We start from the raw sequence: 57,671 nt of genomic DNA on the forward strand, positions 1-57,671 counted from the left end.
CATTACCAGCAACTGGAACAGCGTCATACCGCGCTGTTCGCCGACCGGGGCCTGTACCTCAAGCGCTCACACAGCGGCACCTGGTTTGTCGACTACGACGACCGGGAGACGCGCCGCTGGCTGACCGAACTGGCCACCGGCTGCCTGAGCGCCCAGTGCCTCCGCGCCCAGGGCGCCGAACAATACGCCGACTACATCCGTGCCCCTGACGGCGGCGCCCTGAAGCAACTGTTCAACGCCTGGACACCCTCCATCGATGCGGCCGTGAACAGCGCTTCGCGCCTGAGCGAGCTGACGGCCGCCCTGGCCTCCGACAACCTCAGCGCGACCCATCAGGCGCTGGCGCCATTGAGCGAACCGACCCTGCGCGACATCGCCAACATGGCCCGTGACGTCGGCAGCCAATGGAGCGTGCTGGTCAACCGGTTGGCGGCGGCGCTGTTGCTGCTCAAGGGTGACAACGGCCTCGGTCGTTCCTGGATGGGCATCTTTGTCGCCGCGCGCCTGGGCAACGACACGCGCTTGCAGATTGTCACCGAGGCGGGCCGGTCAGTGGCGAAGCTGGTGGGCCAGCAGGCCGAAGCGCTGGGCCACTGGGCCAGGGCGACCGGCAAGGCCATTGGTGCCGGGCAGATGGGGTGGATTACCCAATCGCCGGTGGTGGTCAACAGCGGTGGGGTGGTGCCGTTGGCGGCGTTGTTGTTGAACGTGGTCAATGCAAATAACTATTTGAGTCAGGCCGGGGTGCTGGAGGGGATGGACAGCCGGCGGGTTCGTGACACGGTCTCGGCGACGTTGTATGCGGGGGCGGCGTTGGTGGCAGTGGTTGATAGTCAGGTACGGAAGGGGTTGGGGCGGGATCGATTTCACTTCTATGGCTCAGCGGCACCTGCACTTACTCTGTTTGGTGGAGTGATCGGTGGATTTTCAGCCGCTGCGGCATTCACAGAGTTCAAGTCCTTACAAATTCAGTTGGAGAGCGCCCAAAGCCTAGTCGACCCGTGGTTGGAGATGCGCCAAACCGTGGTCGGTGGACAAATAGCGACCTTCGGCACTCAAGCGCTGTTAGGGTTTGGCTACACCGCTCGTGCCCTGGCAGGGTCAATTACCGTTGATGTCGCCATCTTGCGTTACACGCTGTACATGGGACCGTTGAACTGGCTGATTCTCATGCTTGGTGTACTGCACCTGATCACCAGCCTCCTGCAGCAAACCCCGCTGCAAAACTTCCTGAACCGCTGCTGCTGGTCAAAGGCGCGGGCCAAGGATCTGCAGCCTATCCCGCCCAAGGCCCAGCAGGATGAGCTCGACCGGCTGTACTTCATCCTCTATGCGCCGCGGGTCAGCATGGAAAGCAACGTGAAGTCCAACCATGGTAATGGCCCTTCCCGCCTCGAGTACTTCAGTTCCATCAATCACCTGACCCTCGACTTGCCAGGTGCCGAGCCCGACAGTGTCTACCTGGAACTGAGCATGGTCGGTGATCCGGTGGATACTCAGGACTACCGCGACCTGATCAAAAACAGCCGTACCGGCCATTTCAAACTACCGCGTCGCTGGCGCGACCTGACGCCGCACTGGCTGGCCAGCAGCGCCTGCCAGTGGATGCCGTTCAAGGAAGGCCAGGGCCTGCGCCTGAGCGGCCCGTTCAACACACTGAACAATGTCCTGAGCTCCCAACCCGCCACGGTTTCCCTGCGTGTGCGCTATCGCACGCCACTGACCGCCATGCTCGGCGCCCAACGCTTCATCGGCGGCGAACGAGGGCTGGCCTTTACCCTGAATGACTCCACGGGCGTGATCGCACTCTGGGCGGACCCGACGCCTGAGCTGGATCGGGTTCCGAACTACCCACTCGGCGAAGGCAACCCCGGCGCGATTTACCTGCAACCCAAGGACAAACGATGAGCACGCCGCCGGCAGGTACCACCAAAAAACGGCTGCTTTCGCGCAATGACTATCTGGCGCCATTGCCCATCCCCACGGGTAGAAAACCCTCCGATGTGCTCAACGTCATATGGCGCAAAAACGAGGTGTTTATTGATATTGGCAACTACAGCATCGGCTCGGCGGTGATGGTGATGTGGCCTTCGGTGATGCTGTTTTTAGCCATGTCGTTCTTCACGCGAAATCTCGACCCTGATTTAAGCCAAGGTATTTTGATCCTGGGGGCGGTTATTTTGGGCATTCCGATACTGATCTTGATCCAAGGCCTCTTCCGCGAAGTCCCGCTCCCCGTGCGCTTCAATCGCCAACGCCGAGAGGTCTGCGTCCCGCGCGACGATGGCGAATACTGGATCGTCCCGTGGGAAACCGTGACCGCCGCCGCCACCCAGCAGTCGTCGGTGAGTCAGGCTGGTCGAGCCTCCATGGGGTTGTTGATCATTGGTTTCGAAAATCCGGACCCGCAGGCCAGGGAAGACAACAAGCACTATTCACTGGGTTTCAACTGCGGCGGCGGGACCACGGCGATGGCGTTGTGGGAGTGTATGCGTAGCTACATGGAGGTTGGTCCGGAAGCCGCACCGGAGGCTGCAGCGCTTAACTCCGGCGCCAACCTGCGTTACTACATCGACTACCTGAACGATAAAGCCAAAGAACGCGGCTGGTTTTTAACAGTGCTGTGGGAAGGAATATTCGGCATATTTATCTTCAATGCTCCACTCGCCACCTACCTGCAAAGGAAAAAGCTGTACCCGCCGCCCGACCTGCCCTATCCCGACATCATCGAATGGTCTAAACCCCTGCCTCCCGAGCAGTGGGCCAAACGCTCCCCGGAACTGGAGGCCGCCATCGCCGAACGCGAGGCGGAACTGGCCGCGCAGGCGGAGCGGGAGTTGGCGTGATGGCGCATACCCAGGGCCTGCGCCTGAGCGACCCGTTCAACACACTGAACAATGTCCTGAGCTCCCAACCCGCCACGGTGTCCCTGCGTGTGCGCTATCGCACGCCATTGACCGCCATGCTTGGCGCCCAACGCTTCATCGGCGGCGAGCGAGGGCTGGCCTTTACCCTCAATCACTCAACGGGCGTGATCGCACTCTGGGCGGACCCGACGCCTGAACTGGATCGGGTTCCGAACTACCCGCTCGGCGAGGGCAACCCCGGTGCGATTTACCTGCAACCAAAGGACAAACGATGAGCACGCCGCCGGCAGGTACCACGAAAAAACGGCTGCTTTCGCGCAATGACTACCTGGCGCCGCTGCCCATCCCCACGGGTAGAAAACCCTCCGATGTGCTCAACGTCATCTGGCGCAAAAACGAGGTGTTTTTGGATGTTGGCAGCTACAGCATCGGTTCGGCGGTGATGGTGTTGTGGCCGGGGGTGATGTTGTTTTTATCTCTGGCTTATGGACTCAGAAACATTTCACCTGAACTGAGCACCTTTACTCTTATCGGGGGAGGGGTGATCACTGGTATCCCAGCCATTTTTATAATCCAAGGCCTCTTCCGCGAAGTCCCGCTCCCCGTGCGCTTCAATCGCCAACGCCGAGAAGTCTGTGTCCCGCGCGACGATGGCGAGTACTGGATCGTCCCATGGGAAACCGTGACCGCCGCCGCCACCCAGCAGTCGTCGGTGAGTCAGGCTGGTCGAGCCACCATGGGTCTGTTGATCATTGGTTTCGAAAATCCGGACCCGCAGGCCAAGGAAGACAACAAGCATTTTTCACTGGGCTTCAACTGCGGCGGCGGCACCACGGCAATGGCGTTGTGGGAGTGTATGCGTAGCTACATGGAGGTTGGTCCGGAAGCCGCACCGGAGGCTGCGGCGCTTAACTCCGGCGCCAACCTGCGTTACTACATCGATTACCTGAACGATAAAGCCAAAGAACGCGGCTGGTTTTTAACAGTGCTGTGGGAAGGAATATTCGGCATATTTATCTTCAATGCTCCACTCGCCACCTACCTGCAAAGGAAAAAGCTGTACCCGCCGCCCGACCTGTCCTATCCCGACATCATCGAATGGTCAAAACCACTGCCTCCGGAGCAGTGGGCCAAACGCTCCCCGGAACTGGAAGCCGCCATCGCCGAACGCGAGGCGGAGCTGGTCGCGCAGGCGGAGCGGGAGTTGGCGTGATGGCGCATGCCCATGGCTGCCGCGACCTGATCAAAAACAGCTCGCTCGGCGAGGATCGCCCCGGCGCGATTGACCTGTAACCCAAGGACAATCGATGAGCACGCCCCCGGCAGGCGCCACGAACAAACGCATGTTTTCGCGCAATGACTACCTGGCAGTCTCACATCTCTTTAGTGGATGGGGGCCGCTGCGAATTTTCCGGGCAAGGTCTTCGGACATTTCCTTCAAAACGTAACGGTTTCCGTGAACTGTTGGCGCGTGGGTTTCATGGGTAGTCTTTGGCGGTCACTGACCATTCAGTGGTGGGGTGTAGGAACCCTTCAAGACCAGTTGAAACGCTTTGGCGTCGACACCTGATTTGCGGCCACTAACGTGCGTCCGTAAGATCTGTTGCGGCGGCTGTGCGCGGGCACGCTTCGGCGTGGTCGAGTTCTCTGGTCTCGATATTCCTACCCCGCGTATGGCTGCCACCCAAGCCCGTAGGAAGGCCGATGGTAGCCCCGCTTCTACCAGAGGTTAAAAAATGAAAACCATACATCCCGATCCCCCCTACGAAAAACCGACCGCCCATCCCGACAACCGCTTCATGGCATTGACCAGCAACTGCAGCGACATGCCCACCCTGTTCGTCGACACCCACGCGCCACTCGATGTTTTGTATGACGCGGCCAATCACCGCATTCGCGCCGTCACCCAGGTGCTTGAAAACCTGTCCATGCGCGGTTCGATCGAGTGCGAGTCGTTCATCCTCAGTGACTTCGCCTTGCTCTGCGCCATTTCGTTGCGCGATGGCTGCGATGTGCTGGATGTGGTTGGGCGGCGGTTGCGGGCTCGGCCTGCGCAGTAGCATCGAGCACGGTTCGGTGGCGAGGGAGCGTGCGGTGTGTCGGTTGAAACACGATTGGCAGGTCTTGGCGTCGCTTCGCAACCCAGCGGGAGCCAGCTCCCTCGCCACAGTGGTTGGGTGAACCACTCTGTCGCCAACCCCTGACTTGCCGGCCGGTAAAAGGTAAACTTCCCGGCCTTCGCAGGAGCAGCCATGAATTATCGTCACGCCTTCCATGCCGGCAATCACGCCGATGTGTTCAAACACCTGACCTTGACCCGCCTCATCGCCCTGATGTCGCGCAAGGAGCAGCCGTTTGCCTATCTCGACACCCACGCCGGCATTGGTCTGTATGACCTTCAGGGCGATCAGGCCAGTCGTACCGGTGAGTACCTGGAGGGCATCGCGCGTTTGTGGGATCAGCCGGATCTGCCGATCCTGACCGCCGATTACATGCAGGTGCTGCACGAAATGAACCCGGATGGGCAGTTGCGCTATTACCCGGGCTCGCCGGAGCTGGCGCGGCGTCTGACCCGTGCGCAGGATCGCGTGCTGCTCAATGAGAAGCACCCGGAAGACGGCGTACTGCTCAAGGACAACATGGCCGGTGATCGTCGGGTCAAGGTACACCTGGGCGAAGGCTGGCATGTGCCGCGTGCGATGTTGCCGGTGCAAGAGAAGCGTGCGGTGATGTTGATCGATCCGCCGTTCGAGAAGCTCGATGAGATGCAGCGTTGCGCGGCGTCCCTGAAAGAGGCGATTGGCCGGATGCGGCAAACCGTGGCGGCGATCTGGTACCCGGTGAAGGATCAGCGTGCGCTACGCCGCTTTTATCAGGATCTGGCCGGTTCGGGCGCGCCGAAGTTGCTGCGGGTGGAGCTGCTGGTGCATCCGCTGGATACGCCGAACAGCCTGAACGGTTCCGGGCTGGCGATTGCCAATCCGCCGTGGGGGCTGGAGGAAGAGTTGCGTGAGTTGCTGCCGTGGTTGTCCGAGAAGCTTGGTCAGACCCAGGGCGGGTGGCGCATGGATTGGTTGATTGCCGAGAGTTGATTCTGTGCCTGTAGGAGCGAGATTGCTCCGGGCGGCGTTCCGACGATGGACGCAAAGGCAACGCGTTAAATCAGAAAGTGCGCGTTATCGTTAACGACCATCGCGAGCAGGCTCGCTCCTACAGGTTTGTTGGCCGATTAAATCGGGCAGGTGACGCCCGTACCGCCAATCCCGCAATAGCCTTCAGGGTTTTTCGCCAGGTATTGCTGGTGATACGCCTCGGCGTAGTAGAAGGTCGGGGCTTCATCGATTTCAGTGGTGATGGTGCCTTTGCCGGCCTTGGTCAGTTCGGCCTGGAATATTTGAGCGCTCTTCTTCGCCGCTTCCAGTTGCTCTGGTTTGGTGGCGTAGATCACCGAGCGGTACTGGGTGCCGATGTCGTTGCCCTGGCGCATGCCCTGGGTCGGGTTGTGCAATTCCCAGAACATCTTCAGCAGCTCTTCGTAGCTGACTTTTTCCGGCTCGTAGACCACGAGCACGACTTCGCTGTGGCCGGTCAGGCCCGAACAGACTTCTTCGTAGGTCGGGTTTGGCGTGAAACCGCCGGCATAACCCACGGCGGTGCTGTACACGCCTTCACGCTGCCAGAACCGACGCTCCGCGCCCCAGAAGCAGCCCAGGCCGAAGATGGCGAATTCGACGTTGCCGGGGAACGGACCCAGCAGCGGGTTGTGGTTGACGAAGTGTTCGTCCGGCACCTTGATCGGGGTTTCGCGGCCGGGCAGAGCTTGTTCTTTAGTAGGGAGCACGTTTTTGTTCACCAGAATTTCCGAGCGCAGAACCATTATCAGTCCTCTCAGTCAGGTTGAGATGTAAATAATCAGATCGCCAGTGTGCCCAATACCGGCCATTTACGCACTAACCCTGTAGGAGCTCGCTCCTACAGGTCCATGGGGGCCGCAGGTCAGGCGATCGGGCCGCGCGGGTAGCGTTTGAGCTTTTCGATCAGCTCGCAGCCCGGGATTGGTCTGTCGAACAGGTAGCCCTGGCCAACGTCACAACGATGGCGACGCAGGAAGGCCAGCTGCTGGGCCGTCTCGATGCCTTCAGCCACGACCTTGATTTTCAGGTTGTGGGCCATGGCGATCACCGCGGAGGTGATTTCCATGTCGTCCTGGTTGTCCGGGATTTCGTGGATGAAGCTTCGATCAATCTTAATGATGTCGATCGGGAATTTTTTCAAGTAACTAAGCGACGAATAACCGGTGCCGAAGTCGTCCATGGCCAGGGTCAGGCCCAGGCGCTTGAGCTGGTCGAGTTGCAGGTGGGTGTCTTCGGTGGCTTCCAGCAGCAGGCCTTCGGTCAGTTCCAGCTCCAGCAGGTGCGCGGGCAGGGCTTCTTCCTTGAGGATATTGGCGATCGAGGCCACCAGGTCCGGGTCGGAGAACTGTTTGGGCGACAGGTTGATCGCCACTTGAAGATTGCCCAGCCCCGCAGCCGTCAGTTCCTTGCTCTTGCGGCAGGCCTGGCGGGCGATCCATTTGCCGATGGGAATGATCAGGCCGGTTTCTTCGGCGACGCTGATGAACTGGTCTGGGCGGATCATGCCTTTTTCCGGGTGATCCCAGCGCAGCAGCGCTTCCATTCCCAGCAGGCGACCGCTGCGCAGGCACAGCTTGGGCTGGTAGAACACGTCGAGTTCGTTCTGGGTCAGGGCGCGACGCAGGTTGTTTTCGACAAACAGCTTGTAGCTGGCCTCGGCGTTCAGGGCTTCGGTGAATACTTGCACCTGATGCTTGCCGTTGGCCTTGGCCTTGTGCAGCGCCAGGCCGGCGTTACGCATCAGGGTTTGCGGGTCGCGCCCGTGCAGCGGTGCACAGGCCAGGCCCACGGAGCCGGTCACGCTGATCAACTGGTTGTCGACGAACATCGGTTTGTCGAGGGTCGCCAGCAGTTGATTGGCCACTTGCTGGCCCACCGAGAGGTCGCTGTTGTCCAGCAGCACGGCGAATTCGTTACTGGCAAAACGCGCCAGGCTGCCGCTTGGGATAAGGCTGTTGCGCAGGCGTCGGGCCAGGCTGATCAGCAGTTTGTCGCCGGTCTGGTGGCCGAGGCTGTCGTTGATCCGTTTGAAGTTGTCGATGTCCACCAGCAACAGGCTGATCGGGGTATCGGTGTCGCGGGCGAAGCGTTCGTCGAGGTTGCGGATGAACGCCGGACGATTGCCCAGGTTGGTCAGGTTGTCGGTGTAGGCCAGGCGCTCGATGCGTTGCTGGGCGAGCTTGGTCTGGGTGATGTCTTCATAGATGCCGATGTAATGGGTCAGCTCGCGGTTGTCGCCATAGACCTTGGAAATCGACAACTGGCCCCAGTAGGGTTCGAGGTTTTTGCGCCGGCTCTTGAATTCGCCCTGCCAGCTGTTGCTCTTGGCCAGCGCCGAGGGCGCGTCGAACAGCAGTTCGCTGAGGTTTTCCAGGGCCGGCAGTTCCGACAGCCGCTGGCCATGGACTTCTTCGGTGCTGTATTGGGTGATTGCGGTGAAGCTCGGGTTGACGTACTCGACCACACCGTCGCAATTGACCAGCAAAAAGGCGTTGGCACTTTGCTCGACCGCGCGCTGGAACAGGTGCAGGGCGCTGGTGGCGGTGCGCCGGTTGTGATTGCTGATGACCTGGGCGAACTGATCGGCCAGTTCGCCGGCAAAGGCGATTTCGTCCGACTGCCAGGCACGGGTGGCACCGGTTTGCTCCAGGCACAGCACGCCGACCACCTGGCCATCGACGCGGATGCTGGCATCGAGCATCGCATTGACATTGCGCGGGCGCAGGCTTTCGGCCATTTCCCGGGTGCGCGGGTCGTGAATGGCGTTATGGGCGTCGATGGCGCGGCCGGTGTGCAAGGCGTCGAGGTAATCGGGGAAATGGCTGACGTCGATGGGCGCCGGCAGCAGGTATTCCTCGCGGGTGCGGTGATAGGCCGAGATGGGCACCAGCATCGAACCTTCGAGGTTCCACAGGCTGGCGCAGTCGATTTCGTAGATGTCACAGGCACTGCGCGTAATCAGCTCGGCGGCTTCTTTCAGGGAGTTGTTGCTGCTGTAGCGCTGGCGGGTCAGCAGCAGGATCAGGTCCTGCTGGGCACGTGCCCGTTCCAGATGCTGCAGTTGTTCCTGCTGGGCGCGCTGGTTGAGTTCCAGGGCAATTTGCAGGCGCGAGTTCCGGGTTTCCAGATCCAGCGCCGGCAGCAGGGGATCGTCTTCGAACAAGCCGTCGATCACCAATAGGTAACCGCGCAGCAGGTGTCGATTGTGTTGTTTGAAGGGTTCACCCATTTCCAGCAGGCTCAGCGAGCCGGTGGCGGTGTGCAGGGTGTAGCGGATCAGATAATGCGAGTGCTCGCTCAGTTGTTGCTGGATGGCATCGTGCAGTTGATAGCGCGCTTCCGGCTCCATCAGGCTGGCGTAGGGCGAGCCGACCAGAGCGCACAGCTCCATGGCCGGCAGGCCGAACTGGCGTTCGCAATTGGGATCAAGAAACAGCAGCGCCCAGCTTGGCTCATTCAGCCGTTCGAAACGCAGCATGCCGAGCCGCGAGGGCACAGGCAACTGCGTCACTACCTCGGCCACCATACGGCTGGCGGCATCGGGTTGGCTTTTCATTGAGGGAAACTCGCTTCGAATTTGCTGAACGCGCCGGGCTCTCGCCCCTTTACTGTTGCCTGCGGCAAGGTTGCATCATTGCGACACCGACTGACAAGAGACATGAAGGCCAAGTGCTATAAGAATATCTCGGCAGAAGCGCGGATTTCTTCAGTTAATAGCGCAAAAAGTCATCCTGCTTGCCGCTTTCAGCCCTGATGCAATTCAATGCCGGTCGATTGCAGCAGGTTGCCATCCCGATCGTGATAACGCACCTGAATCTGTTCGGTATCGACGATCACATGCGCGAAGTTATCCTGGCTGATCACCTCGCCCGTCAATTCATGCTGATAATCGCCCGCCGCGGTTCGGGCCAGGGGTTGATCGAGGATGAAGGTGGAGGCCTTGGCGTAGGGCAGCATTTTGCTGTTGCACAGCGGTGACGAGACGATGGTGTGGACTTCGAAGTCCGGGTCTTCGCTGTGGGTCAGGCGGCTGGTCAGCGAGCCGTGGACGTCACCGGAAACGAAAATCACATTCTTGATGCGGTGCGTGCGAATCGTCTCCAGCAGTCGCAGCCGTTGCTCGGGAAAGGCTTGCCAGGCGTCATCGTCCGAGCGCTTGCAGTCAGGGTAGAACATCACGCTGGTGACCACGAATTTGACGCGGGCCGGGCTGTTGATCAGCCATGTGCACAGCGCGTGTTCCTGCTCGACATCCAGGATGCGTCGGTCGGCGGCCGAAAGGTTGCGTCGGGTTCTGCTGTCGGTGACAAACCATTCGATATCGCCTTCCGTGAACTGATACCAATACTTGTGAAGTTCCCTGTTTATTTGACCGGTGGAAGAAAGTTCGTGGGCCGGACTATGGCTGGCTTGATAGAGCTCATAGGCCTTCATTGCATTGGCATATAACAACTCATCGGATTTGTTTTTGTTGGCTGGCCAGTTGTCTTCGATCTCATGATCATCAAGGATCATGTAAGTGGGCAGTCCTGACATTAATGTTGCAATGTTCGGCTGTGAGAACGCCACGCGATACTTGTGAAGAATGTCCTTGAGTTCCCGGTCGGGGGCAACGAAGTTCAGGTCATCGACGTAGATCTGATCACCCGTCAATAACATCGCGCTGACGGGCGGCTCGGCCTGTTCCAGCAAATTGGATATCGAGGCAAAGATCCTGTCGCCCACATGAGGCGCGGAGGCGATGCCCGCGGTGATGCGCAGATAACGGCAAGACCCCACTATGTAGGCTCTGGGCAGGGTCTGCTGGCTGGAGCGGGTGCGGAAGCGGTGGATCTGTCGCGGCCATTGCAGCGGCAGCTCCTGAACTGTTTCTACGGTGTGCACCGGACTCATGGGGCTGAACCAGCCGGCCTGATATTCATGGTCGGTGTCGGCGGCAAGATCGTTGAGGGTCATCACTTCGGACATGTCGCGCGCGCTGTCGAGCTTGGCGAAAATGCCTTTTGACCAGTGTTCTTCGCCAAGCCGCCGATAGCGAATGCCGGCAAATACCGGCGCATCCTTTTGTTTATCTGCGCGCAGGAATATGCGTACGTGATTGGTCGTGGTGTGGCCAATAATGGGGCCAACGGTTGGTTTGAACATATTCGAGTCCATTCGGCTTTGCGCTGATTGAGTCAATAAGTTTTTAGTTGGGTTTGCTCGGTAACCTCGCAACTAAGGCTAGTTATTTGGCCCTAAAAAATATCGAGCCGAAATGGATTCAAGTTGTGGGCGATATCAGCCACAAATGTAGGAAGGCATTCTTTTCGATTAAAAATCGCAGGCAAAAAAAGCCCCGCCAAATTGGCGGGGTTGAGGTACGAGCGTGGCGCTCGGAAAACGAAACGCGGCTGGCCCTCCGGGAAAGGAGGGCCGTCCGGTGTTACAGCAGGATGGTGCGGATGTCCGCCAGCAGGTCGCTCAGACGCTTGGTGAAGCGTGCAGCCGCGGCGCCGTTGATCACACGGTGATCGTAGGACAGCGACAGCGGCAGCATCAGCTTCGGCTGGAAGGCTTTGCCATCCCAGACGGGCTGGATGGTCGCTTTGGAAACACCGAGGATCGCCACTTCCGGCGCGTTGACGATCGGCGTGAAGCCGGTGCCGCCAATGTGGCCGAGGCTGGAAATGGTGAAGCAGGCGCCTTGCATCTCGTCCGACGAGAGCTTCTTGGTCCGGGCTTTTTCAGCCAGGGAAGCGGCCTCGGCGGCCAGTTGCAGCAGGCTCTTCTGGTCGACGTTCTTGATGACCGGTACCAGCAGGCCATCCGGGGTGTCGACGGCGAAGCCGATGTTCACGTACTTCTTGCGGATGATCGCCTTGCCGCTTGGAGCCAGCGAACTGTTGAAGTCCGGCAGTTCCTTGAGCAGGTGCGCGCAGGACTTGAGCAGCAGCGGCAGGATGGTCAGCTTGACGCCGGCCTTCTCTGCAACGGCTTTCTGAGCGTTACGGAACGCTTCGAGTTCGGTGATATCCGCCGAGTCGAATTGCGTCACGTGTGGCACGTTCAGCCAGCTGCGGTGCAGGTTGGCGGCGCCGACCTGCATCAGGCGGGTCATCGGCACTTCTTCGATTTCACCGAAGCGGCTGAAGTCCACGACCGGAATCGGCGGGATGCCCGCGCCACCGGTTGCGCCGGCAGCAGCGGCCGGTGCTTCCTTGGCCTTCTGCATCATGGCTTTGACGTAAACCTGCACGTCTTCCTTGAGGATGCGACCGTGCGGACCGCTAGCGCCCACGGCGCTCAGCTCGACACCGAATTCACGGGCCAGTTGGCGCACGGCCGGGCCGGCGTGAACCTTGGCACCAGGCTTGGCTGGAGCCGCGGCCGGGGCAGCAACCGGTGCGGCGGCGGCAGGAGCGGCAGCCGCGGCCGGAGCGCTCGGTGCAGCTGCGGCCGGTGCCGGAGCAGCGGCCGGGGCGGCGCCTTTGACTTTCAGCTTCAGGATCAGGTCGCCGGTACCGACTTCGTCGTCCAGCTTGATCGAAACGCTTTCCACCACGCCAGCGGCAGGCGACGGGATTTCCATGCTCGCCTTGTCGGATTCCAGGGTGATCAGCGACTGGTCGGCTTCGACGCTGTCGCCGGCCTTGACCAGGACTTCGATGATCTTGGCCTTGCCCGACGAACCGATGTCCGGCACGTGGATGTCCTGAACGCTATCGGCCACCGGTGCGGCCGGAGCAGCAGCGGCTGGCGCTGGAGCTGCGGCGGCAGGTGCAGCTGCCTGGGCTGGAGCGGCCGCAGCCGGTGCCGCAGCACCCGCCACTTCCAGGTCCAGAATCAGGTCGCCAGTGCCGACTTCGTCGTTGAGCTTGACGCTGATGGCCTTGACCACGCCAGCGGCAGGCGACGGGATTTCCATGCTCGCCTTGTCGGATTCCAGGGTGATCAGTGACTGATCAGCCTCGACGGTGTCGCCGACCTTGACCTGGATCTCGATGATCTGGGCCTTGCCCGACGAACCGATGTCCGGCACGTGCACTTGCTGAACCGAAGCGGCAGCAGGTGCTGCGGCCGGCGCTGGAGCAGCGGCGGCAGGCGCCGGTGCAGCTGGCGCTTTTGCAGCAGGCGCGGCGGCAGCCGCAGGGGCCGCCGCAGCGGCACCTTCGACTTCCAGCTCCAGCAATTCGTCGCCTTCTTTCAGGCGATCGCCGAGCTTCACTTTCAGGCTCTTGATGATACCGGCCTTGGGAGCAGGGACTTCCATGCTCGCCTTGTCCGATTCCAGCGTCAGGATGCTCTGATCGGCTTCGATACGGTCGCCGACCTTCACAAACAGTTCAATTACTTCACCTTCACCGCTGCCGATGTCAGGTACGCGAATGAGTTCGCTCACAGAATCTCTCCTCAGCAGTCCAGTGGGTTGCGTTTTTCCGGGTTGATACCGAACTTGGCGATGGCCTCGGCCACCACTTTAGGTTCGATGTCACCACGGTCAGCCAGTGCTTCCAGGGCTGCCAACACCACGAAATGACGGTCGACTTCGAAGAAATGACGCAGTTTCTTGCGGCTGTCGCTGCGGCCGAAACCGTCGGTGCCCAGGACTTTGAATTCCTTGGACGGTACCCACTGACGGATCTGCTCGGCGAACAGTTTCATGTAGTCGGTAGAGGCGATGACCGGACCTTTACGGCCGTTCAGGCACTCTTCCACATAGCTCAGCTTAGGCTTCTGGCCAGGGTGCAGACGGTTGCTGCGCTCAACGGCCAGGCCATCGCGACGCAGTTCGTTGAAGCTGGTAACGCTCCATACGTCGGCGCCGACGTTGAACTCTTCACGCAGGATCTTCGCGGCTTCGCGGACTTCACGCAGGATGGTGCCGGAGCCCATCAGCTGAACGTGGTGCGCCGCTTCGCGGGTGTCTTCTTCGAGCAGGTACATGCCTTTCTTGATGCCTTCTTCGGCACCGGCCGGCATGGCTGGCTGCTGGTACGACTCGTTCATCACGGTGATGTAGTAGAAGACGTCCTGTTGCTCTTCGGTCATCTTCTTCATGCCGTCCTGGATGATCACCGCCAGCTCGTAGCCGTAGGTTGGATCGTAGGTGCGGCAGTTCGGGATGGTGGCAGCCAGCAGGTGGCTGTGACCGTCTTCGTGTTGCAGGCCTTCACCGTTCAGCGTGGTACGGCCGGCGGTGCCGCCGATCAGGAAGCCACGGGTGCGGCTGTCGCCAGCGGCCCAGGCCAGGTCGCCGATACGCTGGAAGCCGAACATCGAATAGAAGATGTAGAACGGCAGCATTGGCTGGTTGTGGCTGGAGTACGAAGTACCGGCAGCGATGAAGGAGCTCATGGCGCCCGCTTCGTTGATGCCTTCTTCGAGGATCTGGCCCTTCTTGTCTTCCTTGTAGAACATCACCTGGTCTTTATCGACTGGCTCGTAGAGCTGGCCAACGGACGAGTAGATGCCCAACTGACGGAACATGCCTTCCATACCGAAGGTACGGGCTTCGTCCGGGATGATCGGAACGATGCGCGGGCCGATTTCCTTGTCCTTGACCAGTTGCGCCAGGATGCGCACGAAGGCCATGGTGGTGGAGATTTCACGGTCGCCCGAGCCGTCGAGGATGGCCTTGAGGGTATCGAGGGACGGCGTCGGTACGCTGAAGCTTTGCGCGCGGCGCTGTGGCACGAAACCGCCCAGTGCGGCACGGCGCTCGCTCAGGTAACGGGCTTCGGCGCTGTTTGGCTCCGGCTTGAAGAACGGCAGGTTTTCCAGCTCTTCGTCCTTGACCGGAATGTCGAAGCGGTCGCGGAACAACTTCAGGCTGTCGACATCGACTTTCTTGGTGTTGTGCGCGGTGTTCTTCGCTTCGCCGGCACCGGTGCCATAACCCTTGATGGTCTTGGCCAGGATGACGGTCGGTTGTTCTTTGTGGTTGACCGCCTGGTGGTACGCCGCATAGACCTTGTACGGGTCGTGGCCGCCACGGTTGAGTTTCCAGATCTCGTCGTCGGACAGGTCTGCAACCATCGCCTTGAGTTCCGGCGAGTTGAAGAAGTGTTCACGCACGAATGCGCCGTCTTTGGCTTTGTAGTTCTGGTACTCGCCGTCGATGACTTCGTCCATGCGACGTTGCAGGATGCCGTCGACGTCCTTGGCCAGCAGCGGGTCCCAGAAACGGCCCCAGATGACTTTGCTCACGTTCCACTGGGCACCGCGGAACACGCCTTCGAGTTCCTGGATGATCTTGCCGTTGCCGCGAACCGGGCCGTCGAGGCGCTGCAGGTTGCAGTTGATGACGAAGATCAGGTTGTCGAGCTTCTCGCGGCCAGCCAGCGAGATCGCGCCCAGGGATTCCGGCTCGTCACACTCGCCGTCGCCCAGGAAGCACCAGACTTTTTGTTTGCCGGCAGGAATGAAGCCGCGGGCTTCCAGGTACTTCATGAAGCGTGCCTGGTAGATCGCCTGGATCGGGCCCAGACCCATGGATACGGTCGGGAACTGCCAGAAGTCAGGCATCAGCCAAGGGTGCGGGTAGGACGACAGGCCCTGACCGTCGACTTCCTGGCGGAAGTTGTTCATCTGGTCTTCGGTGATGCGGCCTTCCATGAATGCACGGGCGTAAACGCCTGGCGAGGTGTGGCCCTGGAAGTAGATCAGGTCGCCGCCGTGTTCGTCGGTCGGGGCCTGGAAGAAGTAGTTGAAGCCGATGTCATACAGGGTCGCACTGGAAGCGAAGCTGGAGATGTGACCGCCGAGGTCAGAATCTTTCAGGTTCGTACGCATTACCATGGCCATCGCGTTCCAGCGCACCAGCGAGCGAATGCGGCGTTCCATGAACAGGTCGCCAGGCATGCGTGCTTCGTGGGTAACGGGGATCGTGTTGCGGTAAGGCGTGGTGATGGCGTAAGGCAACTGCGAACCGCTGCGGGTCGCGAGTTCACCCATACGGGTCATCAGATAGTGAGCACGGTCTTCGCCTTCTTTGTCGAGAACCGATTCCAGGGCGTCCAGCCATTCCTGGGTTTCGACGGGATCGAGGTCTTGCATGGCTTGCTCCAGGGCGGAAAGGCTACCAGAATCGGTTGCCTGAGTTAGCGACTGGCCTTGTGGGCAGACGTTATGAATTCTTGGATTGCCGATAGGTTGTTCCGGCGGTGTGTAGTTTTACTACAAATCTTCCGGCATTTCAGCCTTGCTAATGTATATACGAGTAGTAAAACTACAGATGAGCGGCTTGTGGCCCCCGGCTGCGTTGTGAGAATAATCGTTAAGGTTGGTCTTTTTCCAATCGTAAAAGGTGAAAGCTTGATGCTGGATGCCAAAAAAATAGAATTTTCAGCTATTTCTAACTTTTGTTCGACAGTCCTCCAGGTAGTGTGTTTGCAAGATTCACTACATGCAGCCCAATACACGCCGATCAAGGATAGACCATGAGCCTCCCTTCGCTCGCCGAACTGCCCTCCGTTCTGCTGCCGTTTGTCACCCGTGCCGAGCAGTCGTTCCGTACCGCCGTCGGTGCTTTGGATGATGACCATGGCCTCTCCACCTGGACCCCGGATCGCTGGGCACAGTTTGCCCGCGTGACCGCCGCCAGCGATTTCGTGATTGAACAGAGTGTTCGTGACCCTTTGATGTTGCTGGACCTGGTGCAGTCTGGCGAACTCGACCGCCACTTCGCTCCCGGCGAGTTGTGTGCGCAGATTGCGGCAGCGGTGAGCGCCGCCGAGACCGAAGAACAGCTCGGTCGCGCGTTGCGCCGTCAACGTGCCCGTCATCAGGTACGGATTATCTGGCGTGACCTGACCCGCCAGGCCGATCTGGTGCAGACCTGCCGCGACCTGTCGGACATGGCTGACGCCAGCATCGATCAGGCCTATCAGTGGCTGTACTCGCGCCATTGCCAGCAGTTCGGCGTACCCACCGGTCGACGCAGTGGCCAGCCGCAGCAAATGGTTGTCCTGGGCATGGGCAAGCTTGGTGCGGTGGAACTCAACCTTTCGTCGGACATCGACCTGATTTTCGCTTACCCCGAGGGCGGCGAAACCGTCGGTGTGAAACGTCCGCTGGATAACCAGGAATTCTTCATCCGCCTTGGGCAGCGCCTGATCAAGGCCCTGGACCCGATGACCGTCGACGGTTTTGTGTTCCGTGTCGACATGCGCCTGCGGCCGTACGGTTCGGCGGGCGCGCTGGTCCTGAGTTTCAACGCGCTGGAGCAGTACTATCAGGATCAGGGTCGCGACTGGGAACGCTACGCGATGATCAAGTCGCGGGTGGTGGCGGGCGATCAAGTGGCCGGTGCGCAACTGCAAGAGATGCTGCGACCCTTCGTATACCGGCGTTATCTGGACTTCTCGGCCATCGAAGCGTTGCGCACCATGAAGCAACTGATCCAGCAGGAAGTGCGGCGCAAGGGCATGGCCGACAACATCAAGCTGGGCTCTGGTGGCATCCGCGAAGTCGAGTTCATCGCCCAGGCTTTCCAGTTGATTCACGGTGGGCGCGACCTGAGCCTGCAGCAACGTCCACTATTAAAGGTACTGAGCACGCTGGAAGGTCAGGGTTACTTGCCGCCGGCGGTGATCAGCGAGCTGCGCGAAGGCTACGAATTCCTCCGTTACACCGAACATGCGATCCAGACGATTGCCGACCGCCAGACGCAGATGCTGCCCGATGGCGAGCAGGATCAGGCACGCATTGCCTTTATGTTGGGCTTCGCCGATTGGGCGGCTTTTCATGAGCAACTGATGTACTGGCGTGGCCGCATTGCCTGGCACTTCGCCCAGGTGATCGCCGATCCCGACGAAGACGATGCCGAAAGCGAAGTGGTGGTCGGTGGTGAGTGGCTACCCCTGTGGGAAGAGGCTCAGGATGAAGAAGCGGCCTGTCGCCAGTTGCAGGAGGGTGGTTTCAGCGATGCGCCCAAGGCGCTGAAAGCCCTGGCCAGCCTGCGTGGCAGTCCGCAACTGCGGGCCATGCAGCGTTTGGGGCGCGAGCGCCTCGATGCATTTATCCCGCGGCTGTTGGCTCAGGCCGTGGAGCACGCTAACCCGGATCTGGTGCTGGAACGGGTGCTGCCACTGGTGGAAGCCGTGGCTCGCCGCTCGGCCTATCTGGTGCTGTTGACCGAAAACCCCGGTGCCTTGCGGCGCCTGCTGACCTTGTGCGCAGCGAGCCCGTGGATCGCCGAACAGATCACCCGCTTCCCGTTGCTGCTCGACGAGCTGCTCAACGAAGGCCGGCTGTTCAAACCGCCCCTGGCGCCGGAATTGGCCGCCGAATTGCGCGAGCGCCTGACGCGAATCCCCGAGGACGACCTCGAACAGCAAATGGAAGCCTTGCGCCATTTCAAACTGGCGCACCGCTTGCGGGTTGCTGCGTCGGAAATCGCCGGCAGCCTGCCACTGATGAAAGTCAGCGATTACCTGACCTGGCTCGCCGAAGCGATTCTGGAGCAAGTGCTGGCCCTGGCCTGGCGTCAGACCGTGGCCAAGTACGGTACGCCGCTGCGCAGCGACGGCACGTTGTGCGATCCCGGCTTCATCATTGTCGGTTATGGAAAGGTCGGCGGCCTGGAATTGGGGCATGGTTCGGACCTGGATCTGGTGTTCATCCACGATGGCGATCCGCAAGCGGAGACCGACGGGCCGAAGCCTATCGATGGGGCGCAATTCTTTACCCGCCTGGGGCAACGGATCATTCACTTGCTGACGGCCCAGACCAACTCCGGTCAACTCTATGAAGTGGATATGCGCCTTCGACCGTCAGGTGCGGCGGGGTTGCTGGTGAGTTCGCTGGGGGCTTTTGCCCGCTATCAGGAAAATGAAGCCTGGACCTGGGAGCATCAGGCATTGGTGCGGGCCCGGGTGTTGGTGGGCAGCGAGGATGTTGGCCGCGCATTCGAACAGGTTCGCGCGGCGATCCTGGGCAAAACACGTGATTTGCCGACCCTGCGCCAGGAGGTCAGCGAGATGCGCGCCAAGATGCGCGACAACCTCGGCAGCAAGAGCACCGCCGCCGGCACCGGGGCAAATGCCTTCGAGGCCACGGCGCCGTTCGATCTCAAGCAGGACGCCGGAGGTATCGTCGATATTGAATTTATGGTGCAATACGCGGCCCTGGCGTGGTCCGAAACACACCCGGCATTGCTGCGCTGGACGGACAATATCCGGATTCTGGAAGAGCTGGAACACGAAGGCCTGATGCCCGCCGAAGATACCAGCCTGTTGCGTGAAGCCTATAAGGCGTACCGCTCCGCCGCCCACCGGCAGGCCTTGCAGAAGGACCCGGGGGTGATTCCCGGCGACCAGTTCGCGGACGAACGGCGACAGGTCATGCGGATCTGGAAAGAGCTGGGGTTGTAGCAGCGAGCTTGCTCGCGATGGTGGTTAACGATGACTCGGCTAACCTGATACCCCGCGCAGTCCTCAGGTTCATCGCGAGCAGGCTCGCTCTCACAGGGATTAGTGGTGATGTGTAGATTGAGGCACCCATACCCAATGTGGGAGCGAGCCTGCTCGCGATAGCGGAGTGACAGTCGACAGCAATGTTGAAAGTGATGACCCATCGCAAGCATGCGTTGCCCCTGCAGAGATTCTCGAGGCGGGGAGGCGTAAAGCCTCCCCGGATCGTTTTGGAAACCACATGAAAATTCTGATCGTTGGGCCCAGTTGGGTCGGTGACATGGTGATGGCGCAGACACTGTTTCAGTGTCTCAAGCAACGCCACCCGCAATGCGAAATCGACGTGCTGGCCCCCGAGTGGAGCCGGCCGATTCTTGAGCGCATGCCCGAAGTCCGCCAGGCCCTGAGCTTTCCGCTTGGTCACGGCGTGCTGGAGCTGGCGACGCGTCGGCGTATCGGCAAATCCCTGGCCGGCCAGTACGACCAGGCGATCCTGTTGCCCAATTCCCTGAAGTCGGCGCTGGTGCCGTTTTTCGCCGGCATCCCCAAACGCACCGGTTGGCGCGGCGAATTCCGTTACGGCCTGCTCAATGATGTGCGCACGCTGGACAAGGAACGTTACCCGCTGATGATCGAGCGCTTCATGGCCCTGGCGCACGAGCCGGGTGTCGAATTGCCCAAACCTTACCCGCGACCGAGCCTGCAGATCGACCCGGTGACCCGCGAAGCGGCACTGGCCAAGTTCGGTCTGGCCCTCGATCGTCCGGTGCTGGCGCTGTGTCCGGGCGCCGAGTTTGGCGAATCCAAGCGCTGGCCGTCGGAGCACTACGCCAAGGTTGCCGAAGCGAAAATCCGCGAGGGTTGGCAAGTCTGGCTGTTCGGTTCGAAAAACGATCATGCCGTGGGCGAAGACATTCGTTCGCGCCTGATTCCCGGTTTGCGTGAAGAGTCGGTGAACCTCAGTGGCGGCACTTCGCTGGCCGAGGCGATCGATCTGCTGTCCTGCGCCGACTCGGTGGTGTCCAACGATTCCGGCCTGATGCACGTCGCCGCCGCACTGAACCGGTCGCTGGTGGCAGTCTACGGTTCGACTTCGCCGGGTTTTACGCCGCCGCTGGCCGAGCACGTCGAAATCGTGCGCCTGGGCATCGAATGCAGCCCTTGCTTCGATCGCACTTGCCGATTCGGCCATTACAACTGCCTGCGCCAGCTCATGCCGCAGGCAGTGAACGAAGCCTTGCAGCGGTTGCAGGGCACTGTGGTCGAGGTTCAATAGTTTGCGGGTACTGCTGATCAAGACTTCATCGCTGGGCGACGTAATTCACGCGTTGCCGGCGTTGACCGATGCGGCGCGGGCGATTCCCGGCATCAAATTCGACTGGGTGGTGGAGGAGGGGTTCGCCGAGATCCCGACCTGGCACCCTGCGGTGGGCAAGGTGATTCCGGTGGCGATCCGTCGCTGGCGCAAGAACATCTGGCAAACCATCAAGAGTGGCGAGTGGAAGCGTTTCAAGCAAAGCGTTCGTGCGACCCGGTACGACCTGGTCATTGATGCCCAGGGGCTGCTGAAAAGTGCCTGGCTGACCCGTTACGTCAAGGCGCCGGTGGCCGGCCTGGACAAGAGCTCGGCACGCGAGCCGATCGCTGCGCGTTTCTATGATCGGCGCCTGGCGGTTGCCCGTGGCCAGCATGCGGTGGAGCGAGTTCGCCAGTTGTTCGCCATCGCCCTCGGCTACGACCTGCCCAAGGGCCTGGGCGATTACGGCCTGAGTGTCGAGCGCCTGGTGGAGTTGCCGCGCAAGAACCCCTACGTGCTGTTTCTGCACGGCACCACTTGGGACACCAAGCACTGGCCCGAAGCCTACTGGCGCGAGCTGGCCGAACGTGTCGGTTATCTGGGCGTCGGGGTGAAGTTGCCCTGGGGCAATGCCATCGAGAAGGCCCGCGCCGAGCGCATTGCCAAAGACATGAAGCACGTCGAAGTGCTGCCCAAACTGAATCTGGCCGGTGTCGGCAAAGCGCTGGCCGGCGCACAGGCCTGCGTGGCAGTGGACACCGGCCTGGGTCACCTGGCCGCTGCACTGGATGTGCCGACGCTGTCACTGTTCGGCCCGACCAATCCTGGCCTGACCGGCGCCTATGGCAAGTCGCAGATCCACATCGCCAGCGACTTCCCTTGCGCGCCTTGCCTGCAAAAAAAATGCACCTATCAACCGACGGCCGAAGACGCCCGTCGGTTTGACCTGAAACGCGAGTGGCCGCTGTGCTTCACGCGTCTGAATCCCGAGCGTGTCGCGAGCCGACTGAGCACGTTGTTACTGGCTGAGGAGCTGCGCTGATGCAATTGGCATTTGTCCTGTACAAATATTTTCCCTTTGGCGGCTTGCAGCGCGACTTCATGCGCATTGCCCTGGAGTGCCAAAAGCGTGGGCACCAGATTCGCGTCTACACGTTGATCTGGGAAGGCGACGTGCCGCCGGGCTTCGAAGTGCTGGTAGCGCCGGTCAAGGCTTTGTTCAACCATCGGCGCAACGAAAAACTCAGCGCGTGGATGGAGGCGGACCTGGCCAAGCGTCCGGTCGACCGTTTGATCGGCTTCAACAAAATGCCGGGCCTGGATGTCTACTACGCCGCCGACGGCTGCTTCGAAGACAAGGCGCAGAATCTGCGTAATTCGCTGTACCGGCGCTGGGGGCGTTACCGCCACTTTGCCGAGTACGAACGCGCGGTGTTTGCCAGGGATGCCAAGACCGAGATCCTGATGATTTCCGAAGTGCAGCAGCCGCTGTTCATCAAGCACTACGACACGCCGCTCAAGCGCTTCCACCTGCTGCCACCGGGCATTGCCCAGGACCGGCGACGCCCGTCCGATGCGGACGACATCCGCGCCGGCTTCCGAGCCGAATTCAGCTTGAAGGATGATGAGCTGCTGTTGGTCCAGATCGGTTCCGGTTTCAAGACCAAGGGTGTGGATCGCAGCCTCAAGGCTTTGGCGGCATTGCCCGCTGATCTGAAGAAACGCACCCGGCTGTTTGTAATTGGTCAGGACGACCCCAAGTTATTCCAGATGCAAAGTGCCACGCTGGGGCTCGGCGACAACGTGACGTTCCTCAAGGGGCGCAGCGATATTCCGCGTTTCCTGCTCGGTGCCGATCTGTTGATCCACCCGGCGTACAACGAAAACACCGGCACCGTGCTGCTTGAGGCGCTGGTGGCCGGGTTGCCGGTGCTGGTGAGTGCGGTATGCGGTTACGCCCACTACATTGCCGAGGCCGATGCCGGCCTGGTGCTGGATGAGCCGTTCGATCAATCGCAGTTGAACCAGTACCTGACCGGCATGCTGAATGACGCTCAGGCACGGGCGGCCTGGAGCCGCAATGGTGTGGCCTTCGCCGAGACGGCCGACCTCTATAGCATGCCGCAGCACGCGGCTGATGTGATTCTGGCGGAGCACGCTGAATGAAGTTGATGCTGGCTGAACCGTTCAAGAGCCTCTGGGCCGGACGCGACCCGTTCGCCGAAGTCGAGGGGCTGCAGGGCGAGGTGTACCGCGAACTGGAGGCTCGCCGCACCCTGCGCACTGAAGTGGACGGCAACGGGTTCTTCGTGAAGATTCACCGTGGCATCGGCTGGGGCGAAATCTTCAAGAACCTGCTCACCGCCAAATTACCGGTGCTCGGCGCGGGCCAGGAGTGGAAAGCCATCCAGCGTTTGCAGGAAGTCGGGGTCCCGACCATGACCGCCGTGGCTTACGGCGAAAAGGGCAGCAACCCGGCAGACCAGCACTCGTTCATCGTCACCGAAGAACTGGCACCGACTGTCAGTCTCGAAGATTTCAGCCTCGATTGGGTCAAGCAGCCGCCCGAGCCACGGCTCAAGCGTGCGCTGATCGCCGAAGTGGCGCGCATGACCGGCATGATGCACCGCGCCGGGGTCAACCATCGCGACTGCTACATCTGTCACTTCCTGCTGCACACCGACAAACCGGTGACCGCAGATGACTTCAAGCTCTCGGTGATCGACCTGCACCGCGCCCAGACCCGACCGGCGATCACCCGGCGCTGGCGCGACAAGGATCTGGCGGCGCTGTATTTCTCGGCGCTGGACATCGGATTGACCCGGCGCGACAAACTGCGCTTCCTCAAAGGTTATTTCCAGCGACCGCTGCGCCAGATCCTGGCGGAAGAAGGCCCGCTGCTGGCGTGGCTTGAAGGCAAGGCCAACAAGCTTTACGAGCGTAAACAGCGCTACGGGGATGCGCTCTGATGTCGGCCTGGAAACTGGAACCGGCTTACAGCGACCTGGCAGATGACTTCGGTAGTCTTGATGCCGTTTTTGCGCTCAAAGGCGAGCAGCTGACCCTCGATCCGCTGTCCGAGGTCATTCGCATTCGGCGCAATGGCGTCAACTATTACGTCAAGCGCTATGTCGGTGCAGGCAAAGGCCTGCGTCGCTACCTCGGCAAGCCGAGGGTGAAGATGGAGTGGCAGAACCTCAAGCGCTTCGCCAAGTGGGGCATTCCCACTGCCGAGGTGGTGGCGTGGGGGCTGGAGCGACGCGGCGCGGCCTATGATCGTGGGGCAATGATCACGCGTGAATTGCCGCATACCGAAGACCTGTCGGTATTGGCCAACCGGCGCGATCCGAAGCTTGCGGACCGTGCCTGGGTCGACGCGGTCAGTCGTCAATTGGCCGACTACACCCGGACCATGCACGATCACCGGTTCACCCATAACGATCTGAAGTGGCGCAACCTGCTGATCGACGATCAGGCCAGACTGTTTCTGATCGACTGCCCCAATGGGGATTTCTGGCGCGGTTTCTGGCTCAAGTACCGTATTACCAAGGACCTGGCGTGTCTCGACAAGGTTGCCAAGTATCACCTGTCGGCGACCCAGCGCCTGCGCTTTTACCTGCAATACAGGCAAAGGACCCGCCTCACCGCTGCGGATAAAAAGCGGATCCGGCATGTGGTGAGATTTTTCGAGGGGCGTGAATGACTGATTTTCTGGCCGCTGAAGACCATGCGCACCTTGAGCGTCATGGCCTTGGCTCTTTCGACGCGCTCTGGACCCTGCAGCTTGATGACGACTTGAAAAAGTCCCGGCCTTTGTTATTGGGCCAGCACGACCGGATCAAGGATCCGGAGCCGTTACTGCATCGGGCGTCCGAGTGGAGCGAATATCACATGCGCGGCCAGAAGGAGAAGTGTTGATGCGATTGTCCGAGCTGAAAAACGCCGGTCGCAGTCCGAGCCTGCCGCTGAGCATTCCGCTGGCCGATGCTGCCGGGCCTGCGCAGCTGCAGTTGTTGAGCCTGTTGCGGGTGTTGCCGGGGCAGCGTTATGTCGGTGCGGGCATCTGGCGCGGTCGCCCGGTGTTGGCCAAATTGCTGGTTGGTAGCAAGGCCGCCCGGCATTTTCAGCGAGAGCTGGAAGGTGTTCGTCTTCTCGCCGCGCAAGGCCTGACCACGCCATTGCTGTTGGCCGATGGCCTCAAGGACGGTGAGGGTGGTTGGTTGCTGTTCGATTTTCTCGAGAGCGCCGAAAGCCTCGATGAGGCCTGGAAACGGGTCGAACACCTGCCTGTGCTGGCCGATGAACAAGCAGCCGTTCTGGCTGAAGCGCTGGGTGCGATTGGTCAAATGCACCGCAAGGGCCTGTGGCAGGAAGACCTGCATCTGGACAACCTGCTGCGCCAGGGCAATCGCCTTTATTTGATCGATGGCGCCGGGATCTGTAGCGAAACGCCCGGACAGCCGCTGTCACGGCAGAAAGTGCTGGAAAACCTCGGGGTGTTTTTTGCCCAGTTGCCCACGTCGCTGGAGCCATTCACCGAAGAGTTGCTGGTGTACTACCTGCTGAGCAACGGTGAGCATGCCTTGCCCATGGAAGCCTTGCAGAAGCAGATCGACAAGGTCCGCAGTTGGCGCCTGAAGGACTTCCTGAACAAGGTCGGTCGTGAGTGCACGCTGTTCAGCGTGCAGCGCGGCGCGTTCGGTTTGCGGGCGATTCGCCGCGAGGAAGAGGCTGCGATGTTGCCGGTTCTGGCGCAGGCCGATGCGTTGCTCGATCAGGGCCACTTGTACAAGACCGGCGGCGCGGCGAGCGTTGGCAAGGTCGAGGTGGGCGGTCGTGCGCTGGTCATCAAGCGCTACAACATCAAGGGTTTCGCTCACTGGCTCAAACGCTTCTGGCGTCCGAGCCGTGCCTGGCATTCCTGGCGCGAAGGCAATCGCCTGGCGTTCCTCGGCATCGCCACGCCCAAACCGCTGGCGTTGCTGGAGAAGCGTTATCTCTGGTTGCGCGGTCGCGCCTATCTGGTCACCGAGTACTTGCCGGGGCCGGACATCATCGAGCGCTTTGCGCCTTACGTCGAGCGCGGCAACGCACCCGAGGCGGAGTTGGCGGCGCTGGATCACCTGTTTGCCGAATTGATCCGATTGCGCATCAGTCACGGCGATTTCAAGGGTCACAACCTGTTCTGGCAGCAGGATCGCTGGGCGCTGATCGATCTGGATTCGATGTGTCAGCACGGCTCGCTCGGCAGCTTCGCCCCAGCCTATGCACGGGACCGGGCGCGGTTCATGCGTAACTGGCCTGAAAACAGCGCGCTTTATCAGGTCATCGATCAGCGCCTGCCCAAGGATGCTTCCAGCGCTGCCTGACACGGCCAGATCATTTGCCCAGGATCAGGTGACAGGTTTTTATGAACGGTCCTACACGATCTTGAGAAGCCATGAACTGTGGCCTGAATAACCTCGATGCTAATTTGCCTGACGTTTTTCGGAGGGCAGACTTTGACGATAAAAATGGCGGTTGCATCGAGTGCCATCTCACTGACCCTGGCCGGTTGCGGAACCGCCTCGACCGTGCTGCAGGGCGACGAGGATGCGGCTCGGGGACTTCGAAGGCAAAAAACCTATTGTCAGTCCATTCCCCGGGTCTATAGCGGCCTGGCCTACGATTTCTGCGTAATGAATGCGCCGCCCGATCCTACCGGAGTGCTCGTGCCGCTGGTATTGCTGGACCTCGCCCTGTCCGGCGCACTGGATACCGTTGCCTTGCCATACACGATTGTCCGGCAGGGCATGGATGGCAACATCCGCATTTACTGGCGCCCGGCGCGTGGCTGAGTGCGCGGTGCGTCTTTACGAGGCTGATAACCGTAGGGTCATTCCCGGCATGTTTAAGCTATAATCCCGCCCTTTAGCTGTCTCTCGCCGCTTGCGAGGGCACATTAATTTTTGAGGCGCGTTGCGCCTGCATGCAGACTAAAGAGGCTAGACCCCTGTGGCATTGACGATTCTTGGCCTGTCCGGCGCCCTTAGCCATGATCCTTCCGCAGCCTTGTACATCGACGGCAAGCTGGTCGCGGCGGCTGAAGAAGAGCGCTTTGTGCGCGATAAACATGCAAAGAACCGCATGCCTTACGAATCGGCGAAGTTCTGCCTGGAACAGGCCGGCATCAAGCCTTCCGACGTTGACGTGGTAGCAATTCCGTTCGCACCGATCAGCCTGTTCGGCAAGGCGCGCTGGCATTACGCCAAGCGTTACTGGTACGCCCCGGACCGCGCCCTCGACGCGATCCTGATGGGTAACCGTCGCTACAAGCGCTATCGCAACAAGATTGTCTGGTGCCTGGAGCAACTGGGCTTCGACCCGAAGAAAATCAAGATCGAGCCGGTCGAACACCACTTGGCCCACGCCTCCAGCGCTTACCATTGCTCCGGTTTCAAGGAGAAGACCGCGATCCTCGGGATCGATGGCAAGGGCGAATACGCCACGACCTTCTTCGGTTACGGTGAAAACGGCAAGATCCACAAGATCAAGGAATTCTTCGACCCTGACTCCCTCGGCGGCCTGTATGGCGCGATCACCGAGTTCCTCGGTTTCGAGATGCTTGACGGTGAGTTCAAGGTCATGGGCATGGCGCCGTATGGTGACGCCAGCAAGTATGATTTCTCTCGCCTGGCCTCGTTCGAAAACGGCGAGTTGGTGATTAACACCGACTACGCCAACGTCATCGGCCTGCGTCGCTATAAAGAGAAGGGCAAGGGATTCTACTTCTCGCCGAAGCTGATCGAGTGGCTGGGGCCAAAGCGCGAAGGCGACATCGCCGACGAACCTTACATCCACTACGCCGCGAGCATGCAGGCGCTGTTCGAAAAAATCGCGCTGCAGATGATCGACTACTACCTGGGCGACGTCCTCAAGCAGACCGGCAAGCTGGCCTTCGCTGGTGGCTGCGCGCTGAACGTCAAGCTGAACCAGAAGATCATCGCCCGCGACGACATCAAGGAGCTGTTCGTGCAGCCTGCGTCCGGCGATGCCGGCACCGCGGTTGGCGCCGCAGCCTATGTGTCCCACGCACGTGGCGTACCGGTCGAGAAGATGGAGCACGTCTACCTCGGCCCGTCGTACAGCAACGAAGATGTGATCGCTGCGTGCGCCCGTCACGAGAACAAGCCGAAATGGCGCAAGCTCGACAACATGCCGGAGCAGATCGCCAAAATCATGGTCGATGGCAACCCGGTGGCCTGGTTCCAGGGCCGCATGGAGTTCGGTCCGCGTGCCTTGGGCGGTCGTTCGATCATCGGTTGCCCGAGCGTGGCCGGTGTGGCGGATCGCATCAACCACCAGATCAAGTTCCGCGAGCGCTGGAGGCCTTTCTGCCCGTCGATGCTCGACACCGTGGCACCGCAAATGATCAAGATCGATCACCCTGCGCCGTTCATGACCTTCACCTTCGAAGTGGCTGAAGAGTGGAAAACCCGCGTGCCTGAAGTCGTCCATGAGGACGGTACTTCCCGTGCCCAGGTGCTCAAGCGCGAATACAACCCGCGCTATTACGACATGATGAAGGCGCTGGAAGTCCTGACGGGTAACGGCGTGTCGCTGAACACTTCGCTCAACCGTCGCGGCGAACCGATGATCTGCTCGCCGACGGATGCCTTGAACATGTTCTTCGGTTCCGATCTACAGTACTTGATCATGGAAGACATTCTAGTGGTCAAAGAGGGCGCCAACGCTTATGACACGCTCGGCTGAACGCCATGTGCTGCAGTTCTGTCACGGCTATGACGGCCCGTTTCTGGACTGCGCCCGGCAGTACGCCAGCCTGTTCGCGGGGACCGGGTATCGTGTGACCACGGTGTTTCTGACCGGGGTTGCCGACGCCGAAGTCGCCACGGCTTGCGCATCCGATGAAGTGTTGTTCATGGAATACAGCTCCAGGGCCATTCGTGGCCTGAAGCTGGGCGCCATCGGCGATCTGCGCAAGATCGCCGCCTCGCGCAACTTCAGTTTCTGCATTGCCCATCGCTTCAAGCCGATTTATATCGCCTTGCTTGGCACTTCTTTGCCAGTGATTGGCGTGCATCACGCGTTTGGCGATTACAAACGTGGCAGCCGTAAACTCTTCGCACGCATTTTCAGCAAGCGCCTGAGCCTGCTCGGGGTATCCGATGCGGTCCGCGATGACATTCGTGAGTGCTTGCCCAAGTGGCCTGCGGCGCGAATTCAGACGCTCTACAACCGCATTGACGTGCCGGCCTTGCAGGCCAGCCAGCTGTCGGCCCGTGAGGCGCGGGAAACCCTGGGCCTGTCGGTCGATGCCTGGATTGTCGGCAACGTCGGACGGCTGCACCCGGACAAGGATCAAGCCACATTGCTGGAAGGTTTTGCCATGGCGTTGCCGGGTTTGCCGGCCAACAGTCAGCTGGTGATCCTCGGCAAAGGTCGTCTTGAGGAAGACCTCAAGGCCCAGGCGCGCGAGCTGGGCATTGGCGACCGTGTCCTGTTTCTCGGCCAGGTACCCGAGGCGCGCCGTTATTTTCGCGCCTTCGATGTGTTTGCCCTGAGCTCCGATCACGAGCCCTTCGGCATGGTGCTGCTCGAAGCCATGGCCGCCGGCGTGCCGTTGCTCGCCACGGCGTGTGCCGGGGCGAAGGAAGTGGTCGAGGGCGTGGGGATTCTGTTCCCGGTGGGCGATGCCCAACACCTGGCCCAAGGGCTGCAACATCTAGTGGCAATGGACGAACAGCAACGTCACCAGTGCGCCGAGCTGATGCTCGATCGCCTGCATGAACGCTTCTCCGACCGTGCGGTACGCGAGGCTTTCTGGCATTTGCCACACGTTATCGAACTGGCACCGAGGGGCTGATGCTCAACCGATTTCAAGGCTGGCGCGAACGTGGCTGGTCGGTAGCTGATGCTTCGACCTATGCCCAGGCCTGGCAGCGTTATGGCGGCAGCGTCGCCACTCATCCAATGGTGGTCGAACGGCTGGCGCAGTTGGCTGATATTCCGGTTCGCTACCTGGCCTGGGAGCAAAACGGCGACGTCAAAGCGGCGATTCCGACCTGGGGTCGTGACATCGCCCTGTCCAAGGATGTGCTCAAAAGCAAGGGCAAAAAGGGTCTGTTCGACCTCGGCAATGCCGAGATCATTCTGCCGGCCGCCGATGATGCCCAGGTCCCCTTGCGTCATCGCGCTCGTTATTTGTCGGCACTGAACGAAAGCCGTTTTAGCGGAATCAAGTTGCAGGCCGAACAACTGGCCATGGCCCGTACCCCTGAAGAGTTGTCGAAGAAATTTCGCTACAACCAGCGTCGTGAACTCCGGTTGCTGGAAGAGGCGGGCGGGGTCGTGCGAGCGGTTTCCGAGTTTTCCAGTGGTGAGCTGGCGGCGATCTACTGCGACCTGTTCCAGCGCCGCTGGGGTTTTGCGGCGACCGGCGCGGAACGTATGGCCGAGGTCATCGAGTTGTTGCGTGAGCTGTTGATCGGTTCGGTGATTTTCCTCAACGATGCACCGATCGCGATTCAGCTGGTGTATCGCGTCGAGACGCCGCAGTGGATCAGCGTCGAGTACATCAATGGTGGCGTTGACCCTGAAACCCGCGAATTCAGCCCCGGCAGCGTACTGAGTTTCCTCAATACCCAGAGTGCCTGGGAGCATGCCCGCGCGCTGGACAAACCCTTGCGCTTCTCCTTCGGCCGCGCCGACCGGGAATACAAGGAGCGCTGGTGCAACCCGGTGCCGGTCTTCACCGTATGAGTCAACCCATGAGCCGCAAACAGCAACTGCTCAAGCGCCATCGGCGCAATAAACGTATCGGTCTGCTCATTGCCCTGGCGCTGTTGATCGCCAGCGGCTTCATGCTGACCTGGTGGTTGCCGCCGGTGCTCGCGGTGTTGGGCTGGATTGCCCACGAGGCCTGGTTTGCCGACCATCTGTTCTACTCGCCCAAAGATGATTACCAATACAACTTCCCGCCTTACACCCCGCAGCCCAAGGTTCATTTGACCGGGGAGCGCTTACGGCTGGATGACGGTGTCATGCTGGTCGACGACGCGACGCTGGTGTTGGCGCTTCGGGTCAAAAGCACGTGGCTGGGGCGCTTTATCGATCCGGTGGTCGAGTTGTCGGGCGGCGATCAGCCTGACCGGCAAACGTTCGAACGCGGGGTCAACGGCCTGCGCTATCTCAACTTGAGTGGGCAGGCGCAAGCATTGTCGCGAGGTGAATTGCGTCTGCGTGGGCGTTTCTGCCGGCTGCTCGGCGAACCCGTGCTATGGGCCTTCGAACATCCGGATTATCGCCGCCAACGGGTGATGGTGATTGCGCCCCATGCCGATGATGCCGAGCTGGCCGCCTACGGTTTGTACAGCCAGGCCGACGAGACCTGGATCGTCACGCTCACCGCCGGTGAAATAGAAGCCGAGCACTATCAGCAGATCGGCCTGAACAAGGTCGAGGCGGCGCGCCTGAAAGGGCGGTTGCGGGCCTGGGACAGTATCGCCGTACCCCGTTGGGCCGGCGTGCCCGAAGCCCATTGCGTGCAACTGGGTTACTTCTGTCTGCAACTGGCGACCATGCAAGCTTCACCGGCTCAACCGGTGGGTTCACGGGACGCGGATATTGACGACACCCGATTGTTCCGCCATCTGAACCCCTTTGCCCTGCCTGGCGATGTGGACGGTTCGCCGACCTGGAACAATCTGCTGGCCGACCTGCGCGAACTGCTGCTGCGGGCGCGCCCTGAAGTCCTCGTCCTGCCGCACCCGACCCTCGATCCACACCCGGACCACATCTGCGCCCGGGAAGCTGTACTCGAAGCGCTGCGAGGGCTGGAGTGGCAGCCGACCACTGTGCTCGGTTACGCCAACCACCTGCACGACAACGATCGTTGGCCAATGGGTGATGCCGGTCACGGCATCGCACTGCCACCTTTTTTCGATTCGTCGGTGCCAATGCAGCCTTACTGTTTGCCGATGTCACTGGAGCGGCAGCGTGACAAAGCCATGGCATTGGGGATGATGCATGATTTGCAGCCGCCGATGCCGTTAAAACGACGCGTACGGCGGTTGATACAGTGGCTCCTGGCCAGTAGAGTTCCGCCCCTCTATGGCGAGAATGAGTTCTTTCGCAAGGCGGTCAGACGCCAAGAATTATTCTGGTTACTGCAGCATGTTGAAGCATCCGTGAAGCAGAATTGACGTAGCACGCGGCCTGACATGGCGGCATTTCAAGCATTGACAGGTGAGTTTTTGTGATTAACCCATGCCCGCGTATTTTGTTCCTGATGCCTTATTTCGGGCGTTGGCCATCCTGGATGCCGTTTTTTCTGGAGAGCTGCCGTCGTAATCCCGACATCGACTGGTTGTTTTTCAGCGACTGCGGGATTCCTGAAAATTTACCGCCTAACGTCACCGTCGAGAACATGATGTTGAGCGACTATTGCGGGATCGTGTCCGAGCGCCTGGGCATCGACTTTGCGCCAAAACAGGCTTACAAGCTGTGCGACATCCGGCCGGCGTTTGGGCTTATTCATGCTGACCGCCTGCAGGGCTATGATTTCTGGGGTTATGGCGATATTGATCTGGTATACGGCGATCTGCGCAGCTACTTCACTGCGGATCGGCTCGCCTCCTACGATCTGTTCTCCACCCACGAGCGGCGAGTCGCCGGCCATCTTTGCCTGATCAGGAACACTGCCCGCAATCGTGAGTTGTTCAGGCAGATCAAGGACTGGAAAGCGCGGTTCGAAGATCTGAAGCATCATGCACTGGACGAGGGAGCATTCAGTCGCATCTTCCTCTGGCGCAAAAACTTCCCCAAGCCGTTGTTCAACCTGGTGGGCAAGTTCAACCCGTTGCGCCGACGCAGCGAATTCACCGAGGCATTCAGTACGCCCGGTGGTTGCATCAAGTGGCACGACGGCACGGAAAACTTTCCGCACAAATGGTATTGGCGCGATGGCTGTGTGAGTAATGATCGCGATGGCGATCGCCGGTTTCCGTATTTCCACTTTGTCTGCTGGAAGCGCAACGAATGGTCATCGTTGCCTGAACCCGATCCGGCCGAGGTAAAGCGCCTGGCCGCTGAATCCGCCTGGGTTATCGATGCGACTGGTTTTCACCGGGGAGAGTTATGAGCCAACGGTCAAAGGTTCTGCAATTGCAGCCTGACTACAACGTCAAGGCTCATGATTTTGCTGACCTCGCGGAGCAGATCGTCAAGGCTCTGCCGAGCGATCGCTATGAAGTGACAGCGGCGTTTTTGAGGGGCAAGCCCGGGCCGGGTGAGGCGGTGAGCCGTGCCGACCGGTCAGTGTATTTCGAGTTTTCCGACAAAGCGCTCAAAGGCATGCGCCTGCGGGCCATGTGGCGGCTGTATCAGTTCTGCCGCAAAGAAAAATTCGACGTGGTGATCTGCAACCGTTTCAAGCCCGTGAACATGATGCTGGCACTCAATCGCTGGTTGAAGGTGCCATTGTGCATTGGCATCTCCCACGGATTTGGCGAGTACGACCGTTTCTATCGACGCCGCCAGACCCAGCGGCTGATTGATCGGCACTGGCGCTTTGTCGGCGTGTCACCGGCGGTCAAGCAGTATCTGCTCGACTGTGACTGCGGCTTCACCGACCAGAACACCTACGCCATTACCAATGCCATCGACATCGAGCAGGCAGAAGGCTTGCAGCACAGCCGTGAGCGCGCGCGCGAACTGCTGGGTATCGATCCATCGGTGCGATTGATTGGTGCGCTGGGGCGGTTGGTGCCGGTCAAGGGGCACACGTATCTTCTGCAAGCGTTTGCTGCCCTCAAGGACAAGTACCCGACCACTCAGTTGGCGATCATTGGTGCCGGGCGCGAACAGGCGCGCCTGGCCGCCGAGATCGAGCGCCTGGGCTTGAGCGGTCGCGCGCATTTGCTCGGTTTCAAGGAAAACGCCTTGCAGTACGTTCGCGCCTTTGACATCTGGACCATGCCGTCCCTGGCAGAGGGCCTGGGTCTGGCGCTGCTCGAAGGCATGAGCGGGCATCTGCCGGTGATTGCTTCGAACGTGCCGGCCATGCTGCCGTTGATCCAGGGTGCAGGCGGCCTGGCCATTACGCCGGCCGATGTGCCAACCCTGGTCGCGGCGCTGGATAACTACCTCGGACTGTCGGACGAAGCGCTCAAGGCCAAGGGTGAACAAGCTTATCGTTATCTCCAGGAACAACATGACATCGAGGTGTTCCGCCAGGAGTACCTGAATCTGATCGACTCTGGTTTGAGCCAGGCCCGGAAGGATCAGCCATGAGCGACGCTCAACCTCTCGTAACAGTCATCATTGCCTCGTATAACCACGGTCGCTATATCGAGGACAGCATCCTCAGTGTCCTCAATCAGAGCTACAAGAACATTGAGCTGTTGGTGGTCGATGATGGCTCTACCGATGACAGTGTCGAGCGTATCCAGGCTCTGCAGGCACAATACGGGTTCGATTTCCGGGTCCAGAAAAATCAGGGGCTGACCAATACCTTGAATGGCGCGATTGCCCGCTCACGGGGCAGCCTGATCGTGCCGTTCGGTTCCGATGACATCATGTTGCCCGAGCGCATCGCGATTCAGGTCGAGTACATGGATGGCAAGCCTGAAGTCGGGATTTGCGCCGGCAATATCGAGTTGATCGACGGCGACGGCAACCTCTATCCGGAGAAGCGTCAGCGTCGTGATGTGCCGTTCCGCCGTCTGGACTTCGATGACATGTTCCTGGAGCGCAAGCCCTATCCCCCGGCACCGACCCTGATGATTCGTCGCGAAGCGCTGGACAAGGTTGGCGGGTTCGATCCGAACATTCGCCTGGAGGACTTGTTGATCGAGCTGAAGGTGACCCATGCGGGTTACTTCATCGATGGTTTGAGCGTGGTGATGGCGCGCTATCGCAAGCACGCCACCAACTCCTACAAGAATAACCGTTTCATGATCGACAACATCCTGCGTACCTACGCGCTCTTTAGCGATCATCCGTTGTACGACGAAGTGCGCTATAAATTCCTGAGTTCCATGTTCCTGAAAACCGCCAGCCGTGATCGCAAGCTGGCCCGTGAGCTGCTGGCACAGATTCCGTTCAGGGCCTGGAACAAGAAAACCTGGCGTGGTCTGGGCCGCTTGTATTTCTCACCGCTGGAAAAAGACTGAGCCTCGGGTTGGGCTCGATCATCCTGAAGCGATGGCATTCAGGTATTGATTGAGGGGTGGATGAACCCACCCCAATCCCAGATATCCGCGCAAGCCATCAGTGCTGGAACGGCGGCTGTTGCCCGCATGTTCCATGCGGCGCGCGGCACAGGTGCCGCGCTCGTGATTTCATTTATTGTTGAGCCCGGACCGGGGAGTTTCCGGTCAGCACTTGTTTGTGCAGATTATCTGCGTCGGCTTGTGATGCCGTCGCAGCGTACCCCTTGAGCAGGTCTTCGAAATGTTCTTCGAACAACCAGCGCCGATCGACGGTGTAACGCTGCATATGGCGCAAATTGCGCTGACGCAGGGACGAGCTCAATGAGGAAGGGTAGATGCGCATATCGGCCAGATCGATCAGGCCGAATTCACCGTCATCCATGACCAGCACATTGCCCAGGTGAAGAGAACGGAAATAGACACCTTGCTCGTGCAGTTGCGCCATGAATTTGCCAAAACGTTCCACCAGTGCCTGGCGTACTGCCGGGGCGGTAATACCTTGCAAGACCTGGCGCAGCGTGTGCCCGGGCAAGGGGGTGTAGTGCACGGCGGTGCTGCCGTCTTCGAGCCGGTAAAGATCGAGGATTGGCGGTGTTGGAATGCCCATGGTGCGCAGTTGCACACTGTTGATGGCAAATCGTTGGGAATACGGGTTGAAACTGCCCGAGGTATACCAGCGGCGGCGCCGGAACAGTTTGAGGAAGCTACCGTCGACCAGGCGCAGGACCTTTGGACCCAAACCATCTTCTTCGATGACTTGCGCATTGGCGGTGAGCTTTTGCAGGGCGCCCGCTGTCAACGTTTTGATCGGAATGGCCAGCAAGCGTCTGGCCCGCTGGTTGATGCTCAAGGCGGCAATCAGGGCAAGGGGAATCCACAACAGGAACCAGTGCTCTTTTGGCCGGGAAATAATCCCTCCGCCTTCGGTCAGGCCCGCACCTATGCCGAATACCAGCCAGGTTGAAGCGATGATGAATAGCGGTTGCAGCCGGTAGCGCCAGCTGCATAGCAGGCCTTGAGCCTGGAAGAACAGCCAGGGTAACAAGCCGATAATGCCGACGTAGTAAAGCACGCCCAGGGCAAAACTATGGGGCTCCGACAGGCTGTATCCGATGCCGGGGTCGAGGCTCAGGTCGGCGTTGAAGCCATGACCGATCCACGGGTGATCGGCAATTTTTTGCAGGGCCAATTGCCAGATTTCGAAGCGGTAGGAGTCGCCCCGTGCATTGATTATTTGCGAAAACATCACGGCAACGGCGGCACCGGTGACGAAGAGCGCGCCAAGCAAGGCAACGGAGCGCCGATTCCAGCAGATGAAACTCAGCCAGAGCGCAGCCAGTGTCAGCGCGACCAGAGGGGTCCTGGAGCCGGTCGCCATCACTGCGGCGAACATGACTGCCATTGCCGGGATGCTCAGCCACAGGATCTGATGACGCTTGCAAGTCATGCTCAAACTGAGCCAGTAGGTGCAGAAAAAGCCGAATATATGAGAGCTGAGCAATGGGTTGTCGAAGGCGCCCCCGCCAATCAGGCGCATGCCTGGTTCATAGGTGCGGGCAAACATGTAAAGGTTGTAGACCGATGCGATCAACGCCACCATTGCTGCGCAGAACAGCAAAGGACGGATAATTTCGCTGCGAAAACGCACCAGCAGGTAGCACCCGGCGAACAGCATCAATGTGTGCAAGGGTGGTTTGAACTCACCGCCGATATTTTCTTCGCTCGGGCCCCAGCACAGGCTGAGCAGCGCCCAGGCCACGAACAGCAGTGCCGCGATGAAGATCGGCTCATTCAGCAGTTCTTTGCCCGCCCGCGGGCGCAAGCACAGAGCTATCAGCGTTGGAATGCTGAACAGGCCATAAAAAAGTTTGTGGAGCACATTGCGCCCTGGGAGAAAAAACAGCGCGCAAAGCAGCAGTAAAAAACCGAGCGGCAGGATCCACAGGCAAATGAAATCGAAGACACGATTGGACGTTTTGTTCAGGCCGTTTAATTGCATGCTGAGTGATTCATTCCTGAGTTGAACGACCATTTTAAGGCTGAGGGGGCTGGGTAAGGGTTTCGGGGCGTCACAATACCAGTCTTTACGCGATTGCCAGAACCCTGAAGAAGCTGTGCTAAAGTCAGCGTCCTTTTTATCGACATTCGCGTGATATGACCGACTCCAGTCTCTCCGCAAGCCCATCGAGCTTGAAAATCTACTTCCGACTGCTCGGCTATGTCAGGCCGTACATCAGTCTTTTCCTGATCAGCATTGTTGGATTTCTGATTTTCGCTTCGACGCAGCCAATGCTGGGCTACATCCTCAAGTACTTCGTCGATGGCCTGTCCAACCCGGAAGCCGCGCTGTTCCCGACCGTGCCTTACCTGCGTGACCTGCAGCTGCTGCAGGCGGTGCCGTTGCTGATCATCCTGATCGCGGCGTGGCAGGGTTTGGGGTCTTATCTGGGCAACTACTTCCTGGCCAAGGTTTCCCTCGGGCTGGTCCATGACCTGCGAGTGCAGCTGTTCAACAACCTGCTGGTGCTGCCTAACCGGTACTTCGACAAGCATAACTCGGGTCATCTGATTTCACGTATCACCTTCAACGTAACCATGGTCACGGGGGCGGCTACAGATGCGATCAAGGTCGTAATCCGTGAGGGCATGACGGTCATCTTCCTGTTCGCCTCTTTGCTGTTCATGAACTGGCGCTTGACCCTGGTCATGGTCGCCATCCTGCCGCTGATCGCGCTGATGGTGCGTACGGCGAGCAAGAAATTCCGTAAACAGAGCAAGAAGATCCAGTTGGCCATGGGTGATGTGACGCACGTGGCCTCGGAAACCATCCAGGGCTATCGCGTTGTTCGCAGTTTCGGTGGCGAGGTTTACGAGCAAAAGCGTTTCTTCGAAGCCAGTCAGGGCAACACCGACAAGCAGCTGCGCATGACCCGAACCGGCGCCATCTATACGCCGTTGCTGCAACTGGTGATCTACACCGCCATGGCATCGCTGATGTTCCTGGTGCTGTTACTGCGTGGCGATGCGTCTGCCGGTGACATGGTTGCCTATATCACGCTGGCTGGCCTTCTGCCCAAACCCATCCGTCAATTGTCCGAAGTCAGTTCGACCATCCAGAAGGGTGTGGCAGGTGCCGAGAGCATCTTCGAACAACTGGATGTCGAGCCCGAAGTCGACACCGGCACCATTGAGCGTGATGTTGTCAGCGGTCGTCTGGACGTGCGTAACCTCAGCTTCACCTACCCGGACACCGAGCGTCAGGTGCTCGATGACATCTGTTTCTCGGTAGAGCCGGGACAAATGGTGGCGCTGGTAGGACGTTCCGGCAGTGGCAAATCGACGCTGGCCAACCTGATCCCGCGTTTCTATCACCACGACAAGGGTCAAATCCTCATCGACGGCGTTGAGGTGGAAGAATACAAACTGCTGAACTTGCGCAAGCACATCGCCCAGGTGACACAGCATGTGACGCTGTTCAGCGACACCGTGGCCAACAACATTGCCTATGGCGATTTGGCTGGCGCGCCTCGTGAAGATATCGAGAAAGCCGCGAGAGACGCCTACGCGATGGATTTCATCCAGCAGTTACCCGAGGGGCTTGATACCCAGGTTGGTGAAAACGGCGTATTGCTGTCCGGCGGCCAGCGGCAGCGTCTGGCGATTGCGCGGGCACTGTTGAAGAATGCGCCTTTGCTGATTCTCGATGAGGCCACGTCGGCGCTTGATACCGAGTCCGAGCGCCATATTCAGGCCGCGCTGGATCAAGTGATGAAAGGCCGTACCACGCTGGTGATCGCTCACCGGTTGTCGACCATCGAGAAGGCTGACCTGATCCTGGTCATGGATCAGGGGAAAATCGTCGAGCGTGGCACCCATGCGCAACTGCTGGCGCAAAATGGCTACTACTCGCGCCTGAATGCCCTGGGCCTCGATGCCCCGGCGCAAGACATCGCTTGATAACGGCAAGAGGGTGAGCAAGTCTCACCCTCTTGCACATCGGGCGCGCAATGCACCCGGTGCCATGTATCCAAAGCTTTACGTTTCTTGACCAAGCCGGAATAAATCTCGACAACGCATTTGTTAAGGTTCCTGAACGAAGGACGCCTGCAAGCGCCCATTAGAGATATTGCTCAAAAAATGAGCAAGGAAACCTGCTACATGATCCGGTTGCAGCCGCCGCACAAGCCCATGCCCACCCTGTGTTAATATCGCCCCCCTGTTCATTTTGTATGTGGGTTGCTCCATGAAGTTGTCCATGCCGCGATTCGATCAAGCCCCTGTCTTGGTGGTCGGCGATGTCATGCTCGACCGTTACTGGCATGGTGGTACCTCACGGATTTCCCCTGAGGCACCCGTACCGGTCGTCAAGGTCGAGCACATCGAGGACCGCCCGGGCGGTGCCGCCAACGTTGCGTTGAACATTGCCGCCCTCGGCGCGCCGGCCTCGCTGGTTGGCGTGACGGGCGACGATGAAGCCGCCGACAGCCTGGTCAATAGCCTCAAGGGTGCAGGCGTGCGCGCGCTGTTCCAGCGCATTGCGCACCAGCCGACCATCGTCAAGCTGCGGGTCATGAGCCGTCACCAGCAATTGCTGCGTATCGACTTCGAAGAACCGTTTGCCACCGACGCCATGGCGCTGGCGGTGCAAGTCGACGAATTGCTCGAAGGCATCAAGGTGCTGGTGCTGTCCGACTACGGCAAAGGCGCGCTGAAGAACCATCAGGTGCTGATCCAGGCGGCCCGTGCCCGCGGCATTCCGGTGCTGGCGGATCCCAAGGGCAAGGATTTCTCGATCTACCGGGGCGCGAGTCTGATCACGCCAAACCTCAGCGAGTTCGAAACCATCGTCGGCGGCTGCGCCGATGAGCACGAGTTGGTGAGCAAGGGCGGGAAGTTGATGCACGATCTCGAACTCGGCGCCTTGCTGGTGACCCGTGGCGAACACGGCATGACCCTGCTGCGTCCGGATCATCCGGCGTTGCACCTGCCGGCCCGGGCCCGTGAAGTGTTCGACGTGACCGGTGCCGGCGATACGGTGATTTCCACCCTGGCCGCGGCGATTGCCGCTGGCGAAGAGCTTCCGCATGCGGTCGGCCTGGCCAACCTGGCGGCGGGTATCGTGGTCGGAAAACTCGGTACGGCAGCCATCAGTGCCCCGGAACTGCGTCGCGCCATCCAGCGTGAGGAAGGCTCGGAGCGAGGTGTGCTCGGCCTCGAGCAACTGCTGCTGGCGGTCGACGATGCCCGTGCTCACAACGAAAGGATCGTGTTTACCAATGGCTGCTTCGACATCCTGCATGCCGGCCATGTGACCTACCTGGAACAGGCGCGGGCGCAGGGCGATCGCCTGATCGTGGCGGTCAACGACGATGCGTCGGTCAGCCGCCTGAAAGGGCCGGGCCGTCCGATCAACAGTGTCGACCGGCGCATGGCTGTGCTGGCCGGGTTGGGGGCAGTGGACTGGGTGATCAGCTTCCCTGAAGGCACGCCGGAAAACCTGTTGCGCGAGGTCAAGCCGGATGTACTGGTAAAGGGCGGGGACTATGGGATCGACCAGGTGGTCGGTGCGGACATCGTGACTGCTTACGGCGGCGCCGTGAAAGTGCTTGGGCTTGTGGAAAACAGCTCCACTACCGCGATTGTCGAAAAAATCCGCAGTCGTTGATGAAATGAATGCCTATCGTTGTGTTCTGCGTGTAAGCGGATTTTGCCTTGGGGAGCTGAATGTTTCCGTTGATGTAGCAGGTTTGAATCGAATGCGCTTGCCTGCCTGCGTCATGTGGTCAATAAACCTATGAAAGTGATGCTTCTGGTGATGGGCGAGCAGCGAGTCATTCTCGACCGGCTCTACGACATCGTGCAGCAAAACTGTGATGAATGTTTCATCTACCGGTTGAGCAAGCAGCAACAGATGAACCTGGGGTCGTTTCTGGCCTCGGTCAATTACCAGACATTCGATCGCGTGGTGATCTTTTCCCGGATCAAGCGCCTGGCTCCGCAACTGCGGGTGCTCAAGTGCATTTCCGGGTTGGTCTTTCTTGAGCATGACGCCTACCAGAATTACATGCCCGAAAGTAAATACCGTGGGGTGTATTCGCGTCTATACAGCCGTCTCCCGAGTTGTCGGGCGCTGGTGTCCGGTGCTGTGGTCGCTCGCAAGATGCTGGCTGAGGGCATCGATACGGTGTTTGTCTCCAAGGGGTACGACGAGCAGATGCTGCGCAACACCGGAGCCGTGCGGGACATTCCCATCGGTTTTCTCGGCAGCCTGAAAAGTACTGAATACACGCGGCGCAAAGCGCTGCTTGAGTCGCTTTCGCAGCGCACCGGCATGTTGGTGACGCGCACGAAATCGGGCTCGGAATATCTGGAAACGCTCAACCGCATCAAGATTTTCGTCAGTGCCGATATCGGCATGAACGAGTTCATGATCAAGAACTTTGAAGCCATGGCCTGCGGTTGCGTGCTGCTGGCATGGAGCCAGGGCGAAGAAGGCCAGTTGCTCGGCTTCGAAGATATGCACAACACCGTGTTTTATCGTAGCGAAGACGAGGCGGTGGAAAAGATCAAAATGCTGCAGGATGACCCGCAACTGGCGGAGCGTATCGCACGCAATGGTCAGGTATTTGCGCAAAGCCGCTATTCCTTTGCCCGCGTTGGCCAGGCACTCGCCACTGAAATCCAGCGCGAGATGCGCCCTTGGCAGCCGCCTTCGGCGTTCACACGGTTCTGGGTGAGGCTGCGTTACGGAATGAAGGTGCCAGTCTGAATGATGGAGCATGAGTCGCCGCAAACCATCGAACAAATGGCACTGGATGCGCTGCCTGGCGGTGACCAGTCGGTTCTGGGCGCGTTGCCTGAGGCGTTCCGGGAGTGCCTTGGCCGCGCGGCTCGGGTCGTACTGATTGCCAACAACCCGGCCATCAGCGCGGCGGATTTTCAGGCACTGAACATTGGCGTCGATGATGTTGTCGTCAGCTTCAATACCTGCATCAAGGCGTCGCTGCTCAATGAGCAGAGCGTGAATGTCTTCGTACATGGCTACAACGCGCCGGATGCCTATTTTTTCGGTCTGCCCTGCGCAGCGGACGTGCAACGACTGTTCGAGCAGACGAACGAGCGCTGTTTCAGCATGCTGGTTGGGTGTGCTGCACCGATGTGTCCGTTGCCACGGGTGGCCATGTACCGGGATCGCATTCCACTGACGCCGCTTTGGAATTACCCGGTCGACCGGCCGGGTGGCAAGCGTTACGTCGGGCCCTCCACCGGTTTCAACGCGCTGGTGCTGTTCGACTGGTTGCGCTGCCACGCCGGTTATACCTATCAGCTCATGACCCTGGGTTTTTCCAACGAAGCAGGAAATCTTTGGGGGGGGCACGCCTGGGATTATGAGCGCGACTGGTTGCAGAAGTCAGACGTCATTGTGGTGCCTATGCAACCCCGTCGCTGGTGGCAGGCGCTGTTCCGGCGAAGATGAGTGGCACCGCCATTCCGATTGCAAACGGGCCACAAATACTTTCAAAAGGTGCTGTTGAGTGTTGAAAATTGCAGTGGCTTTTTTCGGGATCCCGAGAAATTCGCAGATTTGCTTCCCTTCCATCGAGCAGTGCGTGCTGAAACAGTTGCCTGCTGGCAGCGACATAAAGTGCTTTTATCACTTATACAAAATCGATGAAGTACAGAACGCGCGGTCCGGCGAGAAAGGCGAGCTGGCTGCGGACAACTACCAGCCGTTCGAGCCGATGACCGGAGAGCTTACTTCCACTGAAGGCGTGCTGGAGCGCTGGAATTTCGAGCAGGTCAAGGCAATGGGCGATACCTGGGCCGATGATTATGCGTCGCTGCGCAATCTGATCTATCAGCTTCACTCTCTGCACACCGTCACCACGATGATCGAATCCTTCAATCCGGATTTCGTTGTGTTCGTGCGACCGGACAATTTCTTCCACACCGAGCTGCCTGGCTATGTGTTCAATCATCCGCAGGCCCGGCGGCACAATGCCTACATTCCGGACTGGCAGTGGTGGGGTGGAGTGAACGACCGCTTCGCCATTTGCGGACGCGACACTTATGTCGCATACGGCAAGCGGATCGAGCGCATCTTCGATTTCTGCAAGGCAACGGGAAGGAAGTTGCATTCCGAGCGTTTGCTCAAATATGCACTGCAACAGGCCGGCGCCAAGGTTTGCACGCTGAAGACCCAGGCTTCTCGCGTTCGAATCACCGGCGTATTCGCCGAAGAATCGTTCTCTCCCAAGCGCGGCATGGGCAAGCGCGAAAACCGTTACTTCCATGTCTTCGCCACCTTGCGTACGTGGATGGATCGCAGGCGTTAGTCCGCTATTTGCTCACGCGTTCCTTTCCCAGTCCGACCAGCCGCAGCGCCTTGAGGCTTAATTGCTTGAGGCCTGGGCGAGGGGGCTTCTCCGGTTGTAATCCCTGTTGCACTAACCAGTCCTTCCAGCGAATCCGCTCTTCACGTACGACCCAGCCCTCCTGGGTCGCAAAGCTTTCAGCGAGGTAAAGTCCCCGGGTGCTGGCCGGCAGGAGTTTGTCACGCTTGAGGGTGTACAGTTCGGCAAGTGGTGCACCATCCTTGAGCGGCATCAAGTACAGGTCGGGGCGTTTACGGTCGAGCCGCGCAATCAGCTGATTACCTTCCAGGCGTTCATCGACGTGGAACAGGCTCAGGGATTTTGCTTCCTTGGGTACGTCCAGTCGCAGGTCGTAGATCAATTGCAGCGACGCAGTCGGCAAATGCACATAGGCTCGCGGACGTTCCAGCAATTGCAGATTGGCGCAACGCACCGGTCGCGCCGAGCCGGACAAAGGCGTCAGGCGAAATGGCAGGGCCTCGCGATAATGCAGTGCCGAGGAGTAGGGCGCCGGCAGCCAGGTATCATTGAAGCGCCCGCCTAGCCAGCCTTCCGGGGTCTCCAGCAAACACTCTTCGGCGATCTCTTGAATGGCCGTGTGGAGCGGGATATTGAGTTCATGGGCGGGTACGTACCCGGAAATCAACTTGAGTACCACATCGCCGCGATCTTGCCGACGCTGGCGTACCAGAACCCAATAATCGCGATTCTGCCAATGCAGGGTAAGGCGCACTGACACTCCAAGGTTCGCCAGTTCCAGCGAAAAGCGCTCGGCCTCCGCCACGCTGACCGGTTTGCGACGTTGCAAGGTCTGCGCGAAGTTCAGAGGCATGCCGACACTCTGGTAGGTCAGGCCTTCGGGAGTCGCTTCGACGAATAACGGCAGGGTCTTGAAGTTGCTCGGGTTCTTTCTTATGAGCGTACGCGGCATGTCGGCTCCTGCTTAAGGCCGCGTGGGCGGCATCAGTTGCTACGTAGGACCTGGGCAACGGTCGCGACGTTGTGGGCGAGGTGCAGCGGATTGATGGTCCCGACAATAGCACTGGCAACACCCGGATGTTCAAACAGCAATTCGAAACTGGCGCGCACCGGGTCCACGCCCGGGCTCAGGCATACGTGACCGCTGGCGAGGGCTTTTTTGACCAGAATGGCTTTGCCGTGAGCAGCAGCATAGTCAATGACGGCTTTTTCGCTTTGCTCGTTCAGATTGTAGGTGACCATCGCGCAATCACCTTGCTCCAGAGCCTTCAAGCCGCCGTCGACGGTTTTGCCGGAAAAGCCGAACCCGCGAATCTTGCCCTCGGCCTTGAGTGCGGCGAGGGTTGCATAGACTTCGCAGTCGTTGAGGATTGCCAGGTCATTGCCGTCGGAGTGCACCAGCACCAGGTCGATAAAATCGGTTTCCAGACGCTGCAGGCTACGTTCTACCGAGAACCGGGCGTGCGCGGCGCTGAAGTCGTGGCGCGACAGGCCGTCGGCAAATTCTTCGCCCACCTTGCTGACAATCACCCAATCCTGACGCTGGCCGCGCAGCAAAGGGCCGAGACGCTCCTCGCTGCGACCATAAGCCGGAGCGGTGTCGATCAGGTTGATGCCCAGGTCCCGGGTCAGCTTGAGCAGCATGCGCGCTTCGTTGTCGTCAGGAATCTGGAAGCCGTTGGGGTATTTCACTCCTTGATCGCGGCCCAGTTTCACCGTACCCAGGCCCAGCGGCGACACCAGCAGGCCGGTGCTGCCCAGGGGGCGATGCAGGTCATGCAGGGTGGGTTGGCTCATGGCAGCAGTTGCTCCCACGCCGGAACGCCCATCGGCGGCTTTGGCAATTGGGGTAGTGGCGCCACCGGGCCCGGTTGAATGCCATCGCGGGCAAGGCTTGCCAGTACCCGGTCGGCGAAGTCCGGCGCCAGCGCCAGCTTGGTAGGCCAGCCCACCAGCAGTCGGCCCTCTTCGGCGAGAAACGCGTTGTCAGGGCGGGTCAGTCCCGATTGCAGCGGTTCGGCGCGATCCACGCGCAAGGTCGCCCATTGCACGGTGCTCAGGTCGATCCATGGCAACAACTGGCCGAGTTCTTTCTGCGCGGTGGCGATCTGCTCCGCAGGCTCACGGTTGACGCCCTCGGTTTCGGCGATATCGCCGCCCAGATACCAGACCCATTGGCCATCGGCGGCCGGGTGTGTGGTGACGGTAATGCGCGGCTTGGTGCCACCGCCCAGGCAGTGGGCGTACAGCGGTTTGAGGCTCGGGCCCTTGGCGATGATCATGTGCAACGGCCGCCGCTGCATGGCAGGCTGGCTCAGGCCCAGCGCTTCGAGCAGGGCTGCGGTCCCGGCGCCGGCGCTCAAGACAATGCGTTGGGCGCGGATCTCGCGCTCGTCCACCTTCAGGCCAACCAACACACCCGCTTCGAGCAGCGGCTCGATCTTCTGGCCGGCGAGCAAGCCATCGCCCGCCAGATCAGCCAGGCGCTGGATCAGGCTCGGCACATCGATCACCAGTTCCGCCAGGCGATAGACTTTGCCCTTGAAGCGCTTGTCCTGAAGGGCGGGTGGCAGTTGGTCGCCCTTGACCTGATCGACACGACCGCGCACGGCTTTGCTGGCGAAGAAGCTGGTGAGGTTGCCGGCGATCGTCCCCGGAGACCACAGGTAGTGCGCTTCGGACAGCAGGCGCACGCCGGACAAGTCCAGTTCGCCGTCGCCGGCCAGAGCCTCACGCCAGCGGCGCGGCATGTCGGCGATGGCTTCCGAGGCACCGGTCAGCGCGCCATGCAGTGCGTACTTGGCGCCGCCGTGGATGATGCCCTGGGACTTCACGCTTTGCCCGCCACCGAGACTGGCGCTTTCCACCAGTACGGTCGAAAAACCCTGGCGGCGCAGGCGCGCATTCAGCCAGAGGCCGGCGACACCGGCGCCGACAATCAGAACGTCGGTGGAAATAACGGATGGCATGCGGCGACCTCAGTGTTCAAGACGAGGGCGCAGTATACAGGCTCAAAGATTGGAGGGGCTGATGCACCTGTGGGAGCGAGCTTGCTCGCTCCCACTGTGGATTGTGCGCGGATTTTAATGCCCGGCAGTCTTGGAGAAGAGCTGGATGACAACAACGCCCAACACGATCAGCGCCATCCCCAGCATCGCCGGCACATCCAGCTTCTGCCCATAGATAAACAGCGCCGCCACGCTGACCATCACGATCCCCATGCCGGCCCAGACCGCGTACGCGACACCCACCGGCACGCTACGGACCACCAGGGTCAGCATCCAGAAGGCAATTCCGTAACCGACGATCACCAGCAGCAGTGGCAATGGGGTGCTGATGCCTTTGACCGCTTTCATCGAAACGGTGGCAATCACTTCGGCGCAGATGGCAATGGCCAGGTAGTAGTAAGCGGTCATGGGTCGATCCTCGTATGAAGTGTTGCTTTGTGAGGTGGCATTCTAGAGATTCGTCAGATGCGGTAAAGTCATTACCTATCTGCTATGGAGATGGGTTGAGACATGAGCATGCAATGGAATCTGGAGCAGCTGCGTTTGTTCGTGAGCGTAGCGGAGCAACGTTCGTTTTCTGCCGTGGCCCGGGATCAGCGCAAGGCGCAGTCGGCGGTCAGCAGTTCGATCGCGTTGCTGGAGGAAGACCTGGGCGTCAGCCTGTTCGACCGCAGCAGTGGCCGACAGCCCAAACTCACCGAAGCCGGCAATGCTTTGCTGGAAGAAGCGCGGGAAGTGCTGCGTCAGTGTGAGCGCCTCAATGGCCGGGCACTGGCGATGATGCGTGGACAGGAGGCGCGTCTGCGCCTGGCTCAGGATGAGGCCATGCCTTACCAGCCAGTCATCGAAAGCTTCGAAGCGCTGGCTGAACGCTTTCCCAGCCTGGAAGTGCAATTGACCAGTGCAGCCCAGGGCGAGGTGGCGCGCAAATTGGTGGAGCGTCGCGCCGATCTGGGCTTGTTGTTCTTTCACGACCAGATCCCCGAAGCGCTGGAACGCCGAGTGCTCGGTAGCGTGGAAATGGTCACCGTATGCGGTGTCGACCATCCGCTGGCGAAGCAGGCCCAGGTTGATTGCCAGGCGCTGGCACAGCATCGCCAATTGCTGATGTCGACTCAGTCCAGCGTCTACCCCGGCAGTGAGCCGGCCAGCCCGCAAGTCTGGCGGGCCGACAGTTTTTACGTGATGGCTGAATGGCTGGTGCGGGGCCTCGGCTGGGCCTGGTTGCCGCGCCACGTGGTGCAGTACCCGACCTATCAGGGGCAAATGGTCGAGTTGAGCAGCGAGTGGACCCCGCCGGCACTGGTGGTGGAACTGGTCTGGCGCCGCGATGAACCCCTCGGTCCGGCGGCGCGCTGGCTGGCGGAACGTTTTGCCGTGCACTTGCAGGCGATCGGCGAAAAACCCGATAAACTCCGCCGCCATGAATAGAACTCTGTATACCGCGCTGTTTTATCTGGGGCTGCCAGTGGTAGCGATTCGGCTATGGCTGCGTGCGCGCAAGGCGCCAGCCTATGCCAAACGCATCGGTGAGCGATTCTCCTATGGGATGCCGACGATGCAGCCGGGTGGCCTCTGGGTGCATGCGGTGTCTGTGGGCGAGAGCATTGCCGCCGCGCCGATGATTCGCGCGCTGCTGCAACGTTATCCACAACTGCCGATGACCGTCACTTGCATGACCCCGACCGGCTCGGAGCGCATCCAGGCGATGTTTGCCAATGAGCCGCGCATCCAGCACTGCTATTTGCCCTATGACTTGCCGTGCGCCGCCCGGCGCTTCCTTGATCGGGTCCAGCCAAGACTGGCGGTGATCATGGAGACAGAACTGTGGCCCAACCATATCCATGAGTGCGCCAAACGCGGGATTCCCGTGGCGTTGGCCAATGCGCGCCTGTCCGAGCGCTCGGCGAAAGGCTATGGCCGCTTTGCCAGACTGACCGGCCCGATGCTTGCCGAAATGAGCCTGTTCGCGGTGCAGACCGAAGCCGAGGCCCAGCGTTTCCGCGATCTGGGGGCTAGGGCGCAGACCGTTGAAGTCACTGGCTCAATCAAGTTCGACCTGACCATCGACCCGCAACTGTTGCAGCGCGCTGCCGAACTGCGCGCTCAATGGCAGGCGCAGGAGCGCCCGGTGTGGATCGCGGCGAGTACTCACGAGGGTGAAGACGAGGTGGTGCTGGCGGCCCATCGTCAGTTGCTGGCGAGCCATCCCGATGCCTTGCTGATTCTGGTGCCGCGCCATCCCGAGCGTTTCAACGCGGTGTTCGAGTTGTGCCGACAGCAGGGATTTGCCACGGTCCGTCGCTCCACGGGCGAGCCGGTCACCGCCGCGACGTCGGTGTTGCTGGGCGACACCATGGGCGAGTTGCTGTTTCTCTATGCCTTGGCCGACAGTGCCTTCGTCGGTGGCAGCCTGGTGCCCAATGGCGGGCACAACCTGCTGGAACCGGCGGCGCTGGCCAAGCCAGTGTTGAGTGGTCCGCACCTGTTCAACTTCCTCGACATCGCCGCGCAGTTACGCAGTGCCGGGGCGTTGCAGGAAGTGGAGGATGCCGAAGGCTTGGCGCTGGCGGTGCAGCGTCTGTTCGAATTGCCCAGGGATGCGCAGCGGATGGCGGAGGCGGGGTTGAAGGTGATGCGCAGCAATCAAGGCGCATTGCAGCGGTTGCTGGATGGGTTGGGGCGGTTGATCGAGCGATCCTGAGACTGCCAATGATCCAGTGTGGCGAGGGAACAAGCTCCCTCGCCACAGTTAAGCTCCAATCTTACTGCCCCGGTCTTGCCTTCAACTGCTCCGCTGCAGCCTTGGCCAGATCCGGCGGCAAGAAGTCCTTGTCCGGGTTGTAGTCAGGATTGAGCCAGCGTGCCAGGTCCTGCAAATCCCCCGGGTTCAATGTGCCGGCCTGTTGCTTGAGGCGCAGGTTGTCGAGGATGTAGTCGTAGCGGGTGTTGTTGTAGTCGCGCACCGAAGTGTAGAGCGAGCGCTGTGCATCCAGCACGTCAACGATGTTGCGCGTCCCCACCTGATAACCGATTTCGGTCGCTTCCACTGCACTCTGGTTGGAGATGATCGACTGCTTGCGCGCCTGTACCTGTTCGACGTCGGTATTCACCGCGCGGTGCAGGTCGCGGGTATTTTCGACGATTTGCCGGCGCAGGGATTCGCGTTGCTGCTCGGTCTGATCCAGTTGCGCATAGGATTGACGCACCTGGGAGCTGATCAGGCCGCCGCTGTAGATCGGGATGTTCAGCTGCAGGCCCACCGAGGTTTGCTCGACGTTGCCACCGTAGGGTTGGGGGAAGCCGTTCGGGTTGCTGAAGCCCAGGGCATCGTTATCGCCTTTTTCGTACTTCGCCACGGCGTCGAGGGTGGGTGCGTGTCCGGCCTTGCGCTGCTTGAGGGTTTGCTCGGCAGCGCTGACGGCGTAGTTGCTGGCCAACAGATTGAGGTTCTGCCTGGCGGCCGTTTCGACCCAGGCCTTGGCGTCGTTCGGCGTTGGCGGCAGGATCGGCAGGTTGTGGCTGATGCCCTGGATCGAGTTGTACTGACGGTTGGTCAGGGTGATCAATGCTTCGAACGCATCATCCACCTGGCGCTGCGCAACGATTCGGTTGGCGCGTGCCGTGTCGTAGCTGGCTTGTGAATTGAGCACGTCGGTCTTGTCCGAGAGGCCGACATCGAAGCGCTCATTGGACTGATCGAGCTGGCGTTTGAACGCGGCTTCCTCGGCCTTGGTCGAGGCCAGGTTGTCCTGGCTGCGCAGCACGTTGAAATAGCTGTTGGCGGTTTGCAGGATCAGGTTTTGCTCGGTCGCCGAGAGTTGCAGCGCGGCCTGTTCATTGACGTCCTTGGCGGCCTGGAACTGGAACCAGCGATCGGCACGGAACAACGGCTGTGCCAGGGTGGCCTGGTACGAATGAGCATCGCGGTTGGCAGTGGCCGACGGCTGATCGAGCGAGGTGCGCACGCTGGATACTTGCGCGCCACCCGAGAGATTGGGCAGCAGTCCGGCGCGGGCCTGGGGCACGACTTCCTTCTGGGCCCCGTATTGGGCGACGGCGGCGGCGAGGTCGGCGTTGTTGTTCACCGCTTCCTGGTAGACGCTGACCAGATCGGTTTTGTTGGATAAGGGCGCTTCTGCCCAAGCCATTCCATTGGACGCACAAGACACGGCCAGGGCCAGTGAGAGTTTGCGCAGCATAGGCGTTCCCTAGAATTAATATTACACAAGTAATTTGAGCGCCAAGGCTAAGGCGCGACACGTGCAGCGTCAATGCGCGCGACGGCGTAGCGAGTGTAGTTGCGCATCAGGGCGCCAACAATCCTGCAATTGCGCCATTCATCATGGTTATTGCCTCAGTGTTGGCGTTCTTTGCCAGTTGTGTCTAGACTGGCCGGGTTCTTGTCGGGGTGCCTTGCTATGAGGCTGAGATCGAATAATTTCGGATCCCGTTGAACCTGATCAGGTTAGCGCCTGCGTAGGGAACAAGATTTCTCGTCACCCGGCGAGTCCTCTTGTGCTTCGTCCGGGATGTTGTTCGACAATCGAACACCCCTCGAGCACTGAGCACAGCACTGCTGGAACTCCCAGCGCCCGTGCGTCCATTCGTTTACAGGTTCGCTCCGACAAAATTCCACTGCCTGGATGCTGTCTGGAGAGCCCGTGATGACGACAAAAGAAAAAAACGCCACCCACCTGAGTGAATCGGCCAAGGTCGATGAGCAATCGGTACAGCCGTTTACCCGCTCGCAAAAAATTTATGTCCAGGGCTCTCGCCCGGACATTCGCGTGCCAATGCGCGAGATCAGCCTGGACGTGACCCCTACCGATTTCGGTGGCGAAATCAACGCCCCGGTCACCGTCTATGACACTTCAGGCCCGTACACCGACCCCAACGTCATCATCGACGTGCGCAAGGGCCTGGGTGATGTGCGCTCGGCATGGATCGACGACCGTGGTGATACCGAGCGCTTGTCTGGCCTGAGCTCGCACTTCGGCCAGGAGCGCCTGGCCGATCCGGAACTGACCAAGCTGCGCTTCGCTCACGTCAACAACCCGCGCCGCGCCAAGGCCGGGGCCAACGTCAGCCAGATGCACTACGCGCGCAAAGGCATCATCACCGCCGAGATGGAATACGTCGCCATCCGCGAAAACATGAAGCTGCAAGAGGCCCGCGCTGCCGGCCTGATGAAGCAGCAGCACGCCGGTCACAGCTTCGGCGCCAGCATCCCGAAGGAAATCACGCCGGAGTTTGTCCGCGAAGAAATCGCCCGCGGTCGCGCAATCATTCCAGCCAACATCAACCACACCGAACTGGAACCGATGATCATCGGCCGTAACTTCCTGGTGAAGATCAACGGCAACATCGGCAACAGCGCCCTGGGCTCGTCCATCGAAGAAGAAGTGGCGAAACTGACCTGGGGTATTCGCTGGGGTTCGGACACGGTCATGGACCTGTCCACCGGCAAGCACATCCACGAAACCCGCGAGTGGATCATCCGCAACTCGCCGGTGCCGATCGGTACCGTGCCGATCTATCAGGCGCTGGAGAAGGTCAATGGTGTCGCTGAAGACCTGACCTGGGAGCTGTTCCGCGACACGCTGATCGAGCAGGCCGAGCAGGGCGTCGACTACTTCACCATCCACGCCGGCGTGCTGTTGCGCTATGTGCCGATGACCGCCAAGCGGGTGACCGGCATCGTGTCCCGTGGCGGTTCGATCATGGCCAAGTGGTGTCTGGCGCACCACAAGGAAAACTTCCTCTACACCCATTTCGACGAAATCTGCGAAATCATGAAGGCCTACGACGTCAGCTTCTCGCTGGGCGATGGCCTGCGTCCGGGTTCGATCGCCGATGCCAACGACGAAGCGCAGTTCGGCGAGCTGGAAACCCTCGGTGAGCTGACCAAGATCGCCTGGAAACACGACGTGCAATGCATGATCGAAGGCCCGGGCCACGTGCCGATGCAGTTGATCAAAGAGAACATGGACAAGCAGCTTGAGTGCTGCGACGAGGCGCCGTTCTACACCCTCGGCCCGCTGACCACCGACATCGCGCCCGGCTACGACCACATCACCTCGGGTATCGGGGCGGCCATGATCGGCTGGTTCGGTTGCGCCATGCTCTGCTACGTGACACCGAAGGAGCATTTGGGTCTGCCGAACAAGGATGACGTGAAGACCGGGATCATCACCTACAAGATCGCCGCTCATGCCGCCGACCTTGCGAAAGGGCATCCGGGCGCGCAGATTCGTGACAATGCCTTGAGCAAGGCGCGCTTCGAATTCCGTTGGGAAGACCAGTTCAACCTCGGCCTCGATCCGGACACGGCTCGCTCGTATCACGATGAAACCCTGCCGAAGGATTCGGCCAAGGTCGCGCATTTCTGCTCAATGTGCGGACCGAAGTTCTGCTCGATGAAAATCACCCAGGAAGTGCGCGAGTACGCCGCCAACCAGCGGATCGAAGCGGTCGACGTGGACGTCGCCCAAGGCATGGCCGAGCAGGCCGAGCGCTTCAAGAAAGAAGGCAGCCAGCTGTACAAGAAAGTTTGATTCTGCCCTGATAACCCTTGTGGCGAGGGAGCAAGCTCCCTCGCCACAAGGGGTCGTTTACACAACAACAATGTCCCTCCGAGATAACACCCTTGAGCATTCAACCCAGCACTTACTCCCCCGATATCGCGGTACCGTCTGACAGGCGTGTGTTCGGCGGCCGTGATCTGTTTTCCCTGTGGTTCTCCCTCGGCATCGGCCTGATGGTGTTGCAGACCGGCGCACTGTTGGCGCCAGGCCTGGGGCTGTCCGGCTCGTTGCTGGCGATTTTTCTTGGCACGCTGGTTGGCGTTCTGCTGCTGGCCGCCGTTGGCGTGATCGGTAGCGATACCGGCCTGTCGTCGATGGCTGCGCTCAAACTCAGCCTCGGTAGCAAAGGCGCGAGCCTGCCGGCGGTGCTGAACCTGCTGCAACTGATCGGTTGGGGCGCGTTCGAAATCATCGTCATGCGCGATGCCGCCAGCCTGTTGGGCGCGCGTGCCTTCAGCGAAGGCAGTCTGCTGTCCAGTCCGATGCTGTGGACGCTGGTCTTCGGCGCACTGGCGACCTTGCTGGCGGTCAGCGGTCCGTTGACGTTCGTGCGCAAGATCCTGCGCAAGTGGGGCATCTGGCTGCTGTTGGCCGCGTGCACCTGGCTGACCTGGAACCTGTTCGCCAAGGCTGATCTGGCGGGCTTGTGGGCGCAGGCCGGTGACGGTTCGATGCCGTTTGCCGTGGGCTTCGACATCGCGATTGCCATGCCGCTGTCGTGGCTGCCGCTGATTGCCGACTACTCGCGTTTCGGCAAGCGGGCGAAAAACGTATTCGGTGGCACTGCGATCGGTTTCTTTATCGGCAACTTCTGGCTGATGAGCCTCGGCGTGGCCTACACCCTGGCGTTCGCGCCGAGCGGTGAGGTCAATGCCTTGCTGTTGGCCCTGGCGGGTGCCGGGCTGGGTATTCCGCTGCTGCTGATTCTGCTGGATGAATCGGAAAACGCCTTCGCCGACATTCACTCGGCGGCGGTGTCCAGCGGGATTCTGTTGCGCTGGAAGGTCGAGCACCTGGCGTTGGCCATTGGCGTGGTCTGCACCCTGATCGCCCTGCTGGCGCCATTGGCCCAGTACCAAAACTTCCTGCTATTGATCGGTTCGGTGTTTGCCCCGCTGTTCGGCGTGGTGCTGGTGGATCACTTCATCCTGCGTAAACGCAGTGGCCAGGTGGCGTCAGCCGCATTGCGCTGGCCGGCGCTGCTGGCCTGGCTGGGCGGGATCAGCACCTACCATCTGCTGGCCAATCTGTATCCGGACATCGGTGCAACCCTGCCGGCGCTGGTGCTGGCAGGGCTGTTGCAACTCGTGCTGGGCCGGGCTTTCAGTTACGGCCGGGAAACAGCTCGGGCTTGATGATGCCGTTCAGGCGAGGGTAGGGGATCTTCAGTTCGATATGGCCCAGCGCGTAAGGCGCGATGGTGCTGATGTCGTACTTGAGGATCACCCCGCCATAGGTCAGCGCCACGTTCTGGGTTTTCTGGAATGGCCAGCTCTTCACGAACTCCGGTTCCTGATCGAGCCTGGTGCTGATCAGCCAGTTGTTGTGTGCCACCCGCGCGGCTTTCCAGAACGCCTCTTCCTGCCCCGGCACCAGCATGTCCGACAGCGTCAGAACTTTATGTTGTTGGCGTGAGTAGTTGATGAAGCCCCGGCCCGGCGTGCCATGTTCGCTGCCGGTGTCCAGGTAGCTGGACATTTCGACAATCACCAGGCCGTCATGCTGCTCGCGTACTTTCGATTGCAAATAACTGCCATTGCGTGGGCCGGCGGTGCGCAAAAACTGTTCGCGATACGCGGCCAGTGTCGGCGCCACGGGGGCATCGGGCGTGGTACGGGTCATTTGCAGCAGGCGTGTTTCGATGATGCCGTCAAGCGCAGGCTCGGTCGGGAAGTGCACGATATCAATGTTCACCAGCGGGCAATCCTGATCCTTGCAGCCAGGCTTGAGCTGTTCGGAGGCATCGCGGGTGGTTTCCAGCGGCGTACGGTAGTTGGGCTGGAACAGGCTCTGGCACGCGCCCAGAGTCAGGGCGATAGCGGCCACGGAGGCGATTTTAAAAAGCGACATGGTTGTCCTTCATAAAACAGGGAAAGGCGAAAAGTTACCCGCTTCGACTGTTAACGAAGCGGTCAGTTCGCCACTAAGCTAATTAGAGTGGGTTTCGCCCTCACCGTCTATCCCGCTGACGGGAAAGGGGCTGCATCAAAGGTCTGCGGCGCGTTAGGATGGCGCGAAGTCGAGGCTGGAGCCTCGTTGTCGTTACGAGGATAGTCATGACTGATTTTGCCACCGCCATTCCGACCGCCGTTGATATCGTTCGGCGCGAAAAGTGCTATCAGGGCTTCTACAGGCTCGATCGCGTGCACTTGCGCCACGAGCTGTTCGCCGGTGGCATGAGCCGCGAGATCAATCGTGAAGTGTTCGTGCGCCACGATGCGGTGTGCGTGTTGCCTTACGATCCGCAGCGCGACGAAGTGGTGCTGATCGAGCAGTTCCGCGTCGGCGCCATGGGCAAGACCGACAATCCCTGGTTGATCGAACTGGTCGCTGGTCTGATCGACAAGGAAGAAATACCGGAAGAAGTTGCTCACCGCGAAGGGCAGGAGGAAGCTGGGCTTGTATTCGGGGCGCTGTGGCCGATGACCAAATATTTTCCATCGCCGGGCGGCAGCAATGAATTCGTGCATTTGTACCTGGGGCGTTGCGAGACAACCGGGGTCGGCGGCCTGCATGGGCTGGAGGAAGAAGCAGAAGATATCCGCGTTTCGGTCTGGGCCTTTGAAGATGCCCTGCAAGCCGTGCGCGACGGACGTATTGCCAACGCACCAAGCATCATTGCCTTGCAATGGCTGGCTTTGAATCGCGTTGAAGTGAGGGGGTTATGGTTGTAAACAAGCTGCGCGATCGCTATCGGGTCGATCTGGTGGGGCTGCAAGCGTCCTGCGAGGCGAACTACGCGCGCCTGATGCGACTGCTGCCGGACATGCGCAGCGAGCCTGCCGCGCGACGCATCGCCGTGACCCATGGCGACCAGATGCTCGGGGTGCTGGCGCTGGAAGTGCTGCAAGTCTGCCCGTACACCACGACCCTGCAAGTTCGCCAGGAACACAGCCTGCCGTGGCTGCCGGTGCCGCAACTGGAAGTGCAGGTCTATCACGACGCGTGCATGGCCGAAGTGGTCAGCGCCGAACATGCGCGACGCTTTCGTGGCATCTATCCTTACCCGAATGCCTCGATGCACCAGCCGGATGAAAAGGCCCAGCTGAACATGTTTCTGGGCGAGTGGTTGAGCCATTGCCTGGCGTTGGGGCACGAGTACGAAGTCGTGCGTTAGTTAATTGTGAGCCGCAGTTGTGAACTGTGTCAGGTTCGCGGATTTCCCCTTTCGATCGTCCCCCAGCATAATTGCGCCATTCATCCAATCCCGTGATCACGCCCTGGGAGAACACCTTGCCGAGCGTATCCACATTGAGTGCCGCCGATACGGCGTTGCTGGTGCAACTTTCCGACAGCCATCTGTTCGCCGAGGCGGAGGGCACGCTGCTGGGCATGAATACCCGCGACAGCCTGCAGAAAGTCATCGAGCTGGTACGCGAGCAGCAGCCGCAGATCGACCTGATCCTGGCCACGGGTGATCTGTCTCAGGACGGCACGCTGGAGTCTTACCAGCAGTTTCGCGACTTGACCCGGCAGCTCGATGCGCCAGCGCGCTGGATTCCCGGCAATCATGACGAGCCGCTGATCATGGCTGAAGCGGCGGTGCAGAGCGCGTTGCTGGAGTCGGTGGTCGACATCGGCAACTGGCGGGTCACGCTGCTCGACTCAGCGGTGCCGGGCTCGGTGCCGGGGTATTTGCAGGACGAGCAGTTGCAGTTGCTGGCGCAATCCTTGAGTGAAGCGCCGGAGCGCCATCACCTGGTGTGTTTCCACCACCATCCGGTATCGATCGATTGTGCGTGGATGGAGCCGATCGGGCTGCGTAATCCCGAGGCTTTGTTTGCTGTGCTGGATCGTTTTCCACAGGTACGCGCCGTGCTGTGGGGGCATGTGCATCAGGAAGTCGATCAATGGCGCAACGATGTGCGTTTGATTGCTTCGCCCTCGACCTGCATTCAGTTCGAACCGGGCAGCGATGATTTCAAGGTCACAGAGCAAGCGCCGGGGTATCGTTGGTTGCGGTTATTGCCGGATGGCCAGCTCGAAACCGCTGTGGAACGGGTCACTGGTTTCGACTTCCAGATCGATTACGGCTCCAACGGCTATTGAGGCACCTTGCAGGGGCTGGCTTGCTGGCGAAAGCGCACTGTCAAACGACATGGATGTTGAAGGTGACGGCCTCTTCGCTGGCAAGCCAGCTCCCACAAGGATCGCATTCATCGGCACCCAACGTGCCCAAGTCCCTGTAAACTGCGCCTCTTTACCCGACGCACAGGGAGTTCAAATGTCCGGCTCGATCCTTTATATCCACGGTTTCAACAGCGCGCCTGCGTCGAAAAAGGCCACTCAGTTGAGCGAAGTGATGGAGCGTCTGGGCTTGAGTGACCAACTGCGCGTGCCGGCCTTGCATCACCATCCCCGTGAAGCCATCGGTCAGCTGGAACAAGCGATTGAGGCGCTGGGACGGCCACTGCTGGTCGGCAGCTCACTCGGCGGCTACTATGCGACTCACTTGGCCGAACGCCATGGCCTCAAAGCCCTGTTGATCAACCCTGCCGTCAGTCCGCACCGGATGTTCGACGGGTTTCTGGGGCCGCAGAAAAACCTGTATACCGATGAGACCTGGGAGCTGAGCCACGACCATGTGACGGCCCTGG

At 60.1% G+C, this 57,671-nt stretch carries 46 protein-coding genes, 1 pseudogene and 1 riboswitch (1 of these 48 running past the window's edge); of the genes and pseudogenes, 35 read left to right on the forward strand and 12 right to left on the reverse strand.

Going from position 1 to position 57,671, the window contains the following annotated elements:
• The 6 genes from ACVWYU_RS27720 to ACVWYU_RS27745 all read left to right on the forward strand — a co-directional run.
• A partial coding sequence (locus ACVWYU_RS27720; protein WP_457374191.1) for a toxin VasX occupies positions 1 to 1,908 on the forward strand: 1,908 nt, incomplete at its 5' end.
• Positions 1,905 to 2,846 (forward strand): hypothetical protein, encoded by a 942-nt coding sequence (locus ACVWYU_RS27725; protein ID WP_457374192.1) that lies wholly within the window; start codon positions 1,905 to 1,907, stop codon positions 2,844 to 2,846. The genes ACVWYU_RS27720 and ACVWYU_RS27725, both read left to right, overlap by 4 nt.
• Entirely contained in the window at positions 2,846 to 3,142 is a 297-nt protein-coding gene (locus tag ACVWYU_RS27730) for a hypothetical protein (RefSeq protein WP_457374193.1), read from the forward strand. The genes ACVWYU_RS27725 and ACVWYU_RS27730 overlap by 1 nt, the downstream gene beginning before the upstream one ends.
• Positions 3,139 to 4,080, forward strand: a complete 942-nt coding sequence (locus tag ACVWYU_RS27735) for a DUF6708 domain-containing protein (RefSeq protein WP_457374194.1) — start codon at positions 3,139 to 3,141, stop codon at positions 4,078 to 4,080. The genes ACVWYU_RS27730 and ACVWYU_RS27735 overlap by 4 nt, the downstream gene beginning before the upstream one ends.
• A gap of 523 nt (positions 4,081 to 4,603) precedes the next feature.
• Positions 4,604 to 4,927 carry a hypothetical protein gene (locus tag ACVWYU_RS27740; RefSeq protein WP_248915295.1) on the forward strand — a complete coding sequence of 108 codons (324 nt, stop codon included), beginning with the start codon at positions 4,604 to 4,606 and terminating at the stop codon, positions 4,925 to 4,927.
• A 192-nt stretch (positions 4,928 to 5,119) separates the two neighbouring features.
• Positions 5,120 to 5,959: a 23S rRNA (adenine(2030)-N(6))-methyltransferase RlmJ gene (locus ACVWYU_RS27745; protein WP_457374195.1), complete on the forward strand. Its 840-nt coding sequence runs from the start codon at positions 5,120 to 5,122 to the stop codon at positions 5,957 to 5,959.
• A gap of 137 nt (positions 5,960 to 6,096) precedes the next feature.
• Here the strand turns inward: ACVWYU_RS27745 and msrA are convergent, their stop codons facing one another.
• The 5 genes from msrA to aceE form a co-directional block, all read right to left on the reverse strand.
• On the reverse strand, positions 6,097 to 6,744 hold the full coding sequence (gene msrA, locus ACVWYU_RS27750) for a peptide-methionine (S)-S-oxide reductase MsrA (RefSeq protein ID WP_247258040.1): 648 nt from the start codon (positions 6,742 to 6,744) through the stop codon (positions 6,097 to 6,099).
• 119 nt (positions 6,745 to 6,863) lie between these two features.
• Complete coding sequence (locus ACVWYU_RS27755; RefSeq protein ID WP_457374196.1) at positions 6,864 to 9,557, reverse strand: putative bifunctional diguanylate cyclase/phosphodiesterase; 2,694 nt, start codon at positions 9,555 to 9,557, stop codon at positions 6,864 to 6,866.
• Between the two features lie 188 nt (positions 9,558 to 9,745).
• Positions 9,746 to 11,146, reverse strand: coding sequence for an alkaline phosphatase D family protein (locus ACVWYU_RS27760; protein ID WP_457374222.1), 1,401 nt, complete (start codon positions 11,144 to 11,146; stop codon positions 9,746 to 9,748).
• Between the two features lie 280 nt (positions 11,147 to 11,426).
• The gene (gene aceF / locus ACVWYU_RS27765) at positions 11,427 to 13,382 is read right to left on the reverse strand and encodes a dihydrolipoyllysine-residue acetyltransferase (RefSeq protein WP_457374197.1); all 1,956 of its coding nucleotides are present in this window, start codon (positions 13,380 to 13,382) and stop codon (positions 11,427 to 11,429) included.
• A gap of 11 nt (positions 13,383 to 13,393) precedes the next feature.
• A complete protein-coding gene (aceE, locus tag ACVWYU_RS27770) occupies positions 13,394 to 16,039 on the reverse strand; it encodes a pyruvate dehydrogenase (acetyl-transferring), homodimeric type (RefSeq protein ID WP_090328371.1) in 2,646 nt (881 codons plus the stop codon).
• Positions 16,040 to 16,422: 383 nt separating this feature from the next.
• Between aceE and glnE the strand changes: the two genes are divergently transcribed.
• The 16 genes and pseudogenes from glnE (at position 16,423) to ACVWYU_RS27850 (ending at position 34,866) form a co-directional block, all read left to right on the forward strand.
• Positions 16,423 to 19,356, forward strand: coding sequence for a bifunctional [glutamate--ammonia ligase]-adenylyl-L-tyrosine phosphorylase/[glutamate--ammonia-ligase] adenylyltransferase (glnE, locus tag ACVWYU_RS27775; protein ID WP_248915297.1), 2,934 nt, complete (start codon positions 16,423 to 16,425; stop codon positions 19,354 to 19,356).
• A 280-nt stretch (positions 19,357 to 19,636) separates the two neighbouring features.
• The gene (waaF, locus tag ACVWYU_RS27780; RefSeq protein ID WP_457374198.1) at positions 19,637 to 20,671 is read left to right on the forward strand and encodes a lipopolysaccharide heptosyltransferase II; all 1,035 of its coding nucleotides are present in this window, start codon (positions 19,637 to 19,639) and stop codon (positions 20,669 to 20,671) included.
• A 1-nt stretch (position 20,672) separates the two neighbouring features.
• Entirely contained in the window at positions 20,673 to 21,734 is a 1,062-nt protein-coding gene (waaC, locus tag ACVWYU_RS27785) for a lipopolysaccharide heptosyltransferase I (RefSeq protein WP_247258045.1), read from the forward strand.
• Positions 21,734 to 22,858 (forward strand): glycosyltransferase family 4 protein, encoded by a 1,125-nt coding sequence (locus tag ACVWYU_RS27790; RefSeq protein WP_247258046.1) that lies wholly within the window; start codon positions 21,734 to 21,736, stop codon positions 22,856 to 22,858. The genes waaC and ACVWYU_RS27790 overlap by 1 nt, the downstream gene beginning before the upstream one ends.
• The gene (gene rfaP, locus ACVWYU_RS27795; protein ID WP_090328385.1) at positions 22,855 to 23,661 is read left to right on the forward strand and encodes a lipopolysaccharide core heptose(I) kinase RfaP; all 807 of its coding nucleotides are present in this window, start codon (positions 22,855 to 22,857) and stop codon (positions 23,659 to 23,661) included. The genes ACVWYU_RS27790 and rfaP overlap by 4 nt, the downstream gene beginning before the upstream one ends.
• The gene (locus ACVWYU_RS27800; protein ID WP_457374199.1) at positions 23,661 to 24,395 is read left to right on the forward strand and encodes a lipopolysaccharide kinase InaA family protein; all 735 of its coding nucleotides are present in this window, start codon (positions 23,661 to 23,663) and stop codon (positions 24,393 to 24,395) included. The genes rfaP and ACVWYU_RS27800 overlap by 1 nt, the downstream gene beginning before the upstream one ends.
• A pseudogene (locus ACVWYU_RS27805) lies at positions 24,392 to 24,481 on the forward strand (lipopolysaccharide kinase InaA family protein); the annotation flags it as partial. The gene ACVWYU_RS27800 and the pseudogene ACVWYU_RS27805, both read left to right, overlap by 4 nt.
• 128 nt (positions 24,482 to 24,609) lie before the next feature.
• Entirely contained in the window at positions 24,610 to 26,061 is a 1,452-nt protein-coding gene (locus ACVWYU_RS27810; protein ID WP_457374200.1) for a lipopolysaccharide kinase InaA family protein, read from the forward strand.
• A gap of 132 nt (positions 26,062 to 26,193) precedes the next feature.
• Positions 26,194 to 26,529, forward strand: coding sequence for a YceK/YidQ family lipoprotein (locus ACVWYU_RS27815; protein ID WP_090328826.1), 336 nt, complete (start codon positions 26,194 to 26,196; stop codon positions 26,527 to 26,529).
• 157 nt (positions 26,530 to 26,686) lie between these two features.
• Positions 26,687 to 28,444, forward strand: coding sequence for a carbamoyltransferase family protein (locus ACVWYU_RS27820; protein ID WP_247258051.1), 1,758 nt, complete (start codon positions 26,687 to 26,689; stop codon positions 28,442 to 28,444).
• Positions 28,428 to 29,558, forward strand: a complete 1,131-nt coding sequence (locus ACVWYU_RS27825) for a glycosyltransferase (RefSeq protein ID WP_457374201.1) — start codon at positions 28,428 to 28,430, stop codon at positions 29,556 to 29,558. The genes ACVWYU_RS27820 and ACVWYU_RS27825 overlap by 17 nt, the downstream gene beginning before the upstream one ends.
• Positions 29,558 to 30,454, forward strand: coding sequence for an antimicrobial resistance protein Mig-14 (locus ACVWYU_RS27830; protein WP_090328402.1), 897 nt, complete (start codon positions 29,558 to 29,560; stop codon positions 30,452 to 30,454). Before ACVWYU_RS27825 ends, ACVWYU_RS27830 begins: the two co-directional genes overlap by 1 nt.
• Before the next feature lie 8 nt (positions 30,455 to 30,462).
• Positions 30,463 to 31,896, forward strand: coding sequence for a PIG-L deacetylase family protein (locus ACVWYU_RS27835; protein ID WP_457374202.1), 1,434 nt, complete (start codon positions 30,463 to 30,465; stop codon positions 31,894 to 31,896).
• A gap of 53 nt (positions 31,897 to 31,949) precedes the next feature.
• Positions 31,950 to 32,834 (forward strand): DUF6625 family protein, encoded by an 885-nt coding sequence (locus ACVWYU_RS27840; RefSeq protein ID WP_457374203.1) that lies wholly within the window; start codon positions 31,950 to 31,952, stop codon positions 32,832 to 32,834.
• Positions 32,831 to 33,985, forward strand: coding sequence for a glycosyltransferase family 4 protein (locus ACVWYU_RS27845; protein WP_247258056.1), 1,155 nt, complete (start codon positions 32,831 to 32,833; stop codon positions 33,983 to 33,985). The genes ACVWYU_RS27840 and ACVWYU_RS27845 overlap by 4 nt, the downstream gene beginning before the upstream one ends.
• On the forward strand, positions 33,982 to 34,866 hold the full coding sequence (locus ACVWYU_RS27850; protein WP_247258057.1) for a glycosyltransferase: 885 nt from the start codon (positions 33,982 to 33,984) through the stop codon (positions 34,864 to 34,866). The genes ACVWYU_RS27845 and ACVWYU_RS27850 overlap by 4 nt, the downstream gene beginning before the upstream one ends.
• A 172-nt stretch (positions 34,867 to 35,038) precedes the next feature.
• Here ACVWYU_RS27850 and ACVWYU_RS27855 read toward each other — a convergent pair whose 3' ends face one another.
• Positions 35,039 to 36,904 (reverse strand): O-antigen ligase family protein, encoded by a 1,866-nt coding sequence (locus tag ACVWYU_RS27855; RefSeq protein WP_457374204.1) that lies wholly within the window; start codon positions 36,902 to 36,904, stop codon positions 35,039 to 35,041.
• A 155-nt stretch (positions 36,905 to 37,059) separates the two neighbouring features.
• Between ACVWYU_RS27855 and msbA the strand changes: the two genes are divergently transcribed.
• From msbA to ACVWYU_RS27880, 5 genes are all read left to right on the forward strand, one after another.
• On the forward strand, positions 37,060 to 38,862 hold the full coding sequence (msbA, locus tag ACVWYU_RS27860) for a lipid A export permease/ATP-binding protein MsbA (protein ID WP_457374205.1): 1,803 nt from the start codon (positions 37,060 to 37,062) through the stop codon (positions 38,860 to 38,862).
• Between the two features lie 286 nt (positions 38,863 to 39,148).
• A complete protein-coding gene (hldE, locus tag ACVWYU_RS27865) occupies positions 39,149 to 40,570 on the forward strand; it encodes a bifunctional D-glycero-beta-D-manno-heptose-7-phosphate kinase/D-glycero-beta-D-manno-heptose 1-phosphate adenylyltransferase HldE (RefSeq protein ID WP_390958356.1) in 1,422 nt (473 codons plus the stop codon).
• Between the two features lie 129 nt (positions 40,571 to 40,699).
• Positions 40,700 to 41,674 carry a glycosyltransferase family protein gene (locus ACVWYU_RS27870; RefSeq protein WP_457374206.1) on the forward strand — a complete coding sequence of 325 codons (975 nt, stop codon included), beginning with the start codon at positions 40,700 to 40,702 and terminating at the stop codon, positions 41,672 to 41,674.
• Between the two features lie 3 nt (positions 41,675 to 41,677).
• Positions 41,678 to 42,382: a hypothetical protein gene (locus tag ACVWYU_RS27875; protein WP_457374223.1), complete on the forward strand. Its 705-nt coding sequence runs from the start codon at positions 41,678 to 41,680 to the stop codon at positions 42,380 to 42,382.
• Between the two features lie 58 nt (positions 42,383 to 42,440).
• Positions 42,441 to 43,241, forward strand: a complete 801-nt coding sequence (locus ACVWYU_RS27880; RefSeq protein ID WP_390958359.1) for a hypothetical protein — start codon at positions 42,441 to 42,443, stop codon at positions 43,239 to 43,241.
• A gap of 4 nt (positions 43,242 to 43,245) precedes the next feature.
• Here ACVWYU_RS27880 and ACVWYU_RS27885 read toward each other — a convergent pair whose 3' ends face one another.
• The 4 genes from ACVWYU_RS27885 to ACVWYU_RS27900 all read right to left on the reverse strand — a co-directional run bounded on the left by ACVWYU_RS27885 (position 43,246) and on the right by ACVWYU_RS27900 (position 46,675).
• Positions 43,246 to 44,211, reverse strand: a complete 966-nt coding sequence (locus ACVWYU_RS27885) for a metal ABC transporter ATPase (protein ID WP_457374207.1) — start codon at positions 44,209 to 44,211, stop codon at positions 43,246 to 43,248.
• Between the two features lie 32 nt (positions 44,212 to 44,243).
• Positions 44,244 to 45,056 carry an aldo/keto reductase gene (locus tag ACVWYU_RS27890; RefSeq protein WP_457374208.1) on the reverse strand — a complete coding sequence of 271 codons (813 nt, stop codon included), beginning with the start codon at positions 45,054 to 45,056 and terminating at the stop codon, positions 44,244 to 44,246.
• Positions 45,053 to 46,228 carry an NAD(P)/FAD-dependent oxidoreductase gene (locus tag ACVWYU_RS27895; protein WP_247258064.1) on the reverse strand — a complete coding sequence of 392 codons (1,176 nt, stop codon included), beginning with the start codon at positions 46,226 to 46,228 and terminating at the stop codon, positions 45,053 to 45,055. Before ACVWYU_RS27895 ends, ACVWYU_RS27890 begins: the two co-directional genes overlap by 4 nt.
• A 114-nt stretch (positions 46,229 to 46,342) precedes the next feature.
• Positions 46,343 to 46,675, reverse strand: a complete 333-nt coding sequence (locus ACVWYU_RS27900) for a DMT family transporter (protein WP_007902582.1) — start codon at positions 46,673 to 46,675, stop codon at positions 46,343 to 46,345.
• 102 nt (positions 46,676 to 46,777) lie between these two features.
• Between ACVWYU_RS27900 and ACVWYU_RS27905 the strand changes: the two genes are divergently transcribed.
• Both ACVWYU_RS27905 and waaA read left to right on the forward strand, forming a co-directional pair.
• A complete protein-coding gene (locus ACVWYU_RS27905) occupies positions 46,778 to 47,698 on the forward strand; it encodes a LysR family transcriptional regulator (protein ID WP_090328438.1) in 921 nt (306 codons plus the stop codon).
• Complete coding sequence (waaA, locus tag ACVWYU_RS27910; RefSeq protein WP_457374209.1) at positions 47,691 to 48,971, forward strand: lipid IV(A) 3-deoxy-D-manno-octulosonic acid transferase; 1,281 nt, start codon at positions 47,691 to 47,693, stop codon at positions 48,969 to 48,971. Before ACVWYU_RS27905 ends, waaA begins: the two co-directional genes overlap by 8 nt.
• A 61-nt stretch (positions 48,972 to 49,032) precedes the next feature.
• Here the strand turns inward: waaA and ACVWYU_RS27915 are convergent, their stop codons facing one another.
• Positions 49,033 to 50,469, reverse strand: coding sequence for a TolC family outer membrane protein (locus tag ACVWYU_RS27915; RefSeq protein ID WP_247258066.1), 1,437 nt, complete (start codon positions 50,467 to 50,469; stop codon positions 49,033 to 49,035).
• A 195-nt stretch (positions 50,470 to 50,664) separates the two neighbouring features.
• Positions 50,665 to 50,770, forward strand: a riboswitch (TPP riboswitch).
• Positions 50,771 to 50,934: 164 nt separating this feature from the next.
• On the opposite strand from ACVWYU_RS27915, the gene thiC reads away from it, so the two are divergent.
• A complete protein-coding gene (gene thiC / locus ACVWYU_RS27920; protein WP_457374210.1) occupies positions 50,935 to 52,824 on the forward strand; it encodes a phosphomethylpyrimidine synthase ThiC in 1,890 nt (629 codons plus the stop codon).
• Positions 52,825 to 52,916: 92 nt separating this feature from the next.
• Complete coding sequence (cytX, locus tag ACVWYU_RS27925; protein ID WP_090328449.1) at positions 52,917 to 54,209, forward strand: putative hydroxymethylpyrimidine transporter CytX; 1,293 nt, start codon at positions 52,917 to 52,919, stop codon at positions 54,207 to 54,209.
• Here the strand turns inward: cytX and ACVWYU_RS27930 are convergent.
• Positions 54,178 to 54,924, reverse strand: coding sequence for an RsiV family protein (locus tag ACVWYU_RS27930; protein ID WP_457374211.1), 747 nt, complete (start codon positions 54,922 to 54,924; stop codon positions 54,178 to 54,180). The genes cytX and ACVWYU_RS27930 overlap by 32 nt on opposite strands.
• Positions 54,925 to 55,130: 206 nt before the next feature.
• Here ACVWYU_RS27930 and ACVWYU_RS27935 point away from each other — a divergent pair, with 206 nt between their 5' ends.
• From ACVWYU_RS27935 to ACVWYU_RS27950, 4 genes are all read left to right on the forward strand, one after another.
• Positions 55,131 to 55,748 (forward strand): NUDIX domain-containing protein, encoded by a 618-nt coding sequence (locus tag ACVWYU_RS27935; protein ID WP_457374212.1) that lies wholly within the window; start codon positions 55,131 to 55,133, stop codon positions 55,746 to 55,748.
• Positions 55,739 to 56,191, forward strand: coding sequence for a DUF1249 domain-containing protein (locus ACVWYU_RS27940; protein ID WP_008063540.1), 453 nt, complete (start codon positions 55,739 to 55,741; stop codon positions 56,189 to 56,191). Before ACVWYU_RS27935 ends, ACVWYU_RS27940 begins: the two co-directional genes overlap by 10 nt.
• 116 nt (positions 56,192 to 56,307) lie before the next feature.
• A complete protein-coding gene (cpdA, locus tag ACVWYU_RS27945) occupies positions 56,308 to 57,123 on the forward strand; it encodes a 3',5'-cyclic-AMP phosphodiesterase (protein ID WP_457374213.1) in 816 nt (271 codons plus the stop codon).
• Positions 57,124 to 57,298: 175 nt separating this feature from the next.
• Positions 57,299 to 57,671 carry the 5' portion of a YqiA/YcfP family alpha/beta fold hydrolase gene (locus ACVWYU_RS27950; RefSeq protein ID WP_247258070.1) on the forward strand. 236 nt of this gene lie beyond the right edge of the window, so only the first 373 of its 609 coding nucleotides appear in the window; its start codon is at positions 57,299 to 57,301; its stop codon lies beyond the right edge, outside the window.

The organism is Pseudomonas sp. TE12234, from assembly GCF_054061835.1.

What these genes read in the sequence shown, in the direction of transcription:
- ACVWYU_RS27725 (WP_457374192.1), top strand. Translation starts at nt 1,905, where the DNA reads ATGAGCACGCCGCCGGCAGGTACCACCAAAAAACGGCTGCTTTCGCGC.
- ACVWYU_RS27730 (WP_457374193.1), top strand. Translation starts at nt 2,846, where the DNA reads ATGGCGCATACCCAGGGCCTGCGCCTGAGCGACCCGTTCAACACACTG.
- ACVWYU_RS27735 (WP_457374194.1), top strand. Translation starts at nt 3,139, where the DNA reads ATGAGCACGCCGCCGGCAGGTACCACGAAAAAACGGCTGCTTTCGCGC.
- ACVWYU_RS27740 (WP_248915295.1), top strand. Translation starts at nt 4,604, where the DNA reads ATGAAAACCATACATCCCGATCCCCCCTACGAAAAACCGACCGCCCAT.
- ACVWYU_RS27745 (WP_457374195.1), top strand. Translation starts at nt 5,120, where the DNA reads ATGAATTATCGTCACGCCTTCCATGCCGGCAATCACGCCGATGTGTTC.
- msrA (WP_247258040.1), bottom strand. Translation starts at nt 6,744, where the DNA reads ATGGTTCTGCGCTCGGAAATTCTGGTGAACAAAAACGTGCTCCCTACT.
- ACVWYU_RS27755 (WP_457374196.1), bottom strand. Translation starts at nt 9,557, where the DNA reads ATGAAAAGCCAACCCGATGCCGCCAGCCGTATGGTGGCCGAGGTAGTG.
- ACVWYU_RS27760 (WP_457374222.1), bottom strand. Translation starts at nt 11,146, where the DNA reads ATGTTCAAACCAACCGTTGGCCCCATTATTGGCCACACCACGACCAAT.
- aceE (WP_090328371.1), bottom strand. Translation starts at nt 16,039, where the DNA reads ATGCAAGACCTCGATCCCGTCGAAACCCAGGAATGGCTGGACGCCCTG.
- glnE (WP_248915297.1), top strand. Translation starts at nt 16,423, where the DNA reads ATGAGCCTCCCTTCGCTCGCCGAACTGCCCTCCGTTCTGCTGCCGTTT.
- waaF (WP_457374198.1), top strand. Translation starts at nt 19,637, where the DNA reads ATGAAAATTCTGATCGTTGGGCCCAGTTGGGTCGGTGACATGGTGATG.
- ACVWYU_RS27790 (WP_247258046.1), top strand. Translation starts at nt 21,734, where the DNA reads ATGCAATTGGCATTTGTCCTGTACAAATATTTTCCCTTTGGCGGCTTG.
- rfaP (WP_090328385.1), top strand. Translation starts at nt 22,855, where the DNA reads ATGAAGTTGATGCTGGCTGAACCGTTCAAGAGCCTCTGGGCCGGACGC.
- ACVWYU_RS27800 (WP_457374199.1), top strand. Translation starts at nt 23,661, where the DNA reads ATGTCGGCCTGGAAACTGGAACCGGCTTACAGCGACCTGGCAGATGAC.
- ACVWYU_RS27810 (WP_457374200.1), top strand. Translation starts at nt 24,610, where the DNA reads ATGCGATTGTCCGAGCTGAAAAACGCCGGTCGCAGTCCGAGCCTGCCG.
- ACVWYU_RS27825 (WP_457374201.1), top strand. Translation starts at nt 28,428, where the DNA reads ATGACACGCTCGGCTGAACGCCATGTGCTGCAGTTCTGTCACGGCTAT.
- ACVWYU_RS27830 (WP_090328402.1), top strand. Translation starts at nt 29,558, where the DNA reads ATGCTCAACCGATTTCAAGGCTGGCGCGAACGTGGCTGGTCGGTAGCT.
- ACVWYU_RS27835 (WP_457374202.1), top strand. Translation starts at nt 30,463, where the DNA reads ATGAGCCGCAAACAGCAACTGCTCAAGCGCCATCGGCGCAATAAACGT.
- ACVWYU_RS27845 (WP_247258056.1), top strand. Translation starts at nt 32,831, where the DNA reads ATGAGCCAACGGTCAAAGGTTCTGCAATTGCAGCCTGACTACAACGTC.
- ACVWYU_RS27850 (WP_247258057.1), top strand. Translation starts at nt 33,982, where the DNA reads ATGAGCGACGCTCAACCTCTCGTAACAGTCATCATTGCCTCGTATAAC.
- ACVWYU_RS27855 (WP_457374204.1), bottom strand. Translation starts at nt 36,904, where the DNA reads ATGCAATTAAACGGCCTGAACAAAACGTCCAATCGTGTCTTCGATTTC.
- msbA (WP_457374205.1), top strand. Translation starts at nt 37,060, where the DNA reads ATGACCGACTCCAGTCTCTCCGCAAGCCCATCGAGCTTGAAAATCTAC.
- hldE (WP_390958356.1), top strand. Translation starts at nt 39,149, where the DNA reads ATGAAGTTGTCCATGCCGCGATTCGATCAAGCCCCTGTCTTGGTGGTC.
- ACVWYU_RS27870 (WP_457374206.1), top strand. Translation starts at nt 40,700, where the DNA reads ATGAAAGTGATGCTTCTGGTGATGGGCGAGCAGCGAGTCATTCTCGAC.
- ACVWYU_RS27875 (WP_457374223.1), top strand. Translation starts at nt 41,678, where the DNA reads ATGGAGCATGAGTCGCCGCAAACCATCGAACAAATGGCACTGGATGCG.
- ACVWYU_RS27885 (WP_457374207.1), bottom strand. Translation starts at nt 44,211, where the DNA reads ATGCCGCGTACGCTCATAAGAAAGAACCCGAGCAACTTCAAGACCCTG.
- ACVWYU_RS27890 (WP_457374208.1), bottom strand. Translation starts at nt 45,056, where the DNA reads ATGAGCCAACCCACCCTGCATGACCTGCATCGCCCCCTGGGCAGCACC.
- ACVWYU_RS27895 (WP_247258064.1), bottom strand. Translation starts at nt 46,228, where the DNA reads ATGCCATCCGTTATTTCCACCGACGTTCTGATTGTCGGCGCCGGTGTC.
- ACVWYU_RS27900 (WP_007902582.1), bottom strand. Translation starts at nt 46,675, where the DNA reads ATGACCGCTTACTACTACCTGGCCATTGCCATCTGCGCCGAAGTGATT.
- ACVWYU_RS27905 (WP_090328438.1), top strand. Translation starts at nt 46,778, where the DNA reads ATGAGCATGCAATGGAATCTGGAGCAGCTGCGTTTGTTCGTGAGCGTA.
- waaA (WP_457374209.1), top strand. Translation starts at nt 47,691, where the DNA reads ATGAATAGAACTCTGTATACCGCGCTGTTTTATCTGGGGCTGCCAGTG.
- ACVWYU_RS27915 (WP_247258066.1), bottom strand. Translation starts at nt 50,469, where the DNA reads ATGCTGCGCAAACTCTCACTGGCCCTGGCCGTGTCTTGTGCGTCCAAT.
- thiC (WP_457374210.1), top strand. Translation starts at nt 50,935, where the DNA reads ATGACGACAAAAGAAAAAAACGCCACCCACCTGAGTGAATCGGCCAAG.
- ACVWYU_RS27930 (WP_457374211.1), bottom strand. Translation starts at nt 54,924, where the DNA reads ATGTCGCTTTTTAAAATCGCCTCCGTGGCCGCTATCGCCCTGACTCTG.
- ACVWYU_RS27935 (WP_457374212.1), top strand. Translation starts at nt 55,131, where the DNA reads ATGACTGATTTTGCCACCGCCATTCCGACCGCCGTTGATATCGTTCGG.
- ACVWYU_RS27940 (WP_008063540.1), top strand. Translation starts at nt 55,739, where the DNA reads ATGGTTGTAAACAAGCTGCGCGATCGCTATCGGGTCGATCTGGTGGGG.